Source organism: Pseudomonas sp. X10 (genome assembly GCF_054889225.1).
In genome coordinates this window covers 1,771,368-1,829,038 of the sequence record NZ_CM142677.1, presented here as the reverse complement: position 1 = coordinate 1,829,038, position 57,671 = coordinate 1,771,368, and the positions used below count along the sequence as shown (strand labels likewise).

Below are 57,671 nucleotides of genomic sequence, written 5' to 3'. Positions count from 1 at the left end.
TGGTCAGGCTGCTGTGCGAACAGCTCGGCTTGACCGATTCATCCAGCTCGATATCGGACAGTTTGGTCCGGCCGATGATGCGTTCCTGGGCTTCGACGGGCAATGCGTTCCACTCGGCCATCTTGTGCAGGTACTTCTGCACCAGCACATAGCTGCCACCGCTGAACGCAGGATCCTCATCGCCAATGATGGTGAACGCCACCGCCTTGCGCCCGACCGGGTTTTCCGTGCCGTCGACGAAACCGATGATGCTGCGCATGTCGAAATAGCGGAAACCCTGTACCTCATCGACCACCGAGACCGCGTCGCCCAAGGCTGAAATCAGCTGCGTCGCCAGCTCGAAGCACAGGTCCATCTGGTCGGCACGGATGTGCAGCAGGATATCCCCCGGTGTTGCCGGCGCGCGGCGCCCTTCCACGCCAAACTCCCGGAACGGGTGCAACGACGCCGGGCGTGGCGCGCCGAACAGCCTGTCCCAAGCCTCGGCGCCAAAGCCACAAACACAAGACAGGTTGCCGGCAGGCACCCGCTTGCCGACCGAGCGGGTGAGCCCGGCGACATCGCCACACCAGGCACGTACCTTGGCGGCAGACTCGGGGTCCGGCTTGCAGGTTGCGACGATGAAGATCGCACTGCTGGTAATGGGATTGCAGACGGACTGGGGTTCAAGGATTGCGTCGGGCATAAGTACGGATTCCACCATTTGATCGCTGTGGGGTGCCAAGTGGAACGAGGGTAGCAGAGCCGCAGGCGCCCGGCACGGGCTAGACAGCCCTGGCTCTCACAAAGGGCAAGGCCCGGCAACATTGCGTTTATGCAACGGTGGAAGACTGGCAGAATTGCATTTCCTCTTGATGATCGAGCCGCCCATGCAACTGAAAACCGCCCTGCTCTTCGCCACCCCCTGCGACGACGAAGAGGACAATATGGCCACCCTGTGCTGCCACAGCGACAAGGGCCAGATGTTCCTGCTGACCCGCTACCCGGACGAAGACACGGTCGACCTTACCCTCGATGATGAACCTTCTACCCTGGACGGCCTGAAGATCACCCTGGGCGCGACCCGCCTGCTGCTCGAAGTGGCTGCCGCGGACACCGATGCGCTCAAGGGGGATGATCACTTGGAGATCCTCCATGCCACACCGGCGGGTGACCTGGCCGAAGTGGAACTGACCTTGCAGAACATTCTCAAGGGAACAGGCACCTACGTCAGCGAGCTCTGATGCCTTTGCGCCCGATGGCAAGAGTGACTGGCGTATGCAAGTCAACGCCTGTCCACTCCCCAAGCCACCTTGACAACCAGTCCCTGCCAACGACATAGTCTGACAACCTGATCAATAGACAAGACCTTCCATGCTTGAGCTCCAGCGCCCTGATACCCTAGTCGAACGCGTCGTCGGTGCCATCCGCGCAGAGATCGACTCAGGCCGCCTGGCCGCCGAATCCCGCCTGCCCACCGAACAGCAACTGGCCGAACAACTGAACGTCAGCCGCTCGGTAGTGCGTGAAGCGGTGGCGCAGCTCAAGGCCGATGGGGTACTGATCGCCCGCCGTGGACTCGGTTCGTATATCTCGCAGACCCCCAGCGGCACCGTCTTCCGCTTTCCCGGCAGCCATGGTCGCAAGCCAGACCTGGCGCAAATGTTCGAGATGCGCCTGTGGATCGAGACGCAGGCCGCGGCCATCGCCGCGCGCCGCCGCGACGACAGGGACCTGGCGAACATGGCCAAGGCCCTCAAGGAGATGCTCGACAAACGCAGCGACTTCGCCGCCGCTGCAGCTGCTGACGTAGCCTTCCACCGGGCCATTGCCGAAGCCAGCAAGAACGACTATTTCGTGGCTTTCCACGACTTTCTGCGCGGCCAACTGGCCAGCGCGCGCCAGACCGCCTGGGAAAACTCCGCCACCCATTCGGTCGGTGGCTCGGCGGATGCCAACCGAGAACACCAGGCCCTCTACCAGGCTATCGCCGACGGCGACCGTGAGGCTGCCGCAGCCTGCGCCGAAGCTCACCTGCGGGCCTCGGCCAAACGCCTGAAACTCGAACTCCCCGCCCTCGACTGACCCCAGGAGCCCCTTGCATCGCCTGGCGAGGCCTTCACACGCACACATTAGTCTGACAACCTGATAAGCAGATCCACCGACAAGAACACTCAAGGTAACCCCTGCATGATTTACGACTACTGCATCATCGGCGGCGGCATCGTCGGCCTCGCCACCGCCATGGCCCTGCTGGAGCAGCGCCCCAGCGCTTCTTTGCTGATCCTGGAGAAGGAAGCCAGCCTGGGCCGGCACCAGACCGGCCACAACAGCGGCGTGATCCATGCAGGCATCTACTACGCCCCCGGCAGCCTCAAGGCCGACCTGTGCAAGCGCGGCGCCCAGGCCACCAAGGACTTCTGCACCGAGCACGGCATCGCCTTCGACGTCTGCGGCAAGCTCCTGGTGGCTTCCAACACCCTGGAAATGCAACGCATGCAGGCCCTCTACGAGCGTTCGCAGCAAAATGGCCTGAAGGTCGAGCGTCTAGATGCCGCCGAGTTGCAGCGCCGCGAACCGAACATCGCAGGCTTGGGCGGCCTGTTCCTCGATGCCACCGGCATCGTTGACTACAAGCAGGTATGCCAGGCCATGGCCCGGGTGATCCAGGCAGCCGGTGGCGAGGTGCGGCTGTCGACCACGGTCCGCGCCATCCAGGAGAACGGTGACAACGTCACCATCAGCAGCGACGGCCAAGCCTGGCGCGCGCGCCAACTGGTGGCCTGCGCGGGCCTGCAGTCCGACCGTCTGGCACGCTTGGCCGGGGTGAAGATCGACCACCAGATCATCCCCTTCCGCGGCGAGTACTACCGCCTGCCAACGAGCAAGAACCAGATCGTCAACCACCTGATCTATCCCATCCCCGACCCGGACCTACCATTCCTCGGCGTGCACCTGACGCGAATGATCGACGGCAGCGTCACCGTCGGCCCCAATGCCGTGCTCGGGTTGGGTCGGGAAAACTATCGCAAGTTCTCGGTGAACTGGCGCGACGTCGCCGAATACGCGCGCTTCCCCGGCTTCTGGAAAACGATCTGGAACAACCTGGGTTCCGGCACCGCCGAGATGAAGAATTCATTGTTCAAGCGCGGCTACCTGGAGCAATGCCGCAAGTACTGCCCGTCGCTGCAGGTGGAAGACCTGCTGCCCTACGAGGCCGGTATCCGCGCCCAGGCGGTGATGCGCGACGGCACCCTGGTGCACGACTTCCTGTTCGCCGAGACCCCGCGCATGGTGCATGTCTGCAATGCCCCATCGCCGGCTGCCACCTCGGCCATCCCAATCGGCCAGATGATCGCCGAAAGGATCCTCAAGGCCCGCTGAACCCCTGCTGCACACCACTACAAAGACAATAAGGAAACCTCTGATGTCGGTACATGAGGCGGCCCTTGCCGCGACGGAAACCCCTGAACAGCAACGCAAACGCCTGCGCAAGGTCGCGGCGGCGACCATCTTCGGCTCGATGCTGGAGTGGTACGACTTCTACCTCTACGCGACCATGGCGGCGATCGTTTTCTCGAAGATCTTCTTCGATGCCAGCAACCCGGCAGTGGCGTCGCTGCTGGCCTTCTCCACTTTCGCCATCGGCTTCATCGCCCGGCCTTTCGGCGGCATCCTGTTCGGTTACCTAGGGGACCGTTTTGGCCGCAAGCAAGTACTGGTGATCACCTTCTGCATGATGGGCCTGTGCACCATGCTGATCGGCCTGATCCCGAGCTATGCCTCGATCGGCATCTGGGCGCCGATCATCCTGGTGGCGGTGCGCATCATCCAGGGCCTGGGCGCCGGCGCCGAACTGTCCGGCGCAGCCGTGACCTCCTATGAGCACGCCAGCGAAGGCAAACGCGGCAGCCAGGGCGCCTGGCCAGCGCTGGGCCTGAACCTGGGCCTGCTGCTGTCGTCTCTGACCGTGTACCTGCTGACCATGAACGGCAACGAGTTCCTGCTCAGCGGCGGCTGGCGCATCCCCTTCATCGCCAGCATCGCCCTGGTCGGCGTCGGTCTCTGGGTGCGCAAGAGCATCCCGGAAACACCGGACTTCAAGGAACTCGACAAAGACCCGGGCAAGCCGCAGGTCTCGCCGCTCAAGCTACTGTTCAAGAACGACCTCAAGGGTCTGGGCGTGGTGTTCTTCGTGGCCATCGGCTACAACGCCCTGAGCTACATCTTCAAGACCTTCTCCCTGGCCTACCTGACCCAGTTCAAGGGTGTCGAAGCCCATGTCACCTCGCTGTCGGTGACCATCGCCAGCCTGGTGGCCATCTTCGCCGTACCGTTCTTCGGCTGGCTGTGCGACAAGTGGAGCAGCAAGACCGTATTGATGCTCGGCGGCGTCTTCTCGGTGCTGTTCGCCTACCCCTTCCTGCAACTGCTGGGCACCGGCGAACCGATGATGATCTACCTGGCCATCGCCATCGGCACGGGCCTGCTCGCACCGATGATGTTCGCCCCACAGGGCTCGTTCCTCAGCCGTCAGTTCCCGACCCAGACCCGTTCCTCGGGCTTTGGCACCGGCCGCGAAATCGGCACCGCCGTGGCCGGTGGCCTGGCACCGCTAGGCGGCCTGGCCCTGGTCGCAGGGTCGGCCACCCACTCCACCGACGGCGTGGCGTTGATCCTGGCCATTTCCGGCGTATTGGTGGTGCTCTTCGCCTGGTGCGACCAGGGCCGCAAGCATTCCAGTTCGAAGAACTGAGGCAAGTAGGCGCCCACCCGGTATAGGCGCTACACGGTCACCTTGCCATGCACCATCCGGCCCCCTTCGGCGGGCCGGTTGATGTAGAACAGGTCCAGCGCGCTGTTGCGCAACCCCTTGAGCGGGTTCCAGTGTGCGGAGGTATGGATGTACTTCGCTCGCAGCAGGTGCTGTTCTTCATCGGTCAGGTTTGGCGCAGGACTACGCCCCAGGGCGAAATCCTGCAGTTTCTGGCCGATGCCCTGCAGGTCCTGGGGCAGGCAGTAACGCTCAGCCGCTTGGTCCAGCTCGGTCAGAGGCACCCCGCAGCCAACCGCCAGCTCGCGCATGATGCGCAGGTAGACCCTCGACAGGTGGCCATGCACTTCGCGCTCGCGGAACAAGGTAGCGTACACCTGCTTTTCCGGCCCCTGCCGCTTACAGCGGTCTTCCGCCAAGGGCACTTCCCACGTCAGGACCCTCGGACGGGGCGGCGGCGAGTCAGCGTATTCACTGGCCAGCAAGGCCTCCGCAGCGGCATGGGCCGTGGTCCGCTGCACCGGCGTGCCGGCCGGAACCCGGTTCGAGCGCGGCTTGCTCAGCAAGACACGCTCCTGCATTCGCTCCAAATAGCCCCCGCCAATATCGGAATGGGCACCAGGCACAGGGATGTCATGGTCGGTATGGACCAACGGGAAGTTGTGCCGATGCTCGTCGGCGGCGACCAACTGGACCACCTTGCGCGCCGCATCCGGCCCCAGGTGAAGGTCCAGGCCGTCATTGCGATCGTTGCTGGCACTGAAATCGCCGCTCAAAGGCGAAATGATCGCCGCCACCGTGTCGAACAGGCCAATGAAGTTGATGAGCATACCGGCAGATCCTTTGAACGCCTCAGCAAACACCTGCGGCTTGCTGGCAATGGCCTTGGCCAGCAGGCTGTCGTCACCCTTGAGCAGGTCGTTGGCCAAGTGCCTGGCCGCCGCGGCTCCCCGACTGAAGCCGAACAGATCGAACTCGACCGCCCTGATCCGCACCTGAGGATGGCTGGCCAGCATTGCTGCCAGTTGGCCGGCGCAAGCCTCGACAGCGTGGACCACGCGGGCCATGACACCTGTACGCCAGCGCCCCGTGGCTTGGGCATAGGGGGAGTCGGCCTGGCCCTGGGTAGTGCCGATGCCCTCGACATAGACCTTGAGAAAAGCCCGTGCATCCCCCTCCCCCAAGCGGCCCACCGTCTCCTGGTAGCACTCATGAAGCAGCGCCACGTTGGTCAGGGCGTTGCCATAGCTGGTGTCCGACAGGCTCTCCAGCCCATCGGCGGGCACCCCGGAAGTTTCGACGCTGTTGCTGCGATTGTTGCCTGTGCCATCGAAGAATATCCCTACTCTCAGGGTGATCGCCTGCACTGGGTCGGACGTCGCGCTGTACATGTTCATCCTTGATCCCTCCTTGAAAACGCCACATGGAAGGGCAAGCAGTCCTATTTACAAATCAGCAACTTCCGATACCCCTGACGGGCTATTCCTAAATATCGAACACTTCGGGTTTTCGAGATTTTTCCGTGCCGCCATTGGTCGGCACCGGCCCGGATGGATTAAAGTATCAGCCCCTGCCCGGGAGCTGCTTCCCCCGCGCGCCCAGGCCTATTTCAGGAACCGTCGACGATATGGAACACCGTGAAGCGCTGAACGCGCTGCGCACCTTTCTTTCAACCCAGATCCTTGGCCAGGAGAAACTGATCGAGCGCTTGCTGATCGTGCTGCTGGCCGACGGCCACATGCTGGTCGAGGGGGCTCCCGGGCTGGCCAAGACCAAGGCCATCAAGGAGCTGGCAGAAGGGATCGAAGCGCAGTTCCATCGCATCCAGTTCACACCCGACCTGCTGCCGGCCGACATTACCGGCACCGAGATCTATCGTCCGGAAACCGGCAGCTTCGTGTTCCAGCAAGGTCCGATCTTCCACAACCTGGTCCTGGCCGACGAGATCAACCGCGCGCCGGCCAAGGTGCAGTCCGCCCTGCTCGAAGCCATGGCCGAGCGCCAGGTCAGCGTCGGTCGCAGCACCTATGAGCTGTCGCCCTTGTTCCTGGTCATGGCCACACAGAACCCGATCGAGCAGGAAGGCACCTATCCACTGCCCGAAGCCCAGCTCGACCGTTTCCTCATGCATGTGAAGATCGGCTTCCCCGATGCCGCCGTAGAGCGGCGTATCCTTCAGCAGGCCCGGGGCGAGGCGCTCAACGGCGAGACCAAGCCGGAACGGCGGGTCAGCCAGCAGGCGATCTTCGCTGCGCGCAAGGAGATCCTCGGCCTGTACATGGCCGACGCCGTGGAGGAGTACCTGGTGCAGTTGGTGATGGCCACGCGCACGCCAGGCAAGTTCGACCCGGAGTTGGCCGACTGGATCGCCTACGGCGCCAGCCCACGTGGTTCGATCGCCCTGGACCGTTGCGCCCGGGCCCATGCCTGGCTGGCCGGGCGGGATTTCGTCAGCCCCGAGGACATCCAGGCGGTGCTCTTCGATGTGCTGCGCCACCGCGTCATCCTGTCCTTCGAGGCCGAAGCAGCGGGGATCGACCAGGACCGGGTGGTCCAGCGTATCCTCGACGCCGTCGCCGTTGCCTGACCCCATGCCTGACGCCCAGCTGGCCGCACCCGGCATCCGCATCAGCCTCACAGAGCTGATCGAGATGCGCCATCGCGTGCGCGAAGTGCAGCTGTTCTCCCGGCCCGGCCAGCGCAGCCCGCTGGTGGGCTTGCACCATTCCAAGCTACGCGGGCGTGGCGTGGATTTCGACCAGGTGCGGGTGTACCAGGCCGGCGATGACGTGCGCAATATCGACTGGCGGGTTACAGCACGCACCCAGGAGCCCCACACCAAGCTGTTCCACGAGGAGCGCGAACGACCGATCTTCATCCTCGCCGAGCAAAGCCAACGGTTGTTCTTCGGTTCCGGGCTGATGTTCAAGTCGGTGCTGGCGGCCCAGGCCGCCGCCCTGTTCGGCTGGGCCGCGCTGGGCCACAACGACCGTATCGGCGGCCTGGTGTTCGGTGACGACGAGCACTACGAGATCAAGCCCCGGCGCAGCAAGCAGAGCCTGCTGCAATTGCTCAACCGCCTGGCGCGGGTCAACCAATCGTTGCACACCGAGGCCGTACCGCAACCCGACAGCCTGGGCCTGGCCCTGCGCCGCGCCCGCGAGGTACTACGGCCGGGCAGCCTGGCCATCGTCATCTGCGACGAGCGGGCGTTGACGCCTGCGGCCGAGCAGCACTTGAGCTTGCTGTCGCGGCATTGCGACCTGCTGCTGATGCCATTGTCCGACCCACTCGACCACGCCTTGCCGGCCGCCGGCCTGCTGCGCTTCGCCCAGCATGGCGCACACCTGGAGCTGGATACCCTGGACGCGAACCTGCGCCAACATTACCGCCAACAAGGTGAGGCGCGCATCGAACGCTGGGAACTGCTGGCCCAGAAGTTGAGGGTGCTGTTGATGCCCCTGAGCACCCAAAGCGAAATGATCGAGCAGTTGCGTGAACACCTCAACGCCCAGCGTCCCGGGAGCACCTCATGAACCCGCTGGACCAACTGCAACCGCTGATCGCCCCGCCCCCGGTCGGCCTGTGGCCACCGGCACCGGGCTGGTGGGCCGTGCTACTGCTCCTGCCAGTGCTGGCCTGGGGTTTGTGGCGCCTGCGCCACTGGCGGCCGGGCAAGCGCCGGATAGTACGCGCCGAACAACCCCTGGACCCAATCCGCCTGGAAGCCCTGGCCGAGCTGGCACGCCTGCCCCGCCCCTACGACGGCGCGCCGGCCGGCGCCTGGCTGCAGCAGATCAACGCCCTGCTCAAGCGCCTGTGCCGCAACCATTACCCCGGTGCCAACAGCCATACTCTCAACGGCCGGCAGTGGCTGGCGTTCCTCGACAACCGCTGCCCCGCCGCCGGCCTGACCCGCTGGATGGTGCTGGTCGAAGGCGCCTACAAGCCCGAGTGCAGACTCGACGACAAGGCCATCGCCGGGCTCAGCCAGGCGGTCGAAACCTGGATACGCAAGCATGTTTGAACTGGCCTGGCCCTGGGTGTTCCTGCTCCTGCCACTGCCCTGGCTGGCACGCCTGCTGCTGCCCACGGCCGACAGCGGCGAGCCGGTGCTCAAGGTGGGGTTTCTCGAGGAGTTGGAAAGCCTGGCCGGGCGCCGCGCCCGCCTGCAACTGCCGACCTGGCGTCAGCAGGCGCCCTATGTGCTGATCTGGCTGCTCCTGCTGCTGGCCGCCGCTCGGCCCCAGTGGCTGGGTGAACCGGTACCGGTGGCGGCCAGCGGCCGCGACCTGCTGGTGGCGGTGGACGTGTCCGGTTCCATGGACTTCCCCGACATGCACTGGCAAGACGAAGACGTCAGCCGCCTGAGCCTGGTCAAAGCACTGCTCGGCGATTTCCTGCAGGACCGCGAAGGCGACCGTGTCGGCCTGATCCTGTTCGGCAGCCAGGCGTACCTGCAGGCGCCGCTGACCTTCGACCGACGCACCGTGCGCACCTTCCTCGACGAAGCGCAGATCGGCATCGCCGGCAAGAACACCGCCATCGGCGACGCCATTGGCCTGGCAGTCAAGCGCCTGCGCCAGCGTCCAGCGCAGAGCCGTGTGCTGATCCTGATCACCGATGGCGCCAACAACGGCGGGCAGATCCATCCATTGACCGCCGCGCGCCTGGCCGCCCAGGAAGGCGTACGCATCTACACCATCGGCATCGGGGCGAACCCAGAGGCCAGCGGCACCCCTGGACTGCTTGGACTCAACCCGAGCCTGGACTTGGACGAGGCCTCGCTCAGGGAGATTGCCGAAATCACCCATGGCGCCTATTTCCGCGCCCATGACGGTGCCGAGCTGGGCGCGATCGGCGACACCCTCGACGAGCTGGAGCCCGTGGCCCAGCAACCCACCCAGGCCCGCACGGCCACAGCCCTGTACAGCTGGCCCCTGGCCCTGGCGCTGCTGCTCAGCGTCCTACTGGTGATCGCGGCACAATGGCCCGACAATCTGCTGCAGCGCCTGCTGCGCCGGCCGCTATTGCTGCAACCACACCCAGACTGGCGGCAACGGCTCCAGCGTCTGAGGAGGCGGCGATGATCGATTTCTGGCCGCAGTGGCTGCGTCCGTTCTGGCTGCTGGTACTGCCGCTGCTCGCCTGGTTGCTGTGGAAACTCTGGCACCGGCGCAAGCGCGCCGGACGCTGGCAGATGATCCTCCCAGCGCAGTTCCATGCCGTGCTGCTGGGCGGCGGCAGTGGCAACACCAGCAAGCTGCCGTGGGTCGCCCTGGGCCTGGCCTGGCTACTGGTGGTCCTGGCTTTGCTGGGGCCAAGCTGGCAACGCCTGGAAGAAACCCGCCAACGCCCGGCCGACCCGCTGGTGATCCTGCTCGAACTGACACCGCAGATGCTTGCCCAGGACAGCACGCCCAACCGCCTGGAACAGGCCCGGCGCAAGATCCTCGACCTACTCGAACACCGGCGTGACAGCCAGACCGCGCTGGTGGTCTACGCCGGCAGCGCTCACACCCTGGTGCCGCTGTCCGACGACCTGGCGACCAGCCGCAACCTGCTCGAAGCCGTGGACCCGTCGATCATGCCCCAGCCCGGCCAACGCGCCGACCTGGCCGTGCGCAAGGGCCTGGCGCTGCTGGCCCAAAGCGGTCTGGGCCAGGGACGCCTGTTGCTGATCGGCTCTTCGCTCAGCGCCCGGGAACGGGAAGGTATCCTCCAGGCCCTGGGCCGCCAAGGGCCGAGCCTGCTGATGCTCGGTATCGGCAGCGCTGAAGGCGCGCCAGTGCGCCAGGCCACCGGCGAATACCTCAAGGACGACCAGGGCGGCATCCTCCTGCCACGCCTGGACAGCGCCAGTCTCAGGGCTTTCATCAGCAGCACAGGTGGCCGCTACCGCCACGCCCGCATCGACGACCTGGACCTGCGCGGCCTGGGCCTGTTCAACAATCCCCGGGCCCTGCGCAACGAAGGCCAGACCCTGCACCTGGACAGCTGGGCCGACCAGGGCTACTGGCTGCTGCTGCCACTGTTGCTGCTGGCAGCCTGTGCCGGTCGACGTGGCTGGCTGTTCTGCCTGCCATTGCTGCTGGCCCTGCCCCAACCGAGCCAAGCCTTCGAATTCAACGACCTGTGGCTGCGCCCCGACCAGCAAGGCCAGCGTCTGCTCGAACAACAGCGCCCAGCCGAGGCCGCACGACATTTCCGGGACCCGCAATGGCAAGGCATAGCCTTCTACCAAGCCGGCGATTTTGCCGCGGCGGCACGCGCCTTCGCCCAGGACAACAGCGCCACGGCCCACTACAACCGTGGCAATGCCCTGGCCCGCAGTGGCGAGCTGGAAGCGGCGCTGGATGCCTACGAGCAAGCCCTGGAACGCCAGCCAGACCTGCAGGTGGCATTGGATAACCAGACCCTGGTGGAACAACTGCTGCAACAACGCGAAGCCACGGCCGAGGCGCAACCCACACCGAGTGATGCCCAAGGCACTCCAGGCAGCGACACCGACGGCAACAGCAGCTCGGCCAGCAGCCAAGCCCAGGGTATCCCCGGTAACGAAGACGAAGCCGTGCCCGGAGACAGCGGCGACAGCAACAGCAACGGCCAGGCACAATCCTCCAACCAGGGGGGCGACGATGAAAAGGTCACCCGGCCGCCCCAACGGCCAGTCTCCAGCAGCCTGGACGCCGAGCAGCGCCAGGCGTTGGAGCAATGGTTGCGGGAAATCCCCGACAACCCGGCAGAACTGCTACGGCGCAAATTCTGGTATGAACAGCAATTGCATCAGGGAACCTCACAATGAGTCGCCTCGGCGTCCTTCTCCTCAGCCTGTTGTTCACCGTGCAAGCGCAGGCCGCGCTGCAGGCCAGCGTCGACCGTGCGCGCCTGGAAGCCGGTGAAACCCTGGAGCTGACCCTGGAAAGCCAGGACGTGACCCAATTCGGCAAGCCTGACCTGAGCGCCCTGGAGGGCGACTTCGAAGTGCGCGGCACACGCCAGCTCAACAGCCTGCACACCCTCGACGGCGAGACCCGCGCCAGCACCCGCTGGATCATCACCCTGCTGCCACGGCGCAGCGGCAGTCTGCAGATTCCTGCGCTACAGCTGGGCCAGGCGCGCAGCCAGGCCATCGACCTGCAGGTGCAACCAGCCGATAGCAGCCGTCCAGGCAGCGCCGCCCAGGTGTTCATCGAAGCCACCCTGGACAGCGACAACATCTACGTCCAGGCCCAGGCCGTACTGACCCTGCGCATCTATCATTCGGTGTCGCTGTATGACGACAGCAGCCTGAGCCCGCTGCAGTTGGACAACGCCAAGGTCGAACCGCTGGGCGAGTCGCGCACCTACGAGAAGCAGATCAACGGCGTACGCCATGGCGTGATCGAGATGCGCTACGCCCTCTACCCACAGCAGAGCGGCCCGCTCGAGATCCCGCCGCTGACCTTCACCGCGACGGCGGTGGACACTGCCCAGCAACAGCCCGGCAGCCCGCGGGGCGGCAAACAGGTACAAGTCAGCTCGCTGCCGCTGCGCCTGGAGGCCAGGCCGATTCCGCCCGAGTATCCGGCCGACGCCCCTTGGCTGCCGGCACGGAGCCTGACCCTGGAAGAACACTGGAACCCGGACCCGGCACGTCAGCCGACACAGATCGGCGACTCCCTGACCCGCAGCATCACCCTGCGTGCAGAAGGACTGTCCAGCACCCAACTACCACCGCTGCCCGCCACCGAGGTCAAGGGCCTGCGCCGCTACCCGGACCAAGCACAACTGCGCAACGAGGTCAGCGAGCGCGGCATGACCGCCAACCGCGAAGAACGCGAGGCGCTGGTACCGACCCATGCCGGCAACCTGCAACTGCCGGCCCAGGAGGTCACCTGGTGGAACACCCGTGAAGATCACCTGGAGCACAGCAGCCTGCCTGCCCGCGCCCTGAACGTGCAAGACAACCCGGCACTGGGTATCGAGACGCCGGTCAGTGACAGCGGCGCCCGCACGGCCCTGCTCTGGCCCTGGCAACTGAGCACCCTGGTGCTGGCCCTGACCACTCTGCTCGGCTTTGCCTTGTGGTGGCGGGCCCGCTCGCAACCGGCCGTTCTGCGCGCCGCGCAGAATGGCCCGAGCCCACGCAGCCTGTTGGACGACCTCAAGCGCGCCTGCCAAGCCAACGATCCCCAAGCGACGCGCCAGGCCCTGGATGCCTGGGCGCGCCAACAACCGGAAACCCTGGCCGACATGGCCGCGCGTTTCGTACCCTTGTCCGATGCCTTGGATGGCCTCAATAGCGCCCTGTACAGCGAAAGCGGACAATACTGGCACGGCGACGAGCTGTGGCGCGCCATCGGCACCATCCCACCGGCCGAGCAGGTCCAGCCGCTGCCCAGCGAGACTGGCAGCCTGCCGCCGCTGTACCCTAAATAACCCTTGAGGCGTGGCACCCTGTGCGCCGCGCCGGCACTGTGCGGAACCCCTAATGCGTCTGTTTCACACCTCCGACTGGCACCTGGGCCAAAGCCTCCATGGCCAGGAACGCGACTTCGAACACGCCTGCTTCCTCGACTGGCTGCTCGGCCAACTGCGCCTGCGCCAGCCTGATGCGCTGCTGATCGCCGGCGACATCTTCGACACGGTCAACCCACCGGTCAAAGCCCAGGAACGGCTCTACGACTTCATCGTCCAGGCCCACGAGCAACAACCGAAGCTGGACATCGTGATGATCGCTGGCAACCACGACTCCGGCTCGCGCATCGAACTGCCGGCCGCGCTGATGCGGCGCCTACGTACCCATGCCCTGGGCCGTGTGCACTGGCTGGACGAAGGCCAGCTCGACAGCGAACGATTGCTGATCCCGTTGACCAATGCCCGTGGCAAGGTCTGCGCCTGGTGCCTGGCCCTGCCCTTCCTGCGCCCATCGGAAGTCACCGGCCCGCTGCTGGGGGACGATTACCTGCAAGGCATCACCCAGGTTCACCAGCAACTGATCGCTGCCGCCCAGAAAAAGCGCAAGACGGGCCAGGCCCTGATCGCCATCAGCCATGCGCACATGGCCGGCGGCGCGGTCTCGGAAGATTCCGAACGCAGCCTGATCATCGGCAATGCCGAAGCTCTGCCCGCGCGCCTGTTCGACAAGCACATCAGCTATGTCGCCCTCGGCCACCTGCACAAACCGCAACGGGTCAACCGCGAGGAACGCATCCGTTACAGCGGCTCGCCGATCCCGTTGTCGTTCGCTGAGATCGGCTACCCGCACCAGGTCGTGGAGGTCGAACTGGATGGGGCCGAACTCGTCAGCATCGAACCGCGCCTGGTGCCCCGCGCCGTAGCCCTGCAACGCCTGGGCCCAGCGCCACTGGGCGAACTGCTGGAGCAAATGGCCGACCTGCCGGTGGTCGACCTGCTCGAAGACCCGCAACGCCAGCCTTGGTTGGAGGTGCGCGTGCGCCTGGACGAACCGCAGCCAGACCTACGCCAGCAGATCGAGGCCGCCCTGCACGGCAAGGCCGTGCGCCTGGTGCGCATCAGCGCCGAGTACGCCGGGCGCAACGGCGCCGATGAGGCTGGCAGCGACCTCATCGAACTGGGCCAGATGACCCCGCAAGACCTGTTCAGCCGCGCCTGGGAACAGGCCTACGGCAGTGCCGTGGACGAACAGGTCCTGGCCGATTTCGCCCTGTTGTTGCAGGACGTCCAGCATGAGGAGGAACAGCCATGAAGATTCTCGCCATCCGCCTGAAGAACCTGGCGTCCCTGGCCGGTCCCATCGACATCGACTTCACCGCCGAGCCCCTGGCCAGCGCCGGCCTGTTCGCCATCACCGGGCCCACCGGCGCCGGCAAGAGCACCCTGCTCGATACCCTGTGCCTGGCATTGTTCGGCGATGTGCCACGGCTCAGCAACATCGCCAAGGAGGCCAAGGTGCCGGACGGCGATGCGGACATCTCCACCGACGACCCGCGCACGCTGCTGCGTCGCGGCAGCGGCAGCGGCTTTGCCGAAGTGGACTTCGTCGGCGTCGACGGCCATCGCTACCGTGCCCGCTGGGAGGCCAACCGCGCGCGCGACAAGGCCAACGGCAAGTTGCAGGCCAGTCGCCAGAGCCTGTATGACCTGGACAACGAGCAGTTGCTGAGCAGCCAGGGCAAGAACGAGTACAAGCAGTTGATCGAGGCGCGGCTGGGCCTGAACTACATGCAGTTCACCCGCGCGGTGATGCTGGCCCAGAGCGAGTTCAGCGCCTTTCTCAAGGCCAACGACAAGGAACGCAGCGAACTGCTGGAAAAGCTCACCAACACCTCGATCTACACCCGTCTGGGCCAACGCGCCTTCAGCAAGACCCGAGAATCCTTTGAGGCCCACCGTGCCCTGGAAGAGCGTGCCAGCCACCTGCTGCCCATGAGCGACGAAGCCCGTGCCGACCTGGACCTGCGCCTGGATCAGGCACAGCAGCAGCTCAAGGCCGGCCAGGGCCAGCTGCGCCAACTGGAACAGCAACGCAACTGGCTCGACGAACAACGCCGACTGCAGGATCAGCAAGCGGCCGCCAACGAGGCTCTGCAAGCGGCCCGCCAGCACTGGCAGCAACTGGCCGACGAGCGCCTGGACCTGCTGCGCCTGGAGCAGCTTGCCCCCAAGCGCCACACCTTCAACCGACAGCAGGCCCTGGCCAGCCAGCTCGCACCTTTGGCCGAGGCCATTGCCCGGCAGCGCCAGCAACACAGCGAACTGCAGGCCCGTACCGCGCAGCTGGAACAAGACCTCGACACCGCTCGCCAGGCCCTTGGCCAAGCCCAAGCCAAGCAGAGTGAAAGTGCTCCGCTGTTGCGCCAAGCCTTCACCGAGCAACACAACCTCGCCCGCCTGGAGCAGGACCTGGGCAAACTGCGCGAGCTCGGCGAACAGGCCGACCAGGCCGTCGATGAAGGCCAGCAACAGTTGCACCAGTTGGATGAACAACAGCAACGCAGCCAGCAGCAACTGGCGCAGATCGGGGCAGCGCTGGAACACAGTGCCCACCTGGCCGACCTGAGCAATGCCTGGCAGGCCTATCGCAACCAACTGCAGCAACTGCTGCAGATCGGCAATCGCCTGAACCAGGGACGCGAAGAGCTGCCCGGTTTGCAGGCCCAGGCCAGCCAGGCCAACGCCCACTTGCAGGACCAGCGCGACGCCCTCGAACTGCTGTACCGCGAAGCCGGTGCCGAGCCCGATGCCCTGGTCGAACAGATCGGCCTGCTCGGCACCTTGCTACAAGACAACCGCAAGCAGCAACGCACCGTCGAAGAACTCTCGCGCCTGCACGCCAACCAACAGGAACTGGAACAGCGCGCCCAGGCCCTGCGCGAACGCCAGCAGACTGCCCTGCAGCAGCGCCAGCAACTGATTGGTGAAGGCCAACAGGCCAAGACCGACCTGGAGGCCGCCGAACAGGCCCTGACCCTGACCCGCCAGTTGCTCGAGCGCCAGCGCCTGGCGCGCAACGCCAGCGTCGAAGAACTGCGCGCCCAGTTGCAGGACGGCGAGCCTTGCCCAGTCTGCGGTAGTGCCGAGCACCCGTACCACCAGCCCGACGCGCTCCTGCACAGCCTAGGGCGCCACGACCAGGCCGAGGAAGCCTCGGCCCTGGCCCAGGTCGATGCACTCAAGGCCCGCCTCGACGACCTGCGCACCCAAGTCGGCGTACTCAACGGCCAGATCAGGGAATACCAGCATCAACAGGCGCAACTGGCCGAGCAACTGCAGCCGCTGGATGGGCAACTGGCCGCCCACGCCTTGTGGCCCGCTCTGGCCGACCAGGACAGCCAGGCCCGCAGCACCTGGCTGGACGGCCAACTGCGTCGTCTGAACGAAGAGATCAGCCGCGATGAGCAGCGCCAGGCCATACTGCTGACCTTGCAGAAAGATGCCGCCCGCCTGCATCAGCAACTGCAAGCCGCCAACGAACAGCAGCAACAGGCTACCCAGCGCCTCAACCAACAACATCAAGCCCTGGCCGCCGACGAAGAACGCCTGGAACAGGCCCTGGCCGACTTCGCCACACTGCTGCCCCAGGACATTCTCCAGAGCCTGCGCAGCGAACCAGCCAGCGCCTTCCTCGCCCTCGACCAGCAGATCAGCCAGCGCTTGCAGCAGTTGGAACAGCAAAAGGACGAGCAGCAGGAGCAGAGCCAACGCCAGCAGCAACTGGACAAGATGCAGACGCAACAGCAGTCACGCCTGCAACGCCAGGAAGAACTGCGGCAACAAATCGCTAGCCTGGCCGAACAGCAGCAGCAAGCCCGCGAGACCTTGGAGGGTCTGCTGGCCGGGCACGCCAGCGCCGAACAGTGGCAACAACATCTGGAACAGCAGGTCGAGCAGGCGCGACAAGTCGAATCGACCACCGCACAACAGTTGCAGGATACCCGCACCCAAGGCGTGCAATTGGCCGGCGAACTCAAGGCCCACGAAGAACGCCAGCAGGCCTTGGAGCAGGAAGGCCAGCAACTGCAAGGCGAGATCAGCGAATGGCGCACACAGCACCCAGAGCTCGACGACACCGGCCTTGCCCGCCTGCTGGCTATCGACGACGGGCAACTGGGGCAGCTACGCCAGCGCCTGCAAGCAGCGGAAAACGCCATCGAACAGGCCCGCGTGCTGCTGCAGGAACGCGAGCAGCGCCTGCAGCAACATCAAGCTCAAGCCAACGGCGAACTGCCCGCCGAGCAACTGGAGCAAACCCTGGCCGAACTACAACAGCAACTGGCCACCTACGAGCAGCAGTGCGCCGAACTGCGCGCCGAGCAAGCCGATGACCAGCGCCGCCAGCAAGCGCATCAGGCCCTTGCCGAACAGATCACCCTGGCCTACCAACAGTGGCAACGCTGGGCACGGCTGAACACCCTGATCGGCTCGGCCAGCGGCGACACGTTCCGCAAGATCGCCCAGGGCTACAACCTTGACCTGCTGCTGCACCACGCCAACAGCCAACTGCGCCAGCTGGCCCGGCGCTATCGTCTCAAGCGGGGCGGCAGCTCGCTCGGCCTGCTGGTGCTGGATACCGAGATGGGAGATGAACTGCGCTCGGTGCATTCATTGTCCGGTGGCGAAACCTTCCTGGTCTCGCTGGCCCTGGCCCTGGGCCTGGCCTCGATGGCCTCGAGCACGTTGCGCATCGAATCGCTGTTCATCGACGAGGGCTTCGGCAGCCTTGACCCCGAGTCGCTGCAACTGGCCATGGATGCCCTCGATGGCCTGCAGGCCCAGGGCCGCAAGGTCGCGGTGATTTCCCACGTGCAGGAAATGCACGAGCGTATCCCGGTACAGATCCAGGTGCAGCGCCAGGGTAACGGTCTGAGCCAAGTGGAGGTGTGCGGGTGATCCTGTACTCCTTCCGCCGCTGTCCCTGGGCCATGCGCGCGCGCCTGGCCCTGCGCTACGCAGGTTGCCCAGTGGAGATCCATGAAGTCAGCCTGAAGGCCAAGCCGGTCGAGTTGCTGGCGCTGTCGCCCAAGGGCACGGTGCCGGTGCTGGATACCGGCACCCTGGTGCTGGAGGAAAGCCTCGACATCATGCGCTGGGCGCTGGCGCAGCATGACCCGCAGGATTGGCGGTTAGAAGCGGACCCACAGGCCGCCCGCCAGGCCGATGCCCTGATCGCGCGCAACGACAGCGAATTCAAGCAGCAGGTGAACCTGTACAAGTATGCCGAACGCTATCCCGAGCACTCGCGGGAATACTATCGGCAACAGGCCGAACCCTGGCTGGCAGAGTTGGAGGGTTTGCTCGAAGGCCGGCCCTACCTGCTCTGCGCACACCCAAGCCTGGCTGACGCCGCCCTGCTGCCCTTGATGCGCCAGTTCGCCGGGGTCGAACCGCAGTGGTTCGCCGAGGCGGCTTATCCGCGACTGCGGAGCTGGTTGCAGGGCTGGCTGGAGTCAGCGCTGTTCAAGGCGGTCATGGCGCGCGATAAAAGCCACTGACAAAGGGCCCTGGTCATAACTACAAGGCCAGGATCGGCACGGAAAACAGCAACAGCAACACCGCCGTGGTACGCCATATCATGCTTCATCCTCCCGTTGAGAAGCGTCAACGATACAGCGTCAAATTAAAGCATATGGCGATGAGCCACTACCTATTTTTTAGTGCATTGCCCGTTGCCAGGAAATCACCGCTCACTGCACAGCTTTCGGACTCAGGGCCGCATAGAAGTGCGCGCTTTGCTGCAAGTACTTCTCGGTGTAGCTAGGGGTGTTGGAATGCTTGCCGCGCACTTCGACCTGGGCATGGGCCGGCAGGACGACAGAGGCAGAGATGGCGGATGCGGCAATGACTGGGAAAAGGTTGAAGTTCATGTTGGCTGACCTCGACATCTGTGGTTTGAAATGGCCCAGGAGGGCCTTGGGTTCAAACTTACGCCGCAAGGGCAGCGCACAGAAATTCATTGCAGCAGTAGCAATTATCAAGGCGATCGATAGTCACTCGATGAACTTGAGGTCCGACGGCGCTTCCTGACTCAGCGTCTGCACCGTCCGGCCGAGCCTGCCACTGCGCGGATCACGCTGCATGACCAGGATCTGGTTGCTCTTCTGGTTGGCCACCAACAGGAAGTTGCCGCTGGGGTCGAGGCTGAACTCGCGGGGGTGGTCGCCTTCCACCGAGCGTCGCTGCAGCAGGGCCAACTGGCCGTTGTCCTTGTCCACGGCAAACACCACCAGTTCGTTGGCCGTGCCACGGTTGCTCACGTAAAGGAAACGCCCATCCAGCGACAGGTGCAAACCTCCAGCGGCCCTGGCCTCGGCGTCTTGCTGCTCGGTCAAGGGCAAGCGCTGGCGCTCGAGCAAGGCACCGTCCTGGACATCGAACACCACCACTTCGCCGCTCATCTCCAACGTCAGGTATGCATGACTGCCCTTGGCGTCGAACAGCAGGTGCCGTGGCCCGCTACCCGGCGGCAAGCTGACCGAGGCCGGAATGGCCGGGCTCAACGGATGCACCGGGCTCGCGCCGTCGTATCGGTAGATGAACACCTTGTCGGCGCCCAGGTCGCTGGCATAGAGATAACGACCATCAGGCGAAAACACCAGCGAATGCACATGGGCCCCGGCCTGCCGCTCGGGGTTGACCCCACTGGCCTTGTGCCGCTCCTGTTGCACCACGGCCTTGAGCTTGCCATCCCGGGCTACGGGGATGGCCACCAGGCTGCCGCCGGGCTCAGGCTGCACCGCGTAATTGGCCACGAACAGGTAGCGCTGGTCATGGCTGAGGCTGGCATGGGTCGGCTCGTCGCCCTGGCTGGACACCTGGTTGAGCAACTTGACCGTACCCTTGCTATCCACGGCGAAACTGCTGGCCCGCCCCTGCCCTGCGCCATTCTCGTTGACCGCGAACAACAGACGCCGGTCAGCGGACAGGACAAGCCAGGACGGGTTGTCGCTTTTGACCACCTGCAACGGCGTGCTGTCGATGCGCCCGGCCTGCGGGTCGAAGCGGTAGCTGTAGATCCCCTGGCTGCCGCCGTCGGTATAGCTGCCCACCAGCAATACCGCGGCATGGGCGTTCAACGCCAGGCCCATGAGGCTAGCGGTCAGCAGTGTCGTCAGCGGGCGTTTCATCATCGTCATCTTCCGAGGCACGTAAAGCACTCATACAGACTAGCCGATGCTCACCGGCGGCATCGCTGACCAGCCATTCACCTGCAACTGCCTGCGCAGCCCCGACCTGCTCCGCAGTGAACTGCCAACGCTTGAGAGCACGCCCGTCCATGCATTCGATGATCAGACCAGAGGTGTCGAAGGTGAAGTCGAAGGCATGCAACCCGTCGATCAGCAGCATGTCGCAGGATTGCAGGGAATCGGCAAGAGAAGTCATCGGCAGCACCACGGAATGGAAAGGCCCCAGTATACCTGCTGAAACGGGCTTGCCCGCGACAGCGTCAGCAGGCGCACCCTCATTGCCTGATCTGACGTCATCGCGGGCAAGCCCGCTCCTACCGGTGAGCGGCTGGCCTTAATGGGCGAAGAGCGAGCCCCCCTGCTTGCCCGCCAGCTTCTCTGGCTTGATCAGGAACCGGGCCAGCGCTGGCAACAGCCAGAGAGCGCCGAACATGTTCCACAGCAGCATGAAGGTCAGCATCAGGCCCATGTCGGCCTGGAACTTGATCGCCGAGAAGATCCAGGTGCACACGCCAATGGCCAGGCACAAGCCAGTGAACAGCACGGCCTTGCCGGTGGAGCGCAGGGTTTCGTAGTAAGCCTCCTGCAATGGCAAGCCGGCACGCAGGAAGCTTTCCAGGCGGCTGTAGATGTAGATCCCGTAGTCCACGCCGATCCCCACGCCCAGGGCCACCACTGGCAAGGTGGCGACCTTGACGCCGATGCCCATGAAGGCCATCAGCGCGTTGCCCAGCACCGAGGTCAGCACCAACGGCAAGACGATGCACAAGGTGGCGGCAAAGGAGCGGAAGGTGATCAGGCACATGGTCGCCACACAGATGTAGACCAGGATCAGGATGGTCAACTCAGCTGATTTGATCACCTCGTTGGTGGCCGCCTCGATGCCCGCGTTACCCGCCGCCAGGAGGAACTCCAGGCCGTCCTTGTTATGGGCGTCGGCAAAGGCCTGCGCCGCCGCGACCACGCGCTCCAGGGTCTCGGCCTTGTGGTCGTTGAGGAACACCAGCACCGGTGCCAGCGAGCAGTCGGCGTTGTACAGGCCATCGGCCCGGGCGATGGAGTTGTTGAGGATGTCCGGGTTGCGCGACAAGGTTTCCCATTTCAGGTTGCCCTCGTTCATGCCCTTGATCACCTGTTTGGACACGGTCACCAGGGAAATCGCCGACTGCACGCCCGGAGTGTTCTCCATGGTCCACATCAGTTCGTCGATCGGCGCCATGGTCGAGTGAATCGAACAGCTCTCGGCCGGGGTCTTGACCATCACCACCAGCACGTCCGAGCTGGTCGAATAGTTGCTGATGATGAAATTGTTGTCCTGGTTGTAGCGCGAGTCCGGACGCAGCTCCGGCGCGCCCTGGTCGAGGTCGCCGATCTTCAGGTTCTGGCTGTACCAGAGCCCGCCGCCGAAGGCCAGCAGCGCCAGGATAATCGACACTGGCGCTACCTTGGCGCTGGCGAAATTGGACAGCAGGCGCCAGAACGGGTGTTCGCGGGTCGCGTCCTTCTTGCTGCGCTCGATGGCCTTCTTGCTGATGCCGACATAGGAGATCGCCACTGGCAACAGGATCAGGTTGGTGAACACGATCACCGCCACACCGATGGATGCACCGATGGCCAGTTCGCGGATCACTCCGATGTCGATGATCAACAAGGTGATGAAGCCCACGGCGTCGGCCAGGATGGCGATCATCCCCGGCAGGAACAACTGGCGGAAGGTACGCCGGGCGGCGGTCAGGGCATTGTCGGCACCGCTGGACTGCAGGGCGATGCCGTTGATCTTCTGCACCCCGTGGGAAATCCCGATGGCAAAGATCAGGAACGGCACCAGCATGGAATACGGGTCCAGGCCAAAGCCCACCGCATGCATCAGGCCCAGTTGCCAGACCACCGCCACCAGGGTGGTGATCAGCACGGCGATGGTGCTGCGGATGCACCAGGTGAACCAGTAGAGCAGGATCCAAGTGATAACCAAGGCCACGCCGAAGAACATCGCGACCATGAACAGGCCATCGATCAGGTCACCGACTTTCTTGGCAAAACCGACGATGTGGATCTTCACATTGGGGTTCTGCGCCTGGAACTTGTCGCGGATCTTCTCTTCCAACTGGTGCGAGAACTGCTGGTAGTCGAGCGCAATCAGCTTGCCCTGGTCCTGTGGATCCGGATAGGACTCCAGCAGCGGCACGTCGACTATGCTCGACCTGAAGTTGTTGGCCACCAGGCGCCCGACCTGGCCGGACTTGAGCACGTTGTCGCGCAGTTCGTCGAGGCTGTCGTCCGAGCCGTCGTAGGTCTGCGGGATAACCTCGCCGCCGGCGAAGCCCTCCTCGGTCACCTCGGTCCAGCGCACGCTGGGGCTCCACAGCGACTTCAACCCAGCCCGGTCGACGCCGGAAATGTAGAAGACCTCGTCATGGATCTGGCGCAGGGTCTCCATGTACTCCTTGTTGAAAATGTCGCCGTTGGTCGCCTCCACCGAGATGCGCACGGTATTGCCGAGGTTGGCCAAGTCGTTGCGGTGTTCGATCATCTTCTCGATGAAGGGGTGCTCCAGCGGGATCATCTTCTCGAAGCTGGTAGAGGGCCGGATCTGCGTGGCCTGCCAGAACAGAACGATGCTGACCAACACGCAGAGGGCGATGACCACCGGGCGGTTGTTGAAGATCAGGCGCTCGAGCAGGGTTGCCTTGTCCTGATGGTGTTGCTGATTCATGTCGAAGCTCTCCCGGCTGGTCATGGCTGCACCTCCCCGGCGCCCTGGGCGGAGGCGATGTGCACCCCGCCCTGGCCAACCAACAGCAAACCACCGTCGGCCAAGCCGCTGACGCCTGCCAGGGCAATGCGATCAGCCCGGTTGAAGATCGAGAAGGTCTGGCCGTCGTCGCGGCTGCGCAGCACGCTGCCGCCGTTGCCGACCAGGACCAGGCTGCCATCATCGAGAAGCGTAGCGCTTGCCAGGCCGAATTCGAGGACGCCGCGTTCGGCCTTCAGCTCGATCGGCTGCCAGCTGTCACCGAAATCGGTGGAACGAAACACGTTGCCGCGCAAACCATAGGCCAGCAGCGTATGGGCTTGTGCGGTGCCGATCGCGCCAAACAGCGACCCCTCGTAGGGGCTCTGCACCCGCGACCAGGTCTGGCCGTTATCGCTGGAGCGGAACATGCTGCCTTGCTCGCCGACAATGAACAGGCCGGCATCCTTCACCGCGGTGATCGCGTTGAGGTGCAACTGCTCTTCGTTGTCCAGGCGTTCGGCCACATCCTGCCAGTGCTGGCCCCCGTCGAGGGTCTCCAGCAAAGCACCATAGGCGCCCACGGCGAAACCGTGCTGGGCATCGAGGAACCAGATATCGAGCAAGGGGGCTTCGCGGGAGAGGTCTTCGAACTGCCTGGTCCAGGTCGCGCCGCCATCGGTGCTGGCCAGAACCTGCGCGTCATGGCCGACCGCCCAGCCACGCTTGTCGTCGATGAAGAACACTGCAGTGAGCAACTGCCGGGTCGGCACCCGGGCCTGGGTCCAGGTCTTGCCCTGGTCGTCGGAAAACAGGATATGGCCACGGTCACCGACCACCACCAGCCGGGAACCGGCATGGGTGGCGTCGAGCATCAGGCTCTGGCTGGCCTTGGCCGACTCGACCGAGTACTGGTCGGCAGCCACGGCGGCCTCCACACTCCCTGCCCACATACCCATTGCCAGCGCCAATACCGCACCGGCCGCCAATGTCCAGGCGCCACGCCTGGCGTTTGCCACTACAGGCTCACTCATAGATCCGGTCCCCGTTTGTCTTGTTATTAGGGTCAATCTATTGGCAGGTACTGCGAAAAACCGTGTTCCAGAGCCCCGCAATAGCTTTGGGCCATCCTATCGGGGATTCCGAAGGGCTGACAACGAGTGGGACGTTATCTTTTGTTAAGCGGGAAAAGATCACCGCCAACCTAATGCCCGCCAATTAATCATTGGCACTGCTGCGCCAGACTCACACCCCCCTGATTTCGATGTAATGCTAGGCGCTTTGCGAAAAAGCCCTGGCCTCCATCAACAATTAAAGCTTTGGGGAACCGCAAGCATCGAGGAGTTCTGAACCCGACCGACAACTGAAATGATCGGGGGCAAGCCGGCTTCCCAACTTGCCCCCGATCAAGCACTGAACTGCAATCAGGCGTTACGCCAGACTCTTGCTCACCACTTCATACACATCACTGGACAACGCCCCGGAAGCCAGGATTCGCTCCAACTCGCCCTTCATCAGCGCCTGCCGCGCAGGATCGTACTTGCGCCAGCGGGTCAATGGCGCCAACTGGCGCGAGGCGATCTGTGGGTTCAGGGCATTGAGCTCGATCACCAGGTCCGCGAGGAAGCGGTATCCCGAGCCATCGGCGGCATGGAAGTTGACCAGGTTCTGCCCGGCGAACGCCCCCACCAAGGCCCGCACCTTGTTCGGGTTCTTCAGGGTGAAGGCCGGATGCTGCATCAGCGCCTTGACCCGCGCCAGGCCACCTGGCTGGGTGCTGGCCGCCTGCACGCTGAACCACTGGTCCATGACCAGCGGGTTGTCCTTGAAGTGCTCGGCGAAGCTCTCCAGGGCCTTGGCCCGCTCAGCCTCGAACGGCGAGTTGACCAGTACCGCCAGGGCGGTGAGGCGCTCGGTCATGTTGTCGCACTGGTCGAACTGCTCCAGGGTCGCTTCCAGCACCTGCGGCTTACCGGTGAGCATCAGGTACGACAGGGCGATGTTCTGCAGGCTGCGGCGGGCGAAATGTTCGGCTTCGGCCACATAGGCGGTACCGCGCGAGACTTCGCGGTTGGCCTGGTAACGAGCCCACAGCGAATCGAACAACTGCTCGGCGATCGCTTTGCGGGCGAATTCGCGGGCGGCGTGGATCGCATCGACATCGGCCACCTGGCTGATCTCGGTGAGGTAGGCCTCTCCCGGCAGCGAAAGCATCTCGGCAACCATGGCCGGGTCCAGCGACGCGTTGCCCAGCACACTGCCCAGGGCGGTGATCAACCGTGGGTCGAGCACCAACTGCGCGCCCTGCTGGTACTGGCCGATCAGTTCCTGCAGCACTTGAACGGACAACTGCTGCCCCGCTTCCCAGCGGTTGAAGCCATCGCTGTCATGCTGCATGAGGAACATCAATTGGTCACGGTCGTAGGGGAAGCTCAGCTTGACCGGCGCGCTGAAACCACGCAGCAGCGACGGCAGCGGCTTGCCAGGCACATCGACGAAGGTGAAGGTCTGCTCGGCCTCGGTCACCGACAGCACCCGCGAGGTGCCCACGGCAACCGGTTCGCCTTGCAGGCGCAGCGGCAGGTCGTTGCCTGCGGCGTCCAGCAGCCCGAGCTCCACCGGGATCACGAACGGCAGTTTCTCGACCTTGTCCGGGGTCTGCGGGCAGCTCTGGCGGAAGGTCAGACTGTAGGTCTGCGCGCTGCTGTCATAGGCCTCGCTGACGTCCAGGCGCGGTGTACCCGCCTGGCTGTACCAGCGCTTGAACTGGGTCAGGTCGACGCCGTTGGCTTCTTCCATAGCCTTGATGAAGTCGTCGCAGGTCACCGCCTGGCCATCATGACGCTGGAAGTACAGGTCACTGCCCTTGCGGAAACCCTCGGCCCCCAGCAGGGTGCGGACCATGCGCACGACCTCGGCGCCCTTCTCGTACACGGTCAGGGTGTAGAAGTTGGAGATCTCGATGAAGCTGTCCGGGCGCACGGCATGGGCCATGGGGCCGGCATCCTCGGCGAACTGGTGGGTGCGCAGGTAGGCCACGTCCTCGATGCGCTTGACTGTGCGCGAGTTCATGTCGGCGCTGAACTCCGAGTCGCGGAATACCGTGAAGCCTTCCTTGAGCGACAACTGGAACCAGTCGCGGCAGGTCACGCGGTTGCCCGACCAGTTGTGGAAGTACTCGTGGGCGACCACCCCTTCGACACGCTGGTGGGCAGCGTCGGTGGCGGTTTCGGCGCGGGCCAGCACGCAACTGGAGTTGAAGATATTCAGGCCCTTGTTTTCCATCGCGCCCATGTTGAAGTCGTTGACCGCGACGATCATGAAGATGTCCAGGTCGTATTCGCGACCATAGACCTCCTCGTCCCAGCGCATGGACTTCTTCAGACTGACCATGGCGTGGCCGCACTTGTCGATGTTCTCAGGCTCGACATAGATACGCAGGGTCACGTCACGCCCGGACTGGCGAGTGAACCTGTCCTCGACGCACCACAGGTCACCGGCGACCAGAGCGAACAGGTAGGCCGGCTTCATGAACGGATCTTCCCAGGTCGCCCAGTGCCGGCCATCGTCCTGCGGGCCACTGCCGACCGGGTTGCCGTTGGACAGCAGCACCGGGTAGCGATGCTGCTCAGCGATCACCGTGGTGGTGAATGTGCTCATCACATCCGGACGGTCGAGGTAGTAGGTAATCTTGCGGAAGCCCTCGGCCTCGCACTGGGTGCAGAACATGCCGCCGGACTTGTACAGGCCCTCGAGGGCAGTGTTGCTTTCCGGGTGGATCTTCACGCTGGTGTCGAGGGTGAAGCGCTCGGCCGTGGGCTGCAGGGTCAGGCTGTCGTCGTCGAGCTGATAGTCGCCAGCGGCCAGCGGTTGGTCATCGAGCTGCACGCTGAGCAACTCCAACTGCTGGCCGTCGAGCACCAGAGGCGGCAGGCCAGCACCACGCGCCGGGTTGCGGCGCATGACCAGTTGTGCATGGACCAGGCTGTGGTCCTCGAACAACTCGAAGGTCAGGTGGGTCTCGTCGATCAGGTACTCAGGCGCCTGGTAGTCCTTGAGGTAGATCACTTGCGGTTGTTCGGTGCGCATGTGGCGATCCTTTTACTGATGCACAGCCAACTGGTAGGCCGTGTACTTGCGAATGTTGATCACGCCGGTATCGAAGATCAGGTACTGGCCCTTGATGCCCAGCAGCGTGCCTTCGGCCACCGGGTTCTTGTCGAGGTTGAAGCTGACGATCTTCTTCGGATAGGCCTCGACCGGGTAGCGCATCTGCACCACTTCGGCATCCGGCAACGGCTGGATGGCCTGCAGGCCGAAGCGCTCCTGCAGCCCACGCAGGCCGTCGGCACAGGCGTCGAAGATCTGCTCGCGCACCGCGGGCAGGTCGAGCACCTCGGCATCGCCCTTGAGCAGGGTGCGCCAGTTGGTGCGGTCCGGCACCTGGCTGCGCAACAGGTCTTCGACCAGACCCGACTGTTGCCGGGTAGCCACGCGCAGGATAGGCAGAGCCTGGCTGGCGCCTTGATCGAGCCAGCGGGTCGGCAGTTGGGTCGCGCGGGTGATGCCGACCTTGATCCCCGACGAATTGGCCAGGTAGACCACATGGTCGGTCATGCAGAACTGCTCGCCCCAGGAGGGTTCGCGGCAGGTGCCCTGGTCGTAGTGGCACCTTTCCGGGGCCATGATGCAGACGTCGCATTGGGCCAGCTTGGTCATGCAGGGGTAGCAGTAGCCCTGGCTGAAGCTGGTCTTGGTGCGGCGGCCACAGTGGCTGCAGTGAATGGCGCCGAGGTATTCCAGACGCAGGGACTTGCCGATCAGCGGGTTGACTGGCACCTGCTCCTCGCCAAGGCGAAAGCTGTATTGCACGACTGGAGCTTCCAGCCGCACCGCCATCTTGCTCAAAGAGCCACGAGCGAGTTCGATCAATGTACTGAGTCCGACTTGAACAGGATATTCGGCACCGGTGCCGACTTCGATGCGCATTCCTGCGGCCCCATGTAGCCGGTGCGCTGCTCCTCGGGCAGGTTCTGCATTTCCCAGGCGATCACCGCCTGCAGCGAAAGCTCCTTCTGCTCACGGGTGAGCTTGCGCCCGTCGGCCCATTTACCGAGCTCCACAGCCGTTTTCAGGCTTTCGTAGATCTCCGGTGTGATGTTTTCGATCATTTGCGCGAAAGTGGACATAGTGTCTCCATGGGTTTGTGCGAAAAGTCGCCGGGCGCTGATCAGGCAAGGCGAAAACAAGTGAGGAACGGCCGAGGTCGCGTTCGACTTTACTGATTGCAAATGAGCATTCCGAGCCTGTTTTCAACGCAGCATCATCGGCGCGCAGGCAGTTTTCGCGCAAAGCCTAAATCAAGCCGACAGTTTACGCCGGGCCAACGCCCCACCCAAGAGCCCACTGAGGCATCCGATGAGCAGGCCGCCAACATGGGCGGCATTGGCGATCTGGCCGAAGCCGAGCTGGCTGACCACCCCAGACAGGCAGACCACCAGCCAGATGAGCATCATCACCAGCACGCCCTTGGGCAAGCTGTAGTGCGGATTGGGCGCTAACCACTGGTACAACCAGAGATACCCAAGCAGGCCGTAGAGCACGCCGGACAAGCCGCCGAACAGGCTGGGGCCGCCAACGTAGTGCTGGGCCAGGTTGGATACCAGGCTGAACAGCAGGGTCAGACTCAGCAGTATCCACGGCCCCTGGCGCAGCTCGATGCGCTTGCCCAGCTCCCAATACCACAGACCGTTCATTGCCAGGTGGAGAACGCCGAAGTGCAGCAGCATGGGCGACACCAGCCGCCACCATTGGCCATCGGCGAGGCCTTGGGCCAATGGGGTGAAATACAGGTAGTCGCCCTGCACGCGGAATTCGAGGAAGGTGAACCAGCCGATGCTCGCCAGATTGTCGCCCAGGCCGGTAAGGCCGGCGACCACCAGGCACAGCAACAGGATAGCGGCGGTGACCTTGCAGGCGCGGACCTGCTCAGCCAGTGGTGGGTTCTGCGGCAGGTTGGCCTGGGCCTCGACAGGCAGCTCGATGTCGTCATTGCCCTCGGGGAAGCGCTGATAGAGCTGGCGCACATCATCGACCAGGGTCTCAGGCGCCCATAGCACCTGCTCCTCGCCCTCCTCGCTGACCCGGTGCGGTACCTGCAGGCGCCGCAACAGGCTGACGAAACCGCTGAGGTCGACCGTCAACGGGAGGCGCATCACTTCGATCACATTCATTGGCTGGCCTGCGGGCGTTCGACATCGACCCAGACGAACTTGTGCGGGTCGATGCGGGTTTCATCATCCAGTCGATAGGCGACCAGCTTTCCGTACAGCACCGCACTGTAGTCCAGGCAGGCCAGGTTGGAGCGGATCGGGGCCGGGCGGCCGCTGCGCCAGTAATGGCCGACGAACAGCAGCGGCTCGTCCTCGGCGTAGCGCAACAGGGCGTTCTTCTCGCTGTGGCTGAGTGGCGTGCTGGCCACCACCTCGGGCAGCGCGTCGGGTTGGAACACGATGTCGCCGTATGTCTGTGGGTCTTCCTCCCAGAACTTGGTGCGGAAGAAGGCACGGGTCAGGCCGTCGCCGCCGGTCAGGGTCAAGCCATCGGGCAAGCGCATGTCGGTGCCGCGCAGCAGGCGGTTGCAGACCGTGGCGGCAAAGCTCTTGGACACCGATGAAGCCTGGATGAAATGTTCATCGATGCAGCCATCGGGATACTGCTGGCGCAACGGGTCGATCAGACCCGGGTCCCAGCAGGCATGGACCAGGCGGAAGCGCCCGGCATCGATGAACAGCGGCAATTCGTAGAACCAACCAAGAAAGTCATGCCAATCGCCAGGGTGCTGGGCGAACTGGGTGAGGGTTTCGTCGATCAGCCGTGCATGGCGCGGCGTGTGCTCGCGCACATAGGTCTTGCCACTGCCGGGCAGCGCCGGGGTGGTCCAGCCCAGGGCGTTGTACTCGTGGTTGCCCATGATGCAATGGGCCTGGCCGGCCTCGACCATGTCGTGGACGATATGCAGCGCCTCGCGGATGCGCGGGCCGCGGTCGATGATATCGCCGAGGAACAGGGCCTGGCGCTGCGGGTGCCGCCAGACACCGCCCTGGCGCTTGTAGCCGAGGGCGTCGAGCAGGCGCTCGAGAGTCAGGGCACAGCCATGCACGTCGCCGATGATGTCGAAACTTCGCGCTGGGTCGAACATCAGTCGCCTCCACCACCCAGACGGCTGCCCCAGCCGAGTTTGGTGCGGCAGACCTCATAGTAATTGTGGTCCAGCGGATGGATCAGGCGCAGTTTCTGGGGCTTCTTTTTCACCGTGATGGTGTCGCCCGGGGCGCAGGTGAAGTGGTTCTGGCCGTCGCAGGACACCTGCGGGTAGATCTGCAGGTCCTTGGACACCACGATCTTCAGTTCGCTGTTGCCATCGACCACGATCGGCCGCCCGGAGAGGGTATGCGGATACATAGGCACGATGACGATGGCGTCGAGCTTGGGATGCATGATCGGCCCGCCGGCAGACAGCGCGTACGCGGTGGAGCCAGTCGGGGTAGCGACGATCAGGCCGTCGGCCTTCTGGCTGCAGACGAACTGGCCATCGATGTAGATCTCGAACTCGATCATCCGCGTCGACTTGCCCGGGTGCAGGACCACGTCGTTGAGCGCGTCGCCCTGGCCGATGGCCTCGGCATGCCGGCGTACCTCGGCCTGGAGCAGGAAGCGGTTTTCCACCAGATAGTGGCCATCGAGCACCTCGGCGACCTTCACTTCCAACTCGTCAGGGCGGATATCGGTGAGAAAGCCCAGGCTACCGCGGTTGATCCCCAGCACCGGGATATTGTGCCGGGCCAGGGCGCGGGCCGCCCCGAGCAGGCTACCGTCGCCACCGACCACGATGACCAGGTCGCAAACTTCGCCCAGCAGCTTGCGCGTGGAGGTCTGCAGGCCATGGCCGGGCAGGACTTCGGCGATGGTGTCCTCGAGAATCACATGCAAGTGGCGCTCGAGCAGGAATTTTTTCAGCCGGCGGATGGTGTCGAGCACCTGGGAGCTGCCAAGGCGGCCGATGATACCGATATTGCGAAATTGCTCCATGGGGCTCCTGCGAGGCTCTGCGGCGGGTGAAAAAGGCGCGTTGCGCCCGAAAACCCGATTATGGGCGAAAGGCCCGGCCAGCAGCAAACCGCTGAAAGCCCTGAAGGCCGCGCCGACAAGGACTATGCTCGCTGGATGAACCTCTTTGCCGAACTCAGCGACCTTCCCCGCCACCTGCGCCAGGCACCCGTACGCGACCTGGCCTGGGCGATCCTATCCCCACCGTTGCTGCAGCACACGCCCTGGCCGCAACGCCACCCACTGGCGGCCAGCGACTGGGCCACGCAACCCGGTCAACTGCGCCACTGGCTGCTGGCGCTGGACGGCGACAGCCAACCCCTGCAGCACTGGCTGGCACAGATCACCAGCAAGCGCCTGGGCTTGTACTACGAGCGGCTCTGGCAGTTCGCCCTGCAGCAGGCGCCAGGTGTCGAACTGCTGGCGGCCAACCTGCCGATCCGCAACGGCGGGCACACACTGGGGGAGTTGGACATCCTCCTGCGCGACCGGGAAGGCGTCCATCACCTTGAACTGGCGATCAAGCTGTACCTCGGCCCAACACACGGCGGCGACAGGGACCCAGCGCATTGGTTGGGCCCCGGCTGCCACGACCGACTGGACCTCAAACTCGCTCACCTGGCCGGCCACCAGTTGCCGATTTCCTCCCGCACTGAAAGCCGGCGAGCCCTGGCAGAACTGGGCATTGGAGACGTACAGGCAAGCCTGTGGCTGGGGGGCTACCTATTCTATCCCTGGCCAGGGCATGCCGAGGCGCCAGCCGGTGCGCACCCGCAACACCTGCGCGGACGCTGGCTGCACTGGCGCGACTGGCAAGCATTTCATCTGCGCTGCCCATCCAGCCATTGGCAGCCCCTGCCCCGCCATGCCTGGCTGGCCCCGGCCCTGTTCAGCCCGCGAGCCCCCTGGACGGCCCAACAGTTCAACGATTGGCTGCAGGCCCTCGAACAGCCGTTTCCCGCGCAGTTGCTGGTGAGGCTGGAAGAGGATGAATGCGGGGATTGGCATGAAGCAGAGCGCGTGTTCCTGGTCGCTGATAGCTGGCCACACTTGGACAAAATCGCGCGATCCCCGTGAGCAGCCCAGGACTCTGCAAACTATGGGCTTGACGCTGGCTCCTACCTCGAGACTGCAACACCAGAAAAGCCTGATGCAAGCGGCCCTCACCTGACCTGGCGCAATCTGCCAGCCCGTTTCCTGCATTAGCGTTTACAGTTAACGCAACGCGCCATCAGAGCGCGAAACCTGACCTGATGAAGAGGAAAACACCATGCCCTCGAGCCCGTCCCAGGCGCACTATGCGCGCCTGTCGATCATCTTGCACTGGCTGATGCTGGTGCTGCTCGCCGCTGTCTACGCCTGCATCGAGCTGCGTGGCCTGTTCCCCAAGGACAGCGCCGAACGCGATCTGATGAAAGAGTTGCACTTCATGCTCGGTCTCACGGTGTTCGTACTGGTCTGGCTGCGCCTGGCGGTACGCCTGAGCCGGTCAACGCCCCCGATCGTGCCCAAGCCACCCGCTTGGCAGACCGGCCTGGCGCACCTGATGCACCTGGCCCTGTACCTGATAATGATCGGCCTACCGCTCGCCGGCTGGACGATTCTCAGCGCCGCCGACAAGCCCATCCCCTTCTATGGCCTGGAGCTCCCGGCGCTGATCGCTCCCGACCCGGACCTGGCCAAGTTCGTCAAGGGTTGGCATGAACGCATCGGCGGCTGGGGCTACTGGCTGATAGGCCTGCATGCCGTGGCCGGGCTCTATCATCACTATGTGCAGCGCGACAACACCTTGCTGCGCATGCTGCCCTACAAATAACCACGTCGACCCTGCAGACCACCCGTGTGAAGGAAGATCAGGCGAGTGCCGGGCTTGAATTGCCCGGCCTCGATCTGCCTACGCAAGACCAGTAGGGCCTTACCGGTGTACACCGGCTCAAACGGAATCCCCGTCTGCCCTTCGCTAGCCTCGATAACAGCGAACAACTCAGGATTGACCTTGGCAAAACCGCCCAGACTGGCGTCATACAACTGGTAACCCTGCTCACCCACCAGCGCCCGGACGTTGTCTTCGACACCATGCCCAGCAGGCACCGCACATGCTCCATGCACCTCATGGGCGCCCGCTTCGGCCCTCACTAGCCCAGCCAAGGTGGTGCCAGTACCTGCCGCCAGCCACCAGGCGTCGTAGTCTGCCCAGCCCAAGGTCGCCAGTTGTGCCCGCGCCTGCTCGACGATCAGCGCGCACCCCTGGGCACCAGGCAGCCCCCCACCGCCCTCTGGGACACAATGCCAGCCCGGATACAACGCCTGCCAGGGCGCCCAGAAACCCGGCTGGTGGCGTGCCCGGTAACCGCCATAGCCCAACCAGTGCAACTCCATTCCCAGCGCTTGCAGGTCCTGTACCGTGGGCGTGTGCTGGGGATGCCCACGCAACAGACCAACCGTGGCGAAACCGAAGCGCTTGCCCGCTGCGGCAAGGGCATGCAGGTGGTTGGAGTGATTGCCGCCCAAGCTGATAACGCCTGCAGCTCCCGCCTCATTGGCCAGGCGCAGGTGCTCACGCAACTTGAACCATTTGTTGCCACTGATCAGCGGATCGATCAGGTCCAGGCGCAGGATAGCGGCCTCGATCCCGGCAGCTGTCAGCCAGAGTAGAGGCAAGGGTTGCAGAGGAGCTTGAGGCAGCTCGAGGAAATCGCTAGGCATGACGAGGCGCACCGGAAAAGGTGCGCCATTCTAGCAGCACGGCGGGCACAGGGCCCGCCGTGCTCGGGCCTCAGAGCTCGGCCGCCAGGCGCGAACCCTGGTTGATGGCTCGCTTGGCGTCCAGCTCGGCCGCGACATCGGCGCCACCGATCAGATGCACCGACTGGCCAGCGGCAACAAGACCCTCCTGCAACTCGCGCAGCGGATCCTGGCCAGCGCAGATGACCACATTATCGACCGGCAGCACTTGCGGCTCGCCCTCGGCGATGCGGATGTGCAGGCCAGCGTCGTCGATCCCCAGGTACTCGACGCTGTTGAGCATCTGTACCTGCTTGTTCTTCAGGCCCGTACGGTGGATCCAGCCGGTGGTCTTGCCCAGGCCGTCGCCGACCTTGGTCTTCTTGCGCTGCAGCAGGAACACCTGGCGCGCCGGCGCATGGGGTTCGGCGCGGATGCCAGCGACGCCGCCGCGGGCCTCCAGGTGAGTATCGATACCCCACTCCTTCCAGAACGCCTCACGGTCCTGGCTAGTGGCCACGCCTTCGTGCACCAGATATTCGGAGACATCGAAGCCAATGCCACCGGCACCGATCACCGCTACCTTCCCGCCCACCGGCTTGCGCTCGAGCAGCACGTCCAGGTAGCTCAGCACCTTGGCATGCTCGATGCCCGGAATAGCTGGGGTTCGCGGGGTGATGCCAGTGGCCAGGATGATCTCGTCATAGCCGCCGGCGACCAGATCCTCGGCGCTTACGCGGGTCTGCAGACGCAGCTCGACACCGGTCGCCTGCAGCTTGTGCTTGAAGTAGCGCAGGGTCTCGTAGAACTCTTCCTTGCCCGGCACACGCTTGGCCACGTTGAACTGGCCGCCGATCTCGCTGCCCGCGTCGAACAGGGTCACTTGGTGGCCGCGTTCGGCCGCCACGGTGGCCGCAGACAGGCCTGCCGGGCCCGCGCCAACCACGGCAATGCGCTTGGCCTGGCTAACCGGCAAGTAGTTGAGCTCGGTCTCATGGCAGGCACGCGGGTTGACCAGGCAACTGGTCAGCTTGCCGCCGAAGGTGTGGTCCAGGCAGGCCTGATTGCAACCGATACAGGTGTTGATCAGGTCCGCCTGGCCGGCAGCGGCCTTGTTGACGAAGTCGGAATCGGCCAGGAACGGACGGGCCATCGAGACCATGTCGGCATCGCCTTCGGCCAGTACCGCCTCGGCCACTTCGGGGGTGTTGATGCGGTTGGTGGTGATCAGCGGGACGCTGACGGCGCCACGCAATTTGGCGGTGACCTTAGTGAAGGCCGCACGCGGCACCTTGGTGGCGATGGTCGGAATCCGCGCTTCGTGCCAGCCGATGCCAGTGTTGATCAAGGTCGCGCCGGCCTGCTCGATGGCCTTGGCCAGTTGCACGATCTCGTCCCAAGTGCTGCCGCCTTCGATCAGGTCAAGCATCGACAGGCGGAAGATGATGATGAAGTTCGGCCCGACCGCCTCGCGCACCCGGCGCACGATCTCCACGGCCAAGCGCATGCGGTTCTCGTAGCTGCCGCCCCAGCGGTCGGTGCGCTGGTTGGTGTGGGCGGCGAGAAACTGGTTGATGAAGTAGCCTTCCGAGCCCATCACCTCGACCCCGTCATAGCCGGCGCGCTGGGCCAGTTGGGCGCAGGTGACGAAGTCCTGGATCTGTTTCTCGATGCCCGCCTCGTCCAACTCCTTCGGCTTGAACGGGTTGATCGGCGCCTGGATCGCGCTTGGCGCCACCTGGCGCGGGCTATAGGCGTAGCGGCCGGCGTGCAGGATCTGCAGGCAGATCTTGCCACCAGCGGCATGCACCGCCTCGGTGACGATACGGTGCTTGTCGGCCTCCTCCTCGGTGCTGAGCTTGGCCGCGCCGGAGTAGACACCACCCTCGTCGTTCGGGGCGATGCCACCGGTGACCATCAGGCCGACGCCACCGCGGGCGCGCTCGGCAAAGTAGGCCGCCATGCGCTCGAAACCTCCGGGACGCTCCTCCAGACCGGTGTGCATCGATCCCATCAGGGTGCGATTGCGCAACGTGGTGAAGCCCAGATCGAGCGGGGCCAGCAGGTGCGGGTATTGGGCAGCAGCCATAGTGAACTCCACAGCAGGCGTGATCACGGAATGCGGGTACCTCACCAACACTGGCGGGCCCGTCGTTTGTCTGTGACTGACATTAAACAGGCGTTTGAAAGCGCTCAATGACCGAAACTGACAACTTATTGATCCTGCTGCACAGCGGGACTACCCTAGAACACCCTTTTTCAGTTGGCGTCCTATCGCTTCATGCAAAAACTTCTTGCAAGCGCCCTGGCGCTGGTTGTCATTGCCATCCTCTGTGGCTACGGGTTCTGGACACAGCAGCGCCCGGAGGGCCACTACCTGTCCGACCTGCGCATCGAGCTGGCGCTCAACGACGGCCAGCCCGGCGACCAGGGCAATCTGCTGGGTATCGAACCGCAGCTCTACCCCGGCGACTACCAGAATCTCGAGCGCCTGCACCGCAAGCTGTCGGCATACCTGGAGCAGGCGCGCGCCCAGGGCCTGGTCAATGCCCGAACCGTGGTCATCCTGCCGGAGCACATCGGCACCTGGCTCTGGGCCCGTGGCGAGAAGAACGAGTTGTACCAGGTCACCCAACGCCGCGAAGCCTGGCAATGGCTGGAACTGAGCAACCCGCTGCGCTATGGCCTGGCCATGTTCGCTGCCACCGGCGATGATCGCCGCGCCGATGCACACCTGCGCATGAAGGCCAAGCAGATGGCCGCCGACTATCAGCGATTGTTCGGTGGCCTGGCCAAGGAGTTCGGTGTGACCCTGGTGGCCGGCTCGATCGTGCTGCCCGCCCCCTATGTCGAGCACGGCGTGCTGCGCACCGGTTCCGGCCCCTTGTTCAACAGCAGCCTGGTGTTTGCTGGCGATGGCTCGGTGCTGGGCCAGCCGCAACGCCAGCAGTACCCGGACAGCGAGGTCAGGCGCTTTATCGAAGGAGGCCAGGACCAGCCGCTGCAGGTGGTGCAGACACCGGCCGGACGCCTCGGCGTGCTGGTGGGCAGCGACAGCTGGTACCCGGACAACTACCGCAAGCTGGACGCGCAATCGGCGCAACTGATCGCCAACCCGGCCTTCCTCAGCGGCAAGGGCAGTTGGGAAACTCCCTGGCGTGGCAACCGGCACCAACCCCTCGCTGCCAACCTGCCCTTGAGCCCAGGCCAGGCCAGCGAGCAAGTGGCCTGGCAGCAACTGACCCTTTCCGCCAACGACAACCAGGGCACCAGCATGAGCGTGTTCCTGCGCGGGCAGTTCTGGGAGCTGGGTGGCGACGGGCAAGGCTTTGCCAATCGCGCCGGTGCGCACCTGGCCGGCAATGCCAGCCAGGGCGCGCGCTTGCTTAACCTGTGGCTGTAATGCCATGCCACGGCCACGCGTACGCCTGGGTGATCTTTCAGTAGGTTTCGTCCAGCCCCTGGAAGAGGCCTTGCGCCACCTAGGGTGCGACCCCGCCCCTCTGCTCAAGCGCTATGGGCTGGACGACACACGCCTGGCCGAAGCCGGAGCGCGCCTGTCGATCCCGCGCTACATGCATCTGGGCCATGCAGCTATCGAACTGACCGGCGAAGCGGCGCTGGGCCTGCACATGGGCCGCTTCAGCCGGCTGGCGCAGGCTGGCTTGGCCGGGATCACCGCGGCCCAGGCACCGACCATCGGCGAAGCGGCCCGCACCCTGCTGCGCTTCGAACCACTGTATGCCGCCAACTACCGCGGCCGGTCGAGCTTTCACGAGGACAGCCAGGGCGCCTGGCTGCGCTTCTACTCCATCAGCCCCTACAACGCCTATAACCGCTTCGTGGTCGACTCCCTGCTGGCCGGCTGGCTGGCCCAGTTGTCCAGCCTGGCGGGCGCGCCGCTGCAGGCGGAGCGAATGGAAATCGAATTCGATGCCCCTGCCTACGCCATGCAATACCAGATGCTCAGCTATGCCCCGGTGCAGTTCGGCGCCAGCTTTAACCAACTGCGCCTGAGCCGCACCAGCCTGGCCCTGCCCAATCCACAGCACTGCCCGAGCACCTGGCGGCACCTATTGCAGTTGTGCGAGTCGGAGCTGGTGCAGCGCACCCGCGTGCGTAGCTTGGGCGAACGCATCACCCACCTGCTGGGGCCGCTGCTCAACGGTGGACGCGAGCCGGACCTGGAGGAAGTCGCCCGCCACCTGCAACTGCCGACCTGGACCTTGCGGCGCAAACTGGCCGAAGAAGGTACGCGCTTTCGCAGCCTGCTCAATGACACGCGGCGCGACTTGGCCGAAACCTATATCCGCGATACGGAGCTTACCTTTGGCGAGATCGCCTATCTACTGGGGTTTGCTTCGGCCGAGGCCTTCCAGCGCGCATTCAAGCGCTGGACCGGCCTCACGCCGGGAGAGTTTCGCCGCCATCAGCGGCAGACGAGCTAGAGCTCGGTAGCGTCATCAGCGGATTCGGGGGTGTCCAGTTCGTACGCCTGGAATTCGAGAAGTTCTTCCTGATAGTCGTCCATCGTCCTGCTTCCTCTTCGTTCATTTCAGCCATTGGTCATGCGGCCACGCTAAAGCGCCCGTATGACCGAATGATGACTCAGTGCTTGTGAAATAAACGTAGCAGGCATGAAAGGAATTATGCCCGCGGAATTGCACCTTTTGTTTCAAGAGCTTTCTTGGATGATCTCTGGGCCCAGAAACTCTGCGCACCCCCATCGCCAGCTGACACCCTACTCGCCCCTGAAGAGCTCCTTACAAAGACCCGGGCGTTTCCTCGGCTGCAGGCGTTTCGGCCTCAGGCGTTTGCTGCTGTACCTGGATCGGCTCCGCCTCGGCTGGAGGCGCTATGGGTTGCGAGCCCCGGCTGTCATCAAGCAGTGGTGCCGCAGGGGCTTCGTCCACAGGTGCTGTGGCGGCTGCCGGGGCGGGCTCGGAGGCTGGCGTAGGGGCTTCGGCTTCCACAGGGACCTGTACAGGCTCGACAGGCGCCGCGGGAAGGGTGGGAGGTGCTTGCGTGGAAATCGGCGTCGGTACAGCCGCAGCAGGCCCTGGCACGCCGATATCGGCGGCGGGCTTCTCAGCAGCGGGCGACTTGGCCTTGGCCACCTTCTTTTCCTTGGGCAGGAAGCTTGCGACCAAAGCGAAATAGCGCTCATAGAACTGCGGGGAAGTGACCGTCTCGCTGGCCACCTTGACCATGGAATCATCGGTCGAACCGATGGGCATCGACACCGACCCCAGCACTCCAACCCCCAGGCTCGCCGAAGTGTTGGACTTCTTCAGCGCATAGCGGTCCTGCAGGGCATTGGCGAACATGGTCGAGCGCTGCTCGTCGCCGCTGTCAGGGGCACAGGTGACGTTGAAGCTGATCTGTAGATGACTTTCGCTGTTTTGCTGGAAGCTCTTGTTGCCATTGACCTGGCCGGCGCCGCTGCTGGTGATGATGTAACCCTGGCTGAGCAAAGCGCGCCGGGCAGCCTCGCAGGAGCCAGCCTCGCTCACTGGGAAGCTACGCGAAAAGGTCCCCGAATCATTGAAGTTCTCATGCTCGTAGATGGCAGCTTTTTTCGAGGAGCAGCCAGATACGCCCGCCAGCACAAGGGCCAGCCCGAGCGCACCGAAGACGGTTGATTTTGACATTGCGAATCTCGGGAAGATCGATCGGCGCCTATTGTGCAACACATCGGCGAAGCACTGAAACTGCAGATCGGCAGTCATCGTGCAAGGTTCGTGTAAATAGCGCGATTGGCCAGGCGCATCCAGCTCTAGTCCGCAGCGTCATGACAACTGGCGGCCCAGCCAAACGGCGAAAACAAAGAAAGCGACCCTAAGGTCGCTTTCTTTGTCGCTTCGAGGAGTTCAAGGGCCTCGAAGCTAAGATGGCGCAGCGGACGGGACTCGAACCCGCGACCCCCGGCGTGACAGGCCGGTATTCTAACCGACTGAACTACCGCTGCGTATCGCACAGGCTTTCACCTGTTTGAAACTGGGATCTGGCCAGAAGGCTTTTGTGCCTTCGGACCTCAGACCGGTGAAAACACCAATCTGGACAAAAAGTGGCGCAGCGGACGGGACTCGAACCCGCGACCCCCGGCGTGACAGGCCGGTATTCTAACCGACTGAACTACCGCTGCGCATATGGACTTGCGTCCGGTTCCTCTCAATTAGGATGCTTCTTTCGAAGCTTCCTGGGTCAGGAACAATCTCAGGAAGTGGTGGGTGATGACGGGATCGAACCGCCGACCCTCTGCTTGTAAGGCAGATGCTCTCCCGGCTGAGCTAATCACCCGCTGTGTTGCGTTTGCTTCGCTGAGGCCGCGAAATTTACGCAGGTATCGAACCTAAGTCAATACCCCCATTGAAGTTTTTTTCACTGAAGCAAAAAAACAACTGCATGCTTCGAGCTGCAAGCGGCAAGAAAAAGCATCGCTGCCCTCCTCTGCGCCCCTGCCTGCCAAAAGAGCGAAGGGACCTCACGGTCCCTTCTCGTAGCTTGTGGCTTACAGCTTGAAACTCACGTGTAGATCATCTTGCGGGTCATACCGCCGTCGACCACGAACTCCTGGCCAGTGACGAACCCCGCTTGCCGCGACAGCAGCCAGGCCACCATCGCCGCCACATCTTCCACCGTCCCTACCCGCCCGGTCGGATGCTGGGCATGGTCGGCCTCGGTCAGGGGCTCAGCCCGGCGCTGCGCCGGATCACGGGCATCGATCCAGCCGGGGCTGACGGCATTGACACGGATTTCCGGCCCAAGGCTCATGGCCAAGGCATGGGTCAGCGCCAGCAAGCCGCCCTTGCTCGCCGCATAGGCTTCGCTGTCCGGCTCGGATTGGCGGGCACGGGTCGAGGCCAGGTTGACGATGGCCCCACCATGTGCGCGCAGGTAAGGCGCGCAGTGCTTGGCCAACAACATCGGTCCGCTCAGGTTGACCGCCAGCACACGGTTCCACTGCGTAAGGCTGAGGCTTTCCAGGGTGCCATTGTGCGGATTGGCCACCGCGGCATTGCACACCAGTGCATCCAAACGCCCGAACTGGCCAAGGACCTCGGCCACCCCGGTGATGACCTGGGCTTCGTCGGCCACATCCATGCCAACGAACCAGGCATGCTCGCCCAAGGCCTTGGCCACCTTGGCACCGCGGCTGCGGTCCAGGTCGCTGAGAACCACCTGCCAGCCTTCGCTGATCAGCCAGGCGGCGATACCCAAGCCGATCCCGCGGGCAGCGCCGGTGACCAGGGCAACCCGACCGTTATGGCTCGGCTCGCCGCCTGACCAGTCGATCACAGCGCCGCCAGGCCGCGCGCTAGGTCCGCTTTCAGGTCGGCCACGTCTTCCAGGCCCACGGCGATACGGATCAGGCTGTCACGGATACCCGCCGCCTCACGCTCCTGCGGCGACAGACGGCCGTGGGAGGTGGTGCCTGGGTGGGTGATGGTGGTCTTGCTGTCGCCCAGGTTGGCCGTGATGGACACCAGGCGGGTAGCATCGATGAAGCGCCAGGCGCCTTCTTTGCCACCCTTCACCTCGAAGCTCACCACCGCGCCGAAACCGCTCATCTGGCGCTTAGCCAGATCATGCTGCGGATGGCTCGGCAACCCGGCGAAATGTACCTTCTCGATGCCCTCCTGCTGCTCCAGCCACTCGGCCAGAGCCTGGGCGTTCTCACAGTGGGCGCGCATACGCAGCTTCAGGGTTTCCAGGCCCTTGAGGAAAACCCAGGCGTTGAACGGGCTCAAGGTCGGCCCAGCGGTGCGCAGGAAGCCTACGACCTCTTTCATCTGTTCGCTGCGACCAGCCACCGCACCGCCCATGCAACGGCCCTGGCCGTCGATGAACTTGGTCGCCGAGTGCACGACGATGTCGGCGCCGAGCTTGAGCGGCTGCTGCAACGCCGGAGTGCTGAAGCAGTTGTCCACCACCAGCATGGCGCCACGGGCATGGGCGATCTCGGCCAGGGCAGCAATGTCCACCAGCTCGGCCAACGGGTTGGACGGCGACTCGACGAATAGCAGCTTGGTGTTGGCCTTGAGCGCCTTTTCCCAACCGCTCAGGTCGGCCAGTGGCACGTAGTCCACTTCTACACCGAAACGCTTGAAGTACTTCTCGAACAGGCTGATGGTCGAGCCAAAGACGCTCTGCGAGACCAACACATGGTCACCGGCGCTGCACAGAGCCATCACCGTTGACAGGATGGCTGCCATGCCGGTGGAGGTGCCCACGGCTTGTTCGGCTCCTTCCAGCGCAGCCAGACGCTCTTCGAAGGCCCGGACAGTCGGGTTGGTGTAGCGCGAATAGACATTGCCCGGTGTGTCACCGGCAAAGCGCGCAGCGGCATCAGCCGCTGTGCGGAACACGTAGCTCGAGGTGAAGAACAGCGGGTCACTGTGCTCGGCCTCCGGTGTACGGTACTGACCGGCGCGCACCGCCAGGGTGTCGAAACCGACACCCTCGAGGTCGCTGTCCAGTCGCCCGGCATCCCATTGATCAGTCATGCCGCTGCTCCCGAATCAGTTGTTGTAGAGGTCGATGATTGCGCTGACCGCCTGGTTCTTGACCTTGGCCGCGTCGTTGCGCGACTGCTCGATCTTGTCCAGGTAGGCGTCGTCGATGTCGCCAGTGACGTACTGGCCATCGAATACCGCGCAATCGAAATGCTCGATTTTGATCTTGCCACCGCCGACCGCTTCGATCAGGTCCGGCAGGTCCTGGTAGACCAGCCAGTCGGCGCCGATCAGTTCGGCCACCTGGTCGGTGGTACGGTTGTGGGCGATCAGTTCGTGAGCGCTCGGCATATCGATGCCGTAGACGTTGGGGTAACGCACTGCTGGTGCTGCGGAGCAGAAGTAGACATTCTTCGCACCGGCTTCGCGGGCCATCTGGATGATCTGCTTGCAGGTGGTGCCGCGGACGATGGAGTCATCCACCAGCATGACGTTCTTGCCACGGAACTCCAGTTCGATGGCATTGAGCTTCTGCCGGACCGACTTCTTGCGCGCAGCCTGGCCCGGCATGATGAAGGTCCGGCCGATATAGCGGTTCTTCACGAAGCCTTCGCGGAACTTAACACCCAAGTGATTGGCCAGCTCCAGCGCAGCGGTACGGCTGGTGTCGGGAATCGGGATGACCACGTCGATGTCGTGGTCAGGGCGCTCGCGCTGGATCTTCTCGGCCAGCTTCTCGCCCATGCGCAGGCGCGCCTTGTACACCGAAACACCGTCGATGATCGAGTCGGGACGGGCCAGGTAGACGTGTTCGAAGATGCATGGCGTGAGCTGCGGCTTCTTCGCGCACTGGCGGGTATGCAACTGGCCTTCCTCGGTGATGTACACCGCTTCGCCCGGCGCCAGGTCGCGAATCAGAGTGAAACCGAGGACGTCCAGGGAAACGCTTTCCGAGGCGATCATGTACTCCACGCCTTCGTCGGTGTGACGCTGGCCGAACACGATCGGGCGGATGCCATGGGGGTCACGGAAGCCGACGATACCGTAGCCGGTGATCATCGCCACCACCGCGTAGCCGCCGACGCAACGGTTGTGCACGTCGGTGACCGCGGCGAACACGTCTTCCTCGGTCGGCTGCAGCTTGCCGCGCACGGCCAGCTCATGGGCGAAGACGTTGAGCAGGACTTCCGAGTCGGAGTTGGTGTTGACGTGGCGCAGGTCCGACTCGTAGATCTCCTTGGCCAACTGCTCGACGTTGGTCAGGTTGCCGTTGTGCGCCAGGGTGATGCCATAGGGCGAATTGACGTAGAACGGCTGGGCCTCGGCTGAGGTCGAGCTGCCCGCGGTCGGGTAGCGCACATGCCCGATGCCCATGTGCCCGACCAGGCGCTGCATATGGCGCTGCTGGAACACATCACGCACCAGACCGTTGTCCTTGCGCAGGAATAACCGGCCGTCATGGCTGGTCACAATACCGGCAGCGTCCTGGCCGCGGTGCTGGAGGACGGTTAGCGCGTCATACAGCGCCTGATTGACGTTCGACTTACCGACGATACCGACGATGCCACACATGCGACGCAACCCCTACTTTGATGAATCTTGAGTGAAAAGCGCTCAGGGCGTGTTGGGCCCCAGGAGCTGTTCCTTGAACGGGAGATCAGCCGGTGCGCTGACCCCACTGGACAACCACTGACCGGTGAATCCCAGGATAAAGTTCTTCGACCAGTCAGCAACCAATAGAAATTGTGGCAACAGGCGCGATTCCTGCCACCATGGATCCTGTTGAACCGGCCCCAGGCTCAATAGCCCGACGGCCACCACCACCAGCAACGCCCCACGCGCGGCACCAAAGGCCATGCCGAGGAAGCGATCGGTGCCGGACAGCCCAGTCACGCGGATCAGCTCGCCGATGAGGAAGTTGATCATGGCCCCCACCAGCAGGGTGGCGACGAAAAGAATGGCACAACCGGCGATGACACGCGCCGAAGGCGTCTGGATATAGGCTTCCAGGTATTGTGACAGCGAGCCGCCGAACATCCAGGCAACGGCGCCAGCAATGATCCAGATGAGCAGAGACAGGGCTTCCTTGACGAAGCCGCGCTTGAGACTGATCAGTGAAGAAATGGCGATGATCGCGATGATCGCCCAATCGACCCAGGTAAATGCCACGGTGTTGCCTGCAAACGTATAAGGCGGCGCATTTTACCAGAGCGGCAGGCTATCGGTAAGCTGTGATTTACCGCCCGGCAGACACCAGGCGGCAATGATTCAACTGCGCTCCGGCTGGAAGCGCACCACTAAGCCCTTGAGGTTGTGCTGGCGGTTGATCACCTCGCGCAAGCGCTCGGCCTCGGCGCGGTCGATCAATGGCCCGACGAACACCCGGTTCATGCCGCCGACCGAACGGATATAGGCGTTGTAACCCTGGCTGCGCAGGGTTTTCTGCAGGTTGTCGGCCCCGGTGCGACTGGACAGGCTGGCCAACTGCACCGACCAGCTCACCGGCAGGCCATTGGCGTCAACCTTGCCTGGCACGGCCGGCTTGGGCGCCGTGGCCGTGGTAGTGGGTGCCGGGGCTGGCCGGGGCTGAGCCTTCGGCTGGCTCGCCACCTCCGGCGCCGGGGCCGCCGAAGGCGCCGGAGCGATCGGCGTGCTAGGCGGTGCCACCGGGGCGGTGGACTCGTCGATCACCACGGGCGGCTCCTCTGGCAAGACCTGGGGCTCCGGCACCTGAACGGGCTCCACCTGCACCTGCGGCAGGCTCGGCATGGCGGGCGCTTCTGGCGCCTCCACACGGACCTGGCGCATCTCGTCCTCGCGCGTGAACAGCATCGGCAGGAAAATCACCGCCAACGCCACCAGCACCAACGCCCCGACCATGCGCTGTTTCATTCCTTTATCCAGCACTGCCATCTACTCCATCCTCCCCGGCCTGCCGTTCGAGCCACTGCAGCGCCTGGCCGACACAGAAAAACGAACCGAACAGCAGGACCTGATCACCCGCCGCCGCTTGCGCGCACTGCCCTTCGAGGGCTGCGTCGACACTGGCATAAGACTTCACCGTAGCGCCCAAGTTCGTCAAGGCCGCTTCCAGCTCGGCGGCCGGACGGCTGCGCGGCGTGTCCAGCGGCGCGACCGCCCAACTGTCAACCAAGTGCAGTAGAGGCGCGACCACGCCTTCCAGGTCCTTGTCGGCCAACAGGCCGAACACCGCTAGACGCCGGCCCTTCGTGGAACGGGTTGCCAGGCGCCGGGCCAGGTATTCTGCCGCATGCGGGTTGTGCCCCACATCCAGGAGCAACTCCAAATGCTTGCCTTGCCAGGATAGCGCACGTCGGTCCAGGCGCCCGGTGATACGCGTGTCCAGCAGGGCCTGGCGAATCTGATCGGCGTTCCAGGGCAACCCCATGAGCAGGTAGGCCTGCAATGCCAGGGCAGCGTTTTCCATGGGCAGGTCGAGCAACGGCAGGCCCTGCAGCTCTACGGCATCGCCATCGGCCTTCGCGCCCCGCCACTGCCAGTGACCGGCAGTGCTGGAGAGGTCGAAGTCACGCCCACGCAGGAAGAGCGGGCAAGCCAACTCACGAGCGCGGTCCAGCAGTGGTTGCGGAGGGTTCAGGTCGCCGCACAGGGCCGGTTGGCCCTGGCGGAAGATACCGGCCTTCTCGAAGGCCACCGCTTCACGGGTATCACCCAAGTAGTCGGTGTGGTCCACGGCGATGCTGGTGACCAGCGCAAGGTCGGCGTCGACCAGATTCACGGCATCGAGGCGCCCTCCCAGGCCAACTTCAAGCACCAGCGCATCCAGCGCCGACTGCTTGAACAGCCAGAACGCCGCCAAGGTACCCATCTCGAAGTAGGTCAGGGAAATCTCGCCACGCGCCGCCTCGACAGCGGCGAAGGCTTCGCACAGGCGCTCATCGCTAGCTTCATGGCCATCGACAAGCACGCGCTCGTTGTAACGTAGCAGGTGCGGTGAACTGTAGACGCCGACCTTCAGCCCCTGGGCTTGCAGCAGGGAAGCGATGAAGGCACAGGTCGAGCCCTTGCCATTGGTGCCGGTCACTGTCACCACCCGGGGTGCCAGCCTGCCCAGCCCGAGCCGCTGCGCAACCTGTTGCGAACGCTCCAGGCCCATGTCGATGGCCGAGGGGTGCAACTGCTCGAGGTAGGCGAGCCAGTCGCCCAGGGTCCGTTGGCTCATGATGCGACGGCAGCCGCCTCCAGGGCTTCAGCCGGGGTCGGCTTGCCGGTCATCTGGGCCAACAGGCGGGCCAATCGTGGGCGCAGCTCGTCACGCGAAATGATCAGGTCAATAGCACCGTGCTCCAGGAGGAACTCGCTGCGCTGGAAGCCTTCAGGCAGCTTCTCGCGAACGGTCTGCTCGATGACACGTGGGCCGGCAAAGCCGATCAGCGCCTTCGGCTCGCCGACGATGACATCGCCGAGCATCGCCAAACTGGCGGACACGCCACCATAGACCGGGTCGGTCAAGACCGAGATGAACGGAATGCCTTCTTCGCGCAGGCGTGCCAGCACGGCCGAGGTCTTGGCCATCTGCATCAGCGAGATCAGCGCTTCTTGCATGCGCGCGCCACCGGAGGCGGAGAAACAAACCATCGGGCAGCGGTGCTCCAGCGCGTAGTTGGCGGCGCGCACGAAGCGCTCACCGACGATGGCGCCCATCGAACCGCCCATGAACGAGAACTCGAAGGCACTGACCACGATCGGCATGCCCATCAGGGTGCCGCTCATGGAAATCAGCGCGTCTTTCTCGCCAGTCTGCTTCTGCGCAGCAGTCAGACGGTCCTTGTACTTCTTGCCGTCACGGAACTTCAGGCGGTCGACCGGCTCCAGGTCAGCGCCCAGTTCGGCGCGACCGTCGGCATCCAGGAAGATATCGATGCGCGCGCGCGCGCCGATGCGCATGTGGTGGTTGCACTTGGGGCAGACATCTAGGGTCTTTTCCAGCTCCGGACGATACAGCACGGCCTCGCAGGCCGGGCATTTGTGCCACAGGCCTTCTGGCACCGAGCTCTTCTTCACCTCGGAACGCATGATCGAAGGGATCAGTTTGTCTACTAACCAGTTGCTCATGCTTTCTTTCTCCAGTATCGGCAAACAGCGGATCCGGGGAACCGGACCACACCTAATGCCCTTGAGCTCAAATTCTTGTCTGAAACGATGATGGACCGGCTCCGGCGCCCCGCGTTCCGCAGGACCCTCCTGGCTACCGCTCCACCTTCAACCTGTAGGGTGGCGCCCGGGGCGCTCTCCCTTCCTTGCGGCCGGCCCTCGGGCATGGCCTGGCAGCTTCGGGCTGCGAAAGCTATGGACGATGGCGCGCGACCAGCCGTCACATCCGCCGTCACGCCTGTTTCACTGCGCGCAGGAACGCTTCGATCTTTGCCGGGTCCTTGATGCCCTTGGCCTGCTCCACCCCACCGCTGACATCCACGGCGTAAGGCCGCACCTGGGCGATAGCCTGACCGATGTTTTCCGGCGAGAGGCCACCCGCCAGGATGACCGGTTTGCTCAACCGCTCCGGCACCAACGACCAGTCGAAGGCCTCCCCGGTACCGCCGGGCACACCCGCCACGTAGGTGTCCAACAGGATGCCACTGGCCTTGCCATAGTGCTGGCAAGCGGCCTCCAGATCGTCACCGGGACGCACCCGTAAGGCCTTGATCCAAGGACGGTGATAGCCCTCGCAATCGTCCGGGGTTTCATCACCGTGGAACTGCAGCAGGTCCAGCGGAACCACTTCGAGGATCTCGTTGAGCTCGCAGCGACTGGCGTTGACAAACAACCCCACGGTGGTCACGAACGGCGGCAAGGCGGCGATGATGGCCCGGGCCTGGCGCACGTCCACCGCCCGAGGGCTCTTCGCGTAGAACACGAAACCGATGGCATCGGCGCCTGCCTCGGCAGCGGCCAGGGCATCCTCGATGCGGGTAATGCCACAGATCTTGCTGCGAACGGTGCTCACGGACTGCGAACCTCGGCTGATCGGTAAAGCATCGGATGTTAGCAAATGACTTCCAGGGCGTCAGCCGGGCAACGTATCGAAGCCGGTGAGAAAGTGTGGACCGATGTAACGCTGCGGCAGGACGAACTCTTCCGGGTACTCCACCTGCACCAGGTACAGTCCGTAGGGATGGGCGGTGACGCCCCCGACGCGACGATCACGGCCTTCCAGCACCTCGCGGGCCCAGTCCACCGGACGCTCGCCGGCACCGATCGCCATCAACACACCCGCGATATTGCGCACCATGTGGTGGAGGAAGGCGGTGGCGCGGATATCCAGCACGATCATTTGGCCATGGCGGGTCACGCGCAGGTGATGAATGTGCTTGATGGGGGACTTGGCCTGGCACTGGCTGGCGCGAAAGGCGCTGAAGTCATGGGTACCGAGCAGGAAGCGGGCAGACTCGGCCATGCGCTCGACATCCAGCGGGCGGTGATTCCAGGTCACTTCCTCGGCCAGGTGCGCGGGACGGACCGGATCGTTGTAGATCACGTAGCGGTAGCGCCGGGCCACAGCTTTGAAGCGTGCGTGGAAGTGCGCTGGCATCTGCCGGGCCCAGGTCACGCTGATGTCGTGGGGCAGATTGAAGTTGGTGCCCATGGTCCAGGCCCGCTCATCGCGCACGGCGCAAGTGTCGAAATGCACGACCTGGCCGCTGGCATGCACGCCGGCGTCGGTACGTCCGGCGCAAAGCACGGAAACCTGCGAATCAGCCACCCGCGACAGGGCTTGCTCCAGAGCCTGCTGCACACTGGGCACGCCACTGGACTGGCGCTGCCAGCCGCGGTAGCGCGCGCCCTTGTACTCGACCCCCAAAGCGATGCGGAAGAGACCCTCGGCCGCCGATTCGGCCGCGTCGTTATCGATGATGTCCAAGAAACCTGAGCCTGTCGGTTGAACGAAAAGGCGGCATTATAACGACAACGGCAGACAAGCGAAGAAACCCGGGCCAGGCCTTGCCTGCTCCGGATCATGCGCAAGGAACCATCGTCACTTGGCGATGGGGACGCAGCAGCCCTTCATGGTGAGGCTGCTACGCCTTGGAGACGGGGGCCGAGCAGGCTCACACCAGCCGCGAAAGCATCTCCTCGGCTTCCTGGCGCTGCTCATCGTCGCCATCCTTGACCACCTCATCGAGGATGTCCCGGGCGCCGTCATGATCGCCCATGTCGATGTAGGCCCGGGCCAGGTCGAGCTTGGTGGCGATCTCGTCGGTGCCGGAGAAGAAATCGAAGTCCAGATCGTCCTCGGCCGGCTCCAGGGCCGCGTCTTCGGCAGTGAAGTGAGGTTCCAGCGACGGCTCTTCCAAGCTCTGCGACAATTTGTCGAGCTCTGCGTTGACGTCATTGAGCTCCGAGGCGAAGTCCTTGGCCGCCGACGAGTCATCCTCCAACGACAGGGACAGGTCGAAGTCTTCCGGCAGCTCCAGTTCGGAAATCGGGTCGAACTCCGGCAGAGCGTCGAATGCCGCCAGCTCAGCGGCAACATCCACCGGAGCCTCCCCTGCTGGCTCGCCCGACACCGGCTCGCCGACATCCAGGTCGAAATCGGCCAGGTCATCGGGTGTTTCATCCTGGACCGATGCCAGCACTGTCTCGCCATCGGTATCGCTTTCGCTACTTGCCGGCGCATCCACCACCGCCTGGGCTTCCAACTCGGCAGACGTGGCGTCGTCCAGCTCGGGCGACTCAAGCTGTTCGTCAATCGACAAGTCGTCCTCCAGGCTCAGGTCGAAGGCGCTGTCCAGTTCGTCCTCGCCAGGCTGCAGCGTCTGCTCGGCTTCAGGCTCAGCGCCAGACTCCACGTCAGCGACAGCCGGGGTCTCCTGGTCCTGCAACAGCTCCTTGACGTACTGGGCATCCAGTTCCGCCGCCAAGGCCGCTGCGCCGACACCGGCTGCGGCAACACCAAGCATGGCCGGGAAACGCTGCTTGAGCGCTTCGGCGTCGGCGTGGTTCTGTCCGGTGGCAATCAGTTGCCGCTCCTGGCCGACGAAGGCGTCACGGTCACCCTGGCGGGCATAGACCTCCATCAGCTTCAGCCGCAGGTCACTACGTCCAGGCTCGGCAGCAACCGCTGGTTCCAGCAATTCCGCGGCATGGTTGAAGTGGCCCTGGGCGATGCTCTCCTCCACCTCCTCCAGCACATCGCCGGAAGCAGGCGCTGGGCTAACGGGCGCAACCGTCACAACACTAGGTGCGGATTCAGGAACGGGCGCAGACTCCGATACTTGCGCTGCTGGTACCACTGCCGGTTTCATCTCCGACGCCGTGGCAGCCGCCGCGGAGGCCGCTACCACGGCAGGGGCCAGCTTGACGCTCGGTGCCGACACATCCAGACCATCGAAACTGCCCGGCGGCAGCTCCGAATCCGGGACACGCTCGCCCTCTTCGGCCAGGGCGCGGGCCATGCGCAAATGTTTCTCGGCTTCCTGTTGGGCCTTGCGCTTGCGTGCCAAAAGCAGCAGCAACAGCAGCAGGACAAGGAAGGCGGAACCAGCGATCAGGCCAAGCAGCAGAGGATTGCCCAACAGCTTATCGAGGGTGCTCGTTGCCGTTTCGCCTGGCGCCGGGGTGACAACAGGCGCGGGTTCGGACGCCGGGGCCGGGGTGACAGCAGGCTCGGCGGGCTCGGTTGGGGGCAGTTGGTCAGCCGGCGGCTCGCCCGGCAAGGTGGCAGCTGGCTGCCCTGCCGCATTCTGCGCCTCAAGGCGGGCCAGTTGGTCGTTCTTCAGCTCGATCAGGCGTTGCAGCTTGTCCAATTGGCTCTGCAGGTCGGCCATGCGGCTCTTCAGCTCTTCGTTATCACGACGGCTGGTATCGAGGCTTTCCTGGGCGACGGCCAACTGGTCGCTGAGGGCCTTGCTATCACCTGCTGCGCCCTGACTGCCGGGGGCGACCAGGCGCAGATTATCCTGCTGGGCAATGCGCGCGGGCGCGGCTTCCGTGGATCCGCGCCGGGTGGCATCCAGTTGCCGCGCACGCGGCCCTAGGCGCCGGCCCTCGCGCCAAGCAGCATATTGCTCGGCCACGTCACGGATCGCCTCGCCCTGGGGGATGCTCTGGACCTGCTGCGAATCCGGCAGGCGCAGGACCTGGCCGGTCTTGAGCTGGTTGATATTGTTGTTGATGAACGCATCCGGGTTCAGGGCCTGGATCGCCAACATGGTCTGCTGTACCGAACCGCCTTGGCTGTTGCGTGCAGCAATCTGCCACAAGGTGTCGCGGCGCTTGGTGGTGTAGCTGGCGCCGCTCACCGCCGGTGCGATGCCCGACTCCGGCGTAGCGCCCTGGGCCTGGGCTTGGTCAAGCAGCGCGCTGTAGTCACGCAGCAAGCGGCCCTGGGGCCACATCACCTGGACCAGGAACTTGACCACCGGGGCCGGCAACGGCTGGCTGGATGTCACCCGCAATACGCTCTTGCCATTGGGGTTGATCACTGGGGTAAAGGTGAGGTCATTGAGAAACGGCTGGTGTTCGACTCCAGCCTTGGCGAACTCCTCTGGCGGCGCCAGGCTTGGCGCCACTTCGGCGGCCGTCAGGTCGCGCACATCGAGCAATTCGATCTCTGCATCCAGCGGCTGGTTCTGCGCCGACTTGAGGGTCAGTTCCCCCAATCCCAGGGCATGCACCATACCGGACGACAGTGCCGAGGCTGCGGCTATGGCCAGGACCAGTTTGCGAATTCGAAGCATGACCTCTTCCCTTGTATGAAATCGTCCCAAAACCAAACGATGATGCAGGACAAAACTGCTGGCCAGTATCTTTTACGCTATGTGTTTTATCAACAATTGCGCCAGTTGCACGGCGTTCAAAGCCGCGCCCTTGCGCACATTGTCGGTGGTCAGCCAGAGGTTGAGCTGTTCTTCCTCATCGATGCCGAGGCGCACACGACCAACATAGACCAAGTCCTGGCCCACCGCGTCACCGACAGGCGTCGGATAGTCGTCCGGCTCCACCAGTTCGATGCCTGGCGCCGCTTCGAGCGCCGCATTGACCGCCGCCAGGTCGACCGGCTGGCGGCTCTGCAAAGCCACACTGTAGCTATCGCCAAAAAATACTGGGACTTGAATACAGGTCACGGAAACCTTCAGCGCCGGCAGACCAAGCACTTCGCGCAATTCAGCGACCAGGCGCCGCTCCAGCAGGCCATGGCCTTGCGCGTCGCTGGGCCCGGCTTGCGCCAACAGGTTGAACGCGACCTGGCGATCGAAGAAGCGCGGCTCCAGAGGGCGCGCATTGAGCAGCTCGGCAGTTTGCCGGGCCAACTCATTGACCCCTTCGCGCCCCTGTGCCGAGACCGCCAGGCAAGCTGTCACCTGTACCCGCTCGATATCCAGCAGCGTCTTGAGTGGCGCAAGCGCGACCGCCAGGGCCACAGCGGCGGCAGAGGGGCTGCTGACCTGCACCGGCAGCTCCAGTTGCGCCAGCGCTTCAGCATTGGCCTCCGGCACTAGGGCGGGTGCCTGCTCCAGGCCACCGGACAGGTCGATCACCGAGCAGCCTGCTGCCTGGGCCTTTGTAGCGAAGCTGCGGCTGACCGCAGGCCCGGCAGCGAAGAACGCCAGCTTGACCAAGCTGAAGTCGAAGCTGTCCACCTCGCGTACACGCAGGTTCTTGCCTCGGAACATCACACCACTGCCCGCTGAATCATTACTTGCCAACAGGTGCAAGGTCGCCACCGGAAAATCCAGTTCCTCGAGAATTTGCACGAGCGTCTCACCGACGCTGCCAGTGGCGCCGACAACGGCAATATCAATGGGCTGGGTCATGGCTGGATCCTCTGCTGAAACGGCGGGAGCGGCACTTTACTTGGATTATCGATCTGGGAACACCCGGCAGGCGTCCTGACTGACTCGCAGCCCATAAAAAAACCCGCGCTGTCTCCAGCGCGGGTTTTCCGGTCAAACCAGAACGATCAACGCTCCAGCAGGATCCGCAGCATACGCCGTAGCGGCTCGGCCGCGCCCCACAGCAACTGGTCGCCGACGGTGAACGCGCCCAGGTACTGGGAGCCCATGTTCAGCTTGCGCAGACGTCCAACCGGGATGTTCAGGGTACCGGTGACCTTGGTCGGGCTCAGCTCCTGCATGCTGATCTCGCGCTGGTTCGGCACCAGTTTCACCCACGGGTTGTGCTGGCTGATCATGCCTTCGATATCGGCCAGTGGCACGTCCTTGTTCAGCTTGATGGTCAGCGCCTGGCTGTGGCAACGCATGGCGCCGATGCGCACGCAGATGCCGTCGACCGGGATCGGGCTCTTGAAGCGGCCGAGGATCTTGTTGGTCTCGGCCTGGGCCTTCCATTCCTCGCGGCTCTGGCCGTTTGGCAGTTCCTTGTCGATCCAAGGGATCAGGCTGCCCGCCAGCGGCACACCGAAGTTTTCGGTCGGGAAGGCTTCGCTGCGCATGGCCTCGGCGACCTTGCGGTCGATGTCGAGGATGGCGCTGGCTGGATTGGCCAGGTCATCGGCCACGGCGGCGTGGGTGGCGCCCATCTGCTTGATCAGCTCGCGCATGTTCTGCGCACCGGCGCCCGAGGCCGCCTGGTAGGTCATGGCGCTCATCCACTCGACCAGGCCGGCTTCGAACAGCCCGCCCAAGCCCATCAGCATCAGGCTGACGGTGCAGTTGCCGCCGATGTAGTTTTTGGTGCCGGCATCGATCTGCTGGTCGATCACCCGACGGTTGACCGGGTCCAGCACGATCACCGCGTCGTCCTGCATGCGCAGGCTGGAGGCGGCGTCGATCCAGTAGCCCTGCCAGCCGGCTTCACGCAGCTTGGGGAAGACTTCGTTGGTGTAGTCGCCGCCCTGGCAAGTCAAGATCACATCGAGGGTCTTGAGCTCTTCAATGCTGTATGCGTCCTTGAGTGGAGCAATCTCCTTGCCCACGGCCGGACCCTGGCCCCCGACATTGGAGGTAGTGAAGAACACCGGCTCGATAAGGTCGAAATCCTGCTCTTCCAGCATCCGCTGCATGAGCACGGAACCGACCATACCGCGCCAACCGATCAGACCTACACGTTTCATCGCAACTACACCTTTGCTAAAAGTGGGCCGCTGCCTGAGGGGAAAACGGCAGCGGGCCAGAGAGATTACAGATTCCGCAGCGCTGCGACTACTGCGTCGCCCATTTCCTGCGTACCCACCTTGCTGCAGCCGGTCGACCAGATGTCACCGGTGCGCAGCCCTTGATCCAATACCAGGCTTACGGCCTGTTCAATCGCCTCGGCAGCCACCTGCTGGTTGAAGCTGTAACGCAGCATCATCGACACCGACAGGATGGTCGCCAGCGGGTTGGCGACGCCGAGGCCGGCGATGTCCGGCGCGGAGCCATGGCAAGGCTCGTACATGCCCTTGTTGTTGGCATCCAGGGAGGCAGACGGCAGCATGCCGATGGAACCGGTCAACATGGAAGCCTCATCCGACAGGATGTCACCGAACATGTTGTCGGTCACCACCACGTCGAACTGCTTGGGCGCGCGCACCAGTTGCATGGCAGCGTTGTCGACATACATATGGCTCAACTCGACGTCCGGGTAGTCCTTGGCCACCTCCTCGACCACTTCACGCCACAGCTGGCTGGAGGCCAGGACGTTGGCCTTGTCCACCGAGCACAGCTTCTTGCCCCGTACGCGGGCCATATCGAAACCGACACGGGCGATGCGGCGGACCTCACTCTCGCTGTACGGCAGGGTGTCGTAGGCCTGGCGATCGCCACCTTCCAGCTCGCGGGTGCCACGGGGTGCGCCGAAGTAGATGCCGCCGGTCAGTTCACGGACGATAAGGATATCCAGACCGGCGACGATTTCCGGCTTCAGCGAAGAGGCATCGGCCAATTGCGGATAGAGGATGGCCGGGCGCAGGTTGGCGAACAGGCCCAGTTGCGAGCGGATCTTCAGCAGGCCGCGCTCAGGTCGGATGTCACGCTCGATCTTGTCCCACTTAGGCCCGCCCACCGCGCCAAGCAGCACGGCATCGGCCTTGCGCGCGCGCTCCAGGGTCTCGTCAGCCAGCGGCACGCCGTGCTTGTCGATGGCCGCACCACCGATTACGTCATGCTCCAGGCTCAAGCCGAGCTGGAACTTGTCGTTGGCCAATTCCAGCACCTTGACCGCCTCGGCCATGATTTCCGGACCGATGCCATCACCTGGGAGAATCAGAATCTGCTTGCTCATGCTTTCCTCTATCCATTCAAGCGGCGCGCCTGTCCGGCCCGCCGGAAAAAACTAGTGGCCTGTACGGCTGTACTAACGCTCGGCCCACAGCACCAGAACATCGGTGCTGAACGAGCCATCGGCTTCAATCTGGTAATACTGCCGCACTTCCTCGCCCATCGCTTGCTGCAATTGGCGAATGGCTTCACGCATCGGCACCGGGGTGCGCATGCGCTCGACCCAGGAGCCGTACTCCAGGCGCAGGCGCTGACGCGCATGGCTGCGCACGAACAGGCCGGCCTCACTGACTTGACGCAGCCATTCGGCGGCCGAGTAATCGCGCACATGGCTGGTGTCGCGCAGCACCTCGACGCTCTGCAAATAGGTGTCGAGCAATGGGCTGCCCGGCGACATGACATCGACGAAGGCCGCTACGCCACCGGGCTTGAGCACCCGACGCACCTCGCGCAGGGCCAGGCCCAGGTCACTCCAGTGGTGGGCGGAATAGCGGCTGTAGACGAAGTCGAAACTGGCATCGGCGAACGGCAACCGCTCGGCGGCGCCGCGCTCGGTGCGGATATTGCCCAGGCCGCGCTCGGCCGCGGTGCTGGCGACCACGTCGAGCATCGATTGCGACAAGTCGTAGGCCACCACTTCGCCGACCAAAGGCGCGACATGGAAGCTGACATGCCCAGCGCCGCAGCCCAGGTCCAGCAGGCGCGCGTCGCCCTGCCCCGACAACTCGGCCTGCAACAGGGCGAATTCGCTACCCTGGGCATGCACGGCGCTGCTGAGGTAGGCGCTGGCCTGCTCGCCAAATTGGCGTTGGACGACGTCTTGGTGACGACTGCTGGTCATCTGCTACACCTCGGGATCCTGACAAACGGGGCCGCTAAGCGGCCCATCACGACACAAGGCCGCTCCCACATGCCTTGTGCTGTTCTCAAGCTTGCTGGACGACACAAAGCAGATGGGAGCGGCCTTGTGTCGCGATCGAGGGCGCAGCCCTCGCCTGATCAATCACACGTCACGGAACAGCCATGGCTGGCTGGCGCGGTGCTTGCCTTCGAAAGCCTGAATAGCATCGCTGTCCTGCAGGGTCAGGCCAATATCGTCGAGGCCGTTGAGCAGGCAATGCTTGCGGAACGCATCGATCTCGAAGTGCAGCACCTTACCGTCCGGACGGGTCACCGCCTGGGCCTCCAGGTCGATGGTCAACTGGTAGCCCGGGTTGGCCTCGACCTGTTGGAACAGCTCGTCGACCTCTTCATCGCTGAGGATGATCGGCAACAGACCGTTCTTGAAGCTGTTGTTGAAGAAGATGTCGGCGAAGCTCGGCGCGATGATGCTGCGGAAGCCGTACTCGTCCAGCGCCCAAGGCGCATGCTCGCGGCTGGAACCGCAACCGAAGTTCTCCCTCGCCAGCAGCACGCTGGCACCCTGGTAACGCTCGTGGTTGAGCACGAACTCGGTGTTCAGCGGACGCTTGCTGTTGTCCTGGTAGGGCTGGCCCACGTCCAGATAACGCCACTCGTCGAACAGGTTGGGGCCGAAGCCGGTGCGCTTGATCGACTTGAGGAACTGCTTGGGGATGATCTGGTCGGTGTCGACATTGGCGCGGTCCAACGGGGCGACAAGACCGGTGTGCTGGGTAAAGGCTTTCATGCTGCGCTCCCTTGGATCAACTCGCGGACATCGACGAAATGGCCGGTTACGGCGGCAGCCGCGGCCATGGCCGGGCTCACCAGGTGGGTACGGCCACCGGCGCCCTGGCGGCCTTCGAAGTTGCGGTTGGAGGTCGAGGCGCAGTGTTCGCCGCTCTCCAGGCGGTCCGGGTTCATCGCCAGGCACATGGAGCAGCCAGGCTCACGCCACTCGAAGCCCGCGTCGAGGAAGATCTTGTCCAGCCCCTCGCGCTCGGCCTGGGCCTTGACCAGGCCCGAGCCCGGCACGACGATGGCCTGCTTGATGGTCGTGGCGACCTTGCGGCCCTTGGCGATCTCGGCTGCGGCACGCAAGTCCTCGATGCGCGAGTTGGTGCACGAGCCGATGAACACGCGGTC

General features: G+C 64.0%; 49 protein-coding genes and 3 tRNA genes (2 of these 52 cut by a window edge). 17 read left to right on the top strand and 35 right to left on the bottom strand.

The window, feature by feature from the left end:
* Positions 1 to 685, bottom strand: the 5' portion of a protein-coding gene (locus ACYU03_RS08485) for a Dyp-type peroxidase (protein ID WP_461889707.1). It extends 263 nt beyond the left edge of the window; the window shows 685 of its 948 coding nt (coding positions 1-685); it begins with the start codon at positions 683 to 685; its stop codon lies off the left edge, out of view.
* A gap of 184 nt (positions 686 to 869) precedes the next feature.
* Between ACYU03_RS08485 and ACYU03_RS08480 the strand changes: the two genes are divergently transcribed.
* The 4 genes from ACYU03_RS08480 to ACYU03_RS08465 all read left to right on the top strand — a co-directional run bounded on the left by ACYU03_RS08480 (position 870) and on the right by ACYU03_RS08465 (position 4,735).
* Positions 870 to 1,223, top strand: coding sequence for a hypothetical protein (locus ACYU03_RS08480; protein WP_461889705.1), 354 nt, complete (start codon positions 870 to 872; stop codon positions 1,221 to 1,223).
* A 130-nt stretch (positions 1,224 to 1,353) separates the two neighbouring features.
* Entirely contained in the window at positions 1,354 to 2,064 is a 711-nt protein-coding gene (locus ACYU03_RS08475) for a FadR/GntR family transcriptional regulator (protein ID WP_461889703.1), read from the top strand.
* Between the two features lie 105 nt (positions 2,065 to 2,169).
* The gene (lhgO, locus tag ACYU03_RS08470) at positions 2,170 to 3,363 is read left to right on the top strand and encodes an L-2-hydroxyglutarate oxidase (protein ID WP_461889701.1); all 1,194 of its coding nucleotides are present in this window, start codon (positions 2,170 to 2,172) and stop codon (positions 3,361 to 3,363) included.
* Between the two features lie 43 nt (positions 3,364 to 3,406).
* Positions 3,407 to 4,735 carry an MFS transporter gene (locus tag ACYU03_RS08465; protein WP_461889699.1) on the top strand — a complete coding sequence of 443 codons (1,329 nt, stop codon included), beginning with the start codon at positions 3,407 to 3,409 and terminating at the stop codon, positions 4,733 to 4,735.
* Between the two features lie 29 nt (positions 4,736 to 4,764).
* Here the strand turns inward: ACYU03_RS08465 and ACYU03_RS08460 are convergent, their stop codons facing one another.
* A complete protein-coding gene (locus tag ACYU03_RS08460) occupies positions 4,765 to 6,150 on the bottom strand; it encodes a phospholipase effector Tle1 domain-containing protein (RefSeq protein ID WP_461889697.1) in 1,386 nt (461 codons plus the stop codon).
* 230 nt (positions 6,151 to 6,380) lie between these two features.
* Between ACYU03_RS08460 and ACYU03_RS08455 the strand changes: the two genes are divergently transcribed.
* Genes ACYU03_RS08455 through ACYU03_RS08415 form a run of 9 tightly spaced genes read left to right on the top strand, consistent with a single transcriptional unit; the run spans position 6,381 to position 18,711 of the window.
* Complete coding sequence (locus tag ACYU03_RS08455; protein WP_461889695.1) at positions 6,381 to 7,340, top strand: AAA family ATPase; 960 nt, start codon at positions 6,381 to 6,383, stop codon at positions 7,338 to 7,340.
* 4 nt (positions 7,341 to 7,344) lie between these two features.
* Positions 7,345 to 8,289, top strand: coding sequence for a DUF58 domain-containing protein (locus tag ACYU03_RS08450; RefSeq protein WP_461889694.1), 945 nt, complete (start codon positions 7,345 to 7,347; stop codon positions 8,287 to 8,289).
* Positions 8,286 to 8,780, top strand: coding sequence for a DUF4381 domain-containing protein (locus tag ACYU03_RS08445; protein ID WP_461889692.1), 495 nt, complete (start codon positions 8,286 to 8,288; stop codon positions 8,778 to 8,780). Before ACYU03_RS08450 ends, ACYU03_RS08445 begins: the two co-directional genes overlap by 4 nt.
* The gene (locus ACYU03_RS08440; RefSeq protein WP_461889690.1) at positions 8,773 to 9,843 is read left to right on the top strand and encodes a vWA domain-containing protein; all 1,071 of its coding nucleotides are present in this window, start codon (positions 8,773 to 8,775) and stop codon (positions 9,841 to 9,843) included. The genes ACYU03_RS08445 and ACYU03_RS08440 overlap by 8 nt, the downstream gene beginning before the upstream one ends.
* Positions 9,840 to 11,558: a vWA domain-containing protein gene (locus tag ACYU03_RS08435; protein WP_461889688.1), complete on the top strand. Its 1,719-nt coding sequence runs from the start codon at positions 9,840 to 9,842 to the stop codon at positions 11,556 to 11,558. The genes ACYU03_RS08440 and ACYU03_RS08435 overlap by 4 nt, the downstream gene beginning before the upstream one ends.
* Positions 11,555 to 13,174, top strand: coding sequence for a BatD family protein (locus ACYU03_RS08430; protein ID WP_461889686.1), 1,620 nt, complete (start codon positions 11,555 to 11,557; stop codon positions 13,172 to 13,174). Before ACYU03_RS08435 ends, ACYU03_RS08430 begins: the two co-directional genes overlap by 4 nt.
* A 52-nt stretch (positions 13,175 to 13,226) precedes the next feature.
* Positions 13,227 to 14,465, top strand: coding sequence for an exonuclease SbcCD subunit D C-terminal domain-containing protein (locus ACYU03_RS08425; protein WP_461889684.1), 1,239 nt, complete (start codon positions 13,227 to 13,229; stop codon positions 14,463 to 14,465).
* Positions 14,462 to 18,109 (top strand): AAA family ATPase, encoded by a 3,648-nt coding sequence (locus ACYU03_RS08420; RefSeq protein WP_461889682.1) that lies wholly within the window; start codon positions 14,462 to 14,464, stop codon positions 18,107 to 18,109. Before ACYU03_RS08425 ends, ACYU03_RS08420 begins: the two co-directional genes overlap by 4 nt.
* Positions 18,106 to 18,711 carry a glutathione S-transferase gene (locus ACYU03_RS08415; protein ID WP_461889680.1) on the top strand — a complete coding sequence of 202 codons (606 nt, stop codon included), beginning with the start codon at positions 18,106 to 18,108 and terminating at the stop codon, positions 18,709 to 18,711. Before ACYU03_RS08420 ends, ACYU03_RS08415 begins: the two co-directional genes overlap by 4 nt.
* Before the next feature lie 192 nt (positions 18,712 to 18,903).
* Here ACYU03_RS08415 and ACYU03_RS08410 read toward each other — a convergent pair whose 3' ends face one another.
* From ACYU03_RS08410 to ACYU03_RS08360, 11 genes are all read right to left on the bottom strand, one after another.
* The gene (locus ACYU03_RS08410; protein WP_461889678.1) at positions 18,904 to 19,083 is read right to left on the bottom strand and encodes a hypothetical protein; all 180 of its coding nucleotides are present in this window, start codon (positions 19,081 to 19,083) and stop codon (positions 18,904 to 18,906) included.
* Positions 19,084 to 19,206: 123 nt separating this feature from the next.
* Complete coding sequence (locus ACYU03_RS08405) at positions 19,207 to 20,343, bottom strand: lactonase family protein (protein ID WP_461891421.1); 1,137 nt, start codon at positions 20,341 to 20,343, stop codon at positions 19,207 to 19,209.
* Positions 20,309 to 20,599 carry a DUF5629 family protein gene (locus ACYU03_RS08400; protein ID WP_461889676.1) on the bottom strand — a complete coding sequence of 97 codons (291 nt, stop codon included), beginning with the start codon at positions 20,597 to 20,599 and terminating at the stop codon, positions 20,309 to 20,311. Before ACYU03_RS08400 ends, ACYU03_RS08405 begins: the two co-directional genes overlap by 35 nt.
* Before the next feature lie 138 nt (positions 20,600 to 20,737).
* The gene (locus ACYU03_RS08395; RefSeq protein ID WP_461889674.1) at positions 20,738 to 23,140 is read right to left on the bottom strand and encodes an efflux RND transporter permease subunit; all 2,403 of its coding nucleotides are present in this window, start codon (positions 23,138 to 23,140) and stop codon (positions 20,738 to 20,740) included.
* Complete coding sequence (locus tag ACYU03_RS08390; RefSeq protein WP_461889672.1) at positions 23,137 to 24,168, bottom strand: YCF48-related protein; 1,032 nt, start codon at positions 24,166 to 24,168, stop codon at positions 23,137 to 23,139. The genes ACYU03_RS08395 and ACYU03_RS08390 overlap by 4 nt, the downstream gene beginning before the upstream one ends.
* Before the next feature lie 397 nt (positions 24,169 to 24,565).
* Positions 24,566 to 27,223 carry an aminopeptidase N gene (gene pepN / locus ACYU03_RS08385; RefSeq protein WP_461889670.1) on the bottom strand — a complete coding sequence of 886 codons (2,658 nt, stop codon included), beginning with the start codon at positions 27,221 to 27,223 and terminating at the stop codon, positions 24,566 to 24,568.
* Between the two features lie 12 nt (positions 27,224 to 27,235).
* Entirely contained in the window at positions 27,236 to 28,066 is an 831-nt protein-coding gene (locus ACYU03_RS08380; protein ID WP_461889668.1) for a DUF2797 domain-containing protein, read from the bottom strand.
* A complete protein-coding gene (locus ACYU03_RS08375) occupies positions 28,063 to 28,323 on the bottom strand; it encodes a YeaC family protein (protein ID WP_461889666.1) in 261 nt (86 codons plus the stop codon). The genes ACYU03_RS08380 and ACYU03_RS08375 overlap by 4 nt, the downstream gene beginning before the upstream one ends.
* Positions 28,324 to 28,494: 171 nt before the next feature.
* The gene (locus ACYU03_RS08370) at positions 28,495 to 29,367 is read right to left on the bottom strand and encodes a rhomboid family intramembrane serine protease (protein ID WP_461889664.1); all 873 of its coding nucleotides are present in this window, start codon (positions 29,365 to 29,367) and stop codon (positions 28,495 to 28,497) included.
* Complete coding sequence (locus ACYU03_RS08365) at positions 29,364 to 30,335, bottom strand: metallophosphoesterase (protein ID WP_461889662.1); 972 nt, start codon at positions 30,333 to 30,335, stop codon at positions 29,364 to 29,366. Before ACYU03_RS08365 ends, ACYU03_RS08370 begins: the two co-directional genes overlap by 4 nt.
* On the bottom strand, positions 30,335 to 31,225 hold the full coding sequence (locus ACYU03_RS08360) for an NAD(+) kinase (RefSeq protein WP_461889660.1): 891 nt from the start codon (positions 31,223 to 31,225) through the stop codon (positions 30,335 to 30,337). Before ACYU03_RS08360 ends, ACYU03_RS08365 begins: the two co-directional genes overlap by 1 nt.
* Positions 31,226 to 31,360: 135 nt before the next feature.
* On the opposite strand from ACYU03_RS08360, the gene ACYU03_RS08355 reads away from it, so the two are divergent.
* Positions 31,361 to 32,320, top strand: a complete 960-nt coding sequence (locus ACYU03_RS08355) for a DUF1853 family protein (protein WP_461891420.1) — start codon at positions 31,361 to 31,363, stop codon at positions 32,318 to 32,320.
* A gap of 193 nt (positions 32,321 to 32,513) precedes the next feature.
* The gene (locus ACYU03_RS08350; RefSeq protein ID WP_461889658.1) at positions 32,514 to 33,059 is read left to right on the top strand and encodes a cytochrome b; all 546 of its coding nucleotides are present in this window, start codon (positions 32,514 to 32,516) and stop codon (positions 33,057 to 33,059) included.
* Here the strand turns inward: ACYU03_RS08350 and ACYU03_RS08345 are convergent.
* Together ACYU03_RS08345 and ACYU03_RS08340 are read right to left on the bottom strand one after the other, a co-directional pair.
* The gene (locus ACYU03_RS08345) at positions 33,050 to 33,949 is read right to left on the bottom strand and encodes a 1-aminocyclopropane-1-carboxylate deaminase/D-cysteine desulfhydrase (protein WP_461889657.1); all 900 of its coding nucleotides are present in this window, start codon (positions 33,947 to 33,949) and stop codon (positions 33,050 to 33,052) included. The genes ACYU03_RS08350 and ACYU03_RS08345 overlap by 10 nt on opposite strands.
* A 70-nt stretch (positions 33,950 to 34,019) precedes the next feature.
* Positions 34,020 to 36,056, bottom strand: coding sequence for an FAD-dependent oxidoreductase (locus ACYU03_RS08340; protein ID WP_461889655.1), 2,037 nt, complete (start codon positions 36,054 to 36,056; stop codon positions 34,020 to 34,022).
* Between the two features lie 192 nt (positions 36,057 to 36,248).
* On the opposite strand from ACYU03_RS08340, the gene ACYU03_RS08335 reads away from it, so the two are divergent.
* Positions 36,249 to 37,370, top strand: coding sequence for a nitrilase-related carbon-nitrogen hydrolase (locus ACYU03_RS08335; RefSeq protein ID WP_461889653.1), 1,122 nt, complete (start codon positions 36,249 to 36,251; stop codon positions 37,368 to 37,370).
* Between the two features lie 4 nt (positions 37,371 to 37,374).
* Entirely contained in the window at positions 37,375 to 38,415 is a 1,041-nt protein-coding gene (locus ACYU03_RS08330) for an AraC family transcriptional regulator (protein WP_461889651.1), read from the top strand.
* A gap of 315 nt (positions 38,416 to 38,730) precedes the next feature.
* Here ACYU03_RS08330 and ACYU03_RS08325 read toward each other — a convergent pair whose 3' ends face one another.
* The 20 genes from ACYU03_RS08325 to leuC form a co-directional block, all read right to left on the bottom strand.
* Positions 38,731 to 39,618 (bottom strand): DUF2242 domain-containing protein, encoded by an 888-nt coding sequence (locus ACYU03_RS08325; protein ID WP_461889649.1) that lies wholly within the window; start codon positions 39,616 to 39,618, stop codon positions 38,731 to 38,733.
* Between the two features lie 240 nt (positions 39,619 to 39,858).
* Positions 39,859 to 39,935 (bottom strand) — tRNA-Asp (locus ACYU03_RS08320).
* Between the two features lie 100 nt (positions 39,936 to 40,035).
* Positions 40,036 to 40,112: transfer RNA gene (locus tag ACYU03_RS08315), tRNA-Asp, on the bottom strand.
* Positions 40,113 to 40,191: 79 nt separating this feature from the next.
* Positions 40,192 to 40,267, bottom strand: a tRNA-Val gene (locus ACYU03_RS08310).
* 225 nt (positions 40,268 to 40,492) lie between these two features.
* Positions 40,493 to 41,266, bottom strand: a complete 774-nt coding sequence (locus tag ACYU03_RS08305; protein ID WP_461889647.1) for an SDR family oxidoreductase — start codon at positions 41,264 to 41,266, stop codon at positions 40,493 to 40,495.
* Positions 41,263 to 42,474: an O-succinylhomoserine sulfhydrylase gene (locus ACYU03_RS08300; RefSeq protein ID WP_461889645.1), complete on the bottom strand. Its 1,212-nt coding sequence runs from the start codon at positions 42,472 to 42,474 to the stop codon at positions 41,263 to 41,265. Before ACYU03_RS08300 ends, ACYU03_RS08305 begins: the two co-directional genes overlap by 4 nt.
* Positions 42,475 to 42,489: 15 nt before the next feature.
* Positions 42,490 to 43,995, bottom strand: coding sequence for an amidophosphoribosyltransferase (purF, locus tag ACYU03_RS08295; protein WP_461889643.1), 1,506 nt, complete (start codon positions 43,993 to 43,995; stop codon positions 42,490 to 42,492).
* Between the two features lie 42 nt (positions 43,996 to 44,037).
* Positions 44,038 to 44,592, bottom strand: coding sequence for a CvpA family protein (locus ACYU03_RS08290; protein WP_461889641.1), 555 nt, complete (start codon positions 44,590 to 44,592; stop codon positions 44,038 to 44,040).
* A 99-nt stretch (positions 44,593 to 44,691) separates the two neighbouring features.
* Positions 44,692 to 45,336, bottom strand: coding sequence for an SPOR domain-containing protein (locus tag ACYU03_RS08285; RefSeq protein WP_461889639.1), 645 nt, complete (start codon positions 45,334 to 45,336; stop codon positions 44,692 to 44,694).
* A complete protein-coding gene (folC, locus tag ACYU03_RS08280) occupies positions 45,320 to 46,627 on the bottom strand; it encodes a bifunctional tetrahydrofolate synthase/dihydrofolate synthase (protein ID WP_461889637.1) in 1,308 nt (435 codons plus the stop codon). The genes ACYU03_RS08285 and folC overlap by 17 nt, the downstream gene beginning before the upstream one ends.
* Positions 46,624 to 47,520, bottom strand: coding sequence for an acetyl-CoA carboxylase, carboxyltransferase subunit beta (gene accD, locus ACYU03_RS08275; protein WP_461889636.1), 897 nt, complete (start codon positions 47,518 to 47,520; stop codon positions 46,624 to 46,626). Before accD ends, folC begins: the two co-directional genes overlap by 4 nt.
* A 271-nt stretch (positions 47,521 to 47,791) precedes the next feature.
* Positions 47,792 to 48,412, bottom strand: a complete 621-nt coding sequence (locus ACYU03_RS08270) for a phosphoribosylanthranilate isomerase (protein WP_461889634.1) — start codon at positions 48,410 to 48,412, stop codon at positions 47,792 to 47,794.
* 60 nt (positions 48,413 to 48,472) lie between these two features.
* The gene (gene truA, locus ACYU03_RS08265; RefSeq protein ID WP_461889631.1) at positions 48,473 to 49,327 is read right to left on the bottom strand and encodes a tRNA pseudouridine(38-40) synthase TruA; all 855 of its coding nucleotides are present in this window, start codon (positions 49,325 to 49,327) and stop codon (positions 48,473 to 48,475) included.
* Positions 49,328 to 49,514: 187 nt separating this feature from the next.
* On the bottom strand, positions 49,515 to 52,145 hold the full coding sequence (locus ACYU03_RS08260) for a FimV/HubP family polar landmark protein (RefSeq protein WP_461889629.1): 2,631 nt from the start codon (positions 52,143 to 52,145) through the stop codon (positions 49,515 to 49,517).
* A gap of 72 nt (positions 52,146 to 52,217) precedes the next feature.
* Positions 52,218 to 53,222 (bottom strand): aspartate-semialdehyde dehydrogenase, encoded by a 1,005-nt coding sequence (locus ACYU03_RS08255; RefSeq protein ID WP_461889627.1) that lies wholly within the window; start codon positions 53,220 to 53,222, stop codon positions 52,218 to 52,220.
* A gap of 146 nt (positions 53,223 to 53,368) precedes the next feature.
* Positions 53,369 to 54,481: an aspartate-semialdehyde dehydrogenase gene (gene asd / locus ACYU03_RS08250; protein WP_461889625.1), complete on the bottom strand. Its 1,113-nt coding sequence runs from the start codon at positions 54,479 to 54,481 to the stop codon at positions 53,369 to 53,371.
* Between the two features lie 65 nt (positions 54,482 to 54,546).
* Positions 54,547 to 55,629 carry a 3-isopropylmalate dehydrogenase gene (leuB, locus tag ACYU03_RS08245; RefSeq protein ID WP_461889623.1) on the bottom strand — a complete coding sequence of 361 codons (1,083 nt, stop codon included), beginning with the start codon at positions 55,627 to 55,629 and terminating at the stop codon, positions 54,547 to 54,549.
* Between the two features lie 72 nt (positions 55,630 to 55,701).
* A complete protein-coding gene (locus ACYU03_RS08240) occupies positions 55,702 to 56,466 on the bottom strand; it encodes a class I SAM-dependent methyltransferase (RefSeq protein ID WP_461889621.1) in 765 nt (254 codons plus the stop codon).
* 162 nt (positions 56,467 to 56,628) lie between these two features.
* A complete protein-coding gene (leuD, locus tag ACYU03_RS08235) occupies positions 56,629 to 57,273 on the bottom strand; it encodes a 3-isopropylmalate dehydratase small subunit (protein ID WP_461889619.1) in 645 nt (214 codons plus the stop codon).
* A protein-coding gene (leuC, locus tag ACYU03_RS08230) for a 3-isopropylmalate dehydratase large subunit (protein WP_461889617.1) crosses the window boundary here: on the bottom strand, positions 57,270 to 57,671 show its 3' end. It continues 1,032 nt past the right edge of the window; the window shows 402 of its 1,434 coding nt (coding positions 1,033-1,434); the start codon falls outside the window, past its right edge; its stop codon occupies positions 57,270 to 57,272. The genes leuD and leuC overlap by 4 nt, the downstream gene beginning before the upstream one ends.

Bases quoted from the DNA above. Each gene is read 5' to 3' on its own strand.
- ACYU03_RS08425 (WP_461889684.1), top strand. From the start codon at position 13,227: ATGCGTCTGTTTCACACCTCCGACTGGCACCTGGGCCAAAGCCTCCAT.
- ACYU03_RS08255 (WP_461889627.1), bottom strand. From the start codon at position 53,222: ATGACCCAGCCCATTGATATTGCCGTTGTCGGCGCCACTGGCAGCGTC.
- ACYU03_RS08450 (WP_461889694.1), top strand. From the start codon at position 7,345: ATGCCTGACGCCCAGCTGGCCGCACCCGGCATCCGCATCAGCCTCACA.
- leuB (WP_461889623.1), bottom strand. From the start codon at position 55,629: ATGAGCAAGCAGATTCTGATTCTCCCAGGTGATGGCATCGGTCCGGAA.
- folC (WP_461889637.1), bottom strand. From the start codon at position 46,627: ATGAGCCAACGGACCCTGGGCGACTGGCTCGCCTACCTCGAGCAGTTG.
- ACYU03_RS08330 (WP_461889651.1), top strand. From the start codon at position 37,375: ATGCCACGGCCACGCGTACGCCTGGGTGATCTTTCAGTAGGTTTCGTC.
- ACYU03_RS08420 (WP_461889682.1), top strand. From the start codon at position 14,462: ATGAAGATTCTCGCCATCCGCCTGAAGAACCTGGCGTCCCTGGCCGGT.
- ACYU03_RS08260 (WP_461889629.1), bottom strand. From the start codon at position 52,145: ATGCTTCGAATTCGCAAACTGGTCCTGGCCATAGCCGCAGCCTCGGCA.
- ACYU03_RS08460 (WP_461889697.1), bottom strand. From the start codon at position 6,150: ATGAACATGTACAGCGCGACGTCCGACCCAGTGCAGGCGATCACCCTG.
- ACYU03_RS08350 (WP_461889658.1), top strand. From the start codon at position 32,514: ATGCCCTCGAGCCCGTCCCAGGCGCACTATGCGCGCCTGTCGATCATC.
- asd (WP_461889625.1), bottom strand. From the start codon at position 54,481: ATGAAACGTGTAGGTCTGATCGGTTGGCGCGGTATGGTCGGTTCCGTG.
- ACYU03_RS08410 (WP_461889678.1), bottom strand. From the start codon at position 19,083: ATGAACTTCAACCTTTTCCCAGTCATTGCCGCATCCGCCATCTCTGCC.
- purF (WP_461889643.1), bottom strand. From the start codon at position 43,995: ATGTGTGGCATCGTCGGTATCGTCGGTAAGTCGAACGTCAATCAGGCG.
- ACYU03_RS08480 (WP_461889705.1), top strand. From the start codon at position 870: ATGCAACTGAAAACCGCCCTGCTCTTCGCCACCCCCTGCGACGACGAA.
- accD (WP_461889636.1), bottom strand. From the start codon at position 47,520: ATGAGCAACTGGTTAGTAGACAAACTGATCCCTTCGATCATGCGTTCC.
- ACYU03_RS08300 (WP_461889645.1), bottom strand. From the start codon at position 42,474: ATGACTGATCAATGGGATGCCGGGCGACTGGACAGCGACCTCGAGGGT.
- ACYU03_RS08375 (WP_461889666.1), bottom strand. From the start codon at position 28,323: ATGTCCACTTTCGCGCAAATGATCGAAAACATCACACCGGAGATCTAC.
- ACYU03_RS08395 (WP_461889674.1), bottom strand. From the start codon at position 23,140: ATGACCAGCCGGGAGAGCTTCGACATGAATCAGCAACACCATCAGGAC.
- ACYU03_RS08365 (WP_461889662.1), bottom strand. From the start codon at position 30,335: ATGTTCGACCCAGCGCGAAGTTTCGACATCATCGGCGACGTGCATGGC.
- ACYU03_RS08400 (WP_461889676.1), bottom strand. From the start codon at position 20,599: ATGACTTCTCTTGCCGATTCCCTGCAATCCTGCGACATGCTGCTGATC.
- ACYU03_RS08390 (WP_461889672.1), bottom strand. From the start codon at position 24,168: ATGAGTGAGCCTGTAGTGGCAAACGCCAGGCGTGGCGCCTGGACATTG.
- ACYU03_RS08335 (WP_461889653.1), top strand. From the start codon at position 36,249: ATGCAAAAACTTCTTGCAAGCGCCCTGGCGCTGGTTGTCATTGCCATC.
- ACYU03_RS08345 (WP_461889657.1), bottom strand. From the start codon at position 33,949: ATGCCTAGCGATTTCCTCGAGCTGCCTCAAGCTCCTCTGCAACCCTTG.
- ACYU03_RS08405 (WP_461891421.1), bottom strand. From the start codon at position 20,343: ATGAAACGCCCGCTGACGACACTGCTGACCGCTAGCCTCATGGGCCTG.
- ACYU03_RS08445 (WP_461889692.1), top strand. From the start codon at position 8,286: ATGAACCCGCTGGACCAACTGCAACCGCTGATCGCCCCGCCCCCGGTC.
- ACYU03_RS08430 (WP_461889686.1), top strand. From the start codon at position 11,555: ATGAGTCGCCTCGGCGTCCTTCTCCTCAGCCTGTTGTTCACCGTGCAA.
- ACYU03_RS08360 (WP_461889660.1), bottom strand. From the start codon at position 31,225: ATGGAGCAATTTCGCAATATCGGTATCATCGGCCGCCTTGGCAGCTCC.
- ACYU03_RS08465 (WP_461889699.1), top strand. From the start codon at position 3,407: ATGTCGGTACATGAGGCGGCCCTTGCCGCGACGGAAACCCCTGAACAG.
- leuD (WP_461889619.1), bottom strand. From the start codon at position 57,273: ATGAAAGCCTTTACCCAGCACACCGGTCTTGTCGCCCCGTTGGACCGC.
- ACYU03_RS08440 (WP_461889690.1), top strand. From the start codon at position 8,773: ATGTTTGAACTGGCCTGGCCCTGGGTGTTCCTGCTCCTGCCACTGCCC.
- ACYU03_RS08340 (WP_461889655.1), bottom strand. From the start codon at position 36,056: ATGGCTGCTGCCCAATACCCGCACCTGCTGGCCCCGCTCGATCTGGGC.
- ACYU03_RS08475 (WP_461889703.1), top strand. From the start codon at position 1,354: ATGCTTGAGCTCCAGCGCCCTGATACCCTAGTCGAACGCGTCGTCGGT.
- ACYU03_RS08355 (WP_461891420.1), top strand. From the start codon at position 31,361: ATGAACCTCTTTGCCGAACTCAGCGACCTTCCCCGCCACCTGCGCCAG.
- ACYU03_RS08455 (WP_461889695.1), top strand. From the start codon at position 6,381: ATGGAACACCGTGAAGCGCTGAACGCGCTGCGCACCTTTCTTTCAACC.
- ACYU03_RS08285 (WP_461889639.1), bottom strand. From the start codon at position 45,336: ATGGCAGTGCTGGATAAAGGAATGAAACAGCGCATGGTCGGGGCGTTG.
- ACYU03_RS08370 (WP_461889664.1), bottom strand. From the start codon at position 29,367: ATGAATGTGATCGAAGTGATGCGCCTCCCGTTGACGGTCGACCTCAGC.
- ACYU03_RS08325 (WP_461889649.1), bottom strand. From the start codon at position 39,618: ATGTCAAAATCAACCGTCTTCGGTGCGCTCGGGCTGGCCCTTGTGCTG.
- pepN (WP_461889670.1), bottom strand. From the start codon at position 27,223: ATGCGCACCGAACAACCGCAAGTGATCTACCTCAAGGACTACCAGGCG.
- ACYU03_RS08240 (WP_461889621.1), bottom strand. From the start codon at position 56,466: ATGACCAGCAGTCGTCACCAAGACGTCGTCCAACGCCAATTTGGCGAG.
- lhgO (WP_461889701.1), top strand. From the start codon at position 2,170: ATGATTTACGACTACTGCATCATCGGCGGCGGCATCGTCGGCCTCGCC.
- ACYU03_RS08435 (WP_461889688.1), top strand. From the start codon at position 9,840: ATGATCGATTTCTGGCCGCAGTGGCTGCGTCCGTTCTGGCTGCTGGTA.